Consider the following 53326-nt stretch of genomic DNA (forward strand, 5'->3'; position numbering starts at 1 on the left):
GCAGCGCTTTCGGCGGGATGACGTCGGCGGCGCCGGGCGCGGCCGGCAATGGGGCAGCGGGCGCGCGCGGGGCCTTGCGCGGTGGGCTGCCGGGAGCAGCCGGTCTGTCCGGTGTCCCGGGAGGGGCAGTGCCGGGTGCGACAGGTAATGGGCTGGGTACGGGTGTCGGTGGCTCTTATGGGCAGAGCCCGGCGCAGCAGGCCAACAAGGCCGTGGCGGGGGCGTCGCAGAATGGTCGCTCCGGTGGCATCGGCCGCGGGATGGCGCCGATGATGGGCATGCACCGCGGCGGAAATGGCACCAAGGACTCGTCCCGGGCGGTGCGTGCGGTTGTCACCGAGGCCGAAAAGGACCCGAACCGGAGGGCACTGCTGGGCCAGCGGCCGGCGGTCGTCCCCGGGGTCATTGGTGCCTGGGTTCGCGAGGACTAGGCCCTATTTGGGGCCCTATTTGGGCACGAAAAACCGCCCCGCCGGAGTGCTTGGATGCTCCGGCGGGGCGGTGGTATCTGTTTCGGGCGATTAGTTCCCGCCGACTACTTCACCGTCAACGGTGATCTCGGTGAAGGTCAGGCCCTGCGGGGACTCGGCGGGCTTGGAGAGGACGACCTCGACCTCTTCGGTGTTGGCACCGCCGGCGCGTGTGCCGGTGCCGCGAGCGGAGTCACTATCCCACTCGGTCCAATCGATGTCGGTCACGGAGTCGCTGGCATCCTCACAATCCAAGGTGATGGAATTCGGCTCAGCGACGGCGATGGACTCGCAGGTCAGGTGGCGAGGCGCACCGGCCGCGGCCAGGGAAGGCTGAGCCGAGGTCGGCTCAGCGGTGGCGCTGGCGGCAGAGCCCGAGCCGGACTCGGCGGCGGAGCTGGACGGCTCAGCGCGGTCGGTAAAGGTCGAGGCGTTGTCGATCTTTTCCTCGGACGGGTTCTCGTGCGGCGGGTGGCAGGCAGCCAGACCCAGGGCAGAGACTACGGCGAGGCCGGCAGTAGCGAGGCGGGAAAACTTCTTCATGGGGAGTGCTCTTTTCTGAATCAGGGGAATCGCAGAAATTTGGATTAAGACTGCTGGCGCGGGGTAGCGGCCTTAGCAGAATCATACGGCTTGGCCGACACGATGGTGACCGAGTTGGTCTTGCCGCTCGGAGCGGAGTACTCGCGGGTCTCACCCTCGTGGGCTCCCAGGATGGCAGCGCCCAGCGGGGACTGCTCAGAGTAGGTCTCCAAGTCCTTGTTGTCGGAGGCGGCAGCGCGGGTACCGATGAGGAAGGTTTCCTTATCGTCCTCGTCGCCGTTGTAGTACACGTGTACCACGGAACCGATGTGGGCCACGCCCTCCTCAACGCCGGAGCGCTCCGTGGTGGAGTTCGCCAGAACTTCGGAGATCTGCTTGATGCGGGCCTCTTCCTGGTCCTGCATCTCACGTGCCGCGTCGTAGCCGGCGTTCTCCTTGAGGTCGCCCTCTTCGCGGCGCTCGTTGATCTCGGCAGCAACGACGGGGCGGTGATCGATAAGCTCCTGGAGCTCTGCCTCCAGCTTGGCCTTGGTTTCCGGCGTGATGTACTGCTTTTGCTGTTCAGCCATGGTGCACCTTCCCTAAATTCATCTCAGATTGTTCACCGCGCCATTGCCTGGCCGGTGGAATAATGGTGGGGCCGGCCGGTGACAAAGAATAAGGCGCGGTCGACCCACGTAGCGCCCCGAATCTTAGCACAGCGGCTACTTCGCTCTAGGTCGCGTCCCCCAAGACTGGGGCCAAGGTCGGCCCCGGGCAGAACGGAGCTGGGTACATACCGGAACCGTGCTAGGGCCGTGCCGGGATAGCGCCGCGGCAGCCGGAGTTATTCGGCGTATTCGGGGTGGTCGACGTCGAGGTAGGCCGGGATCTGGCTCGAGCAGCCGTAGACGCCGCCGGCGACGGCGCGGTCGTTGGTGGGGATATCAACCGCGATGCGCATGCTTTCCTCGTCGTTGGCGGGGATGGGGAACTCGCGCCGGCCGACTTCCGCCTTGGAGTAGTCGTAGGCCTGGACGATGCAGTAGGCGGCCTCATCCGGCGAATTGCGGGTCACATCGGCCCACACGCGCAGGGTGTGATCGTCCCGAATCTCGTGGGTGACGTAGGAGATTTCCGCGTTGACCTTTTCCTGCTGCACGAAGTACTGCACACCGTAGAAGATCATGGCAAGCACGATCGCTGCGATGACCAAGGCGATGGCCTTGCCCGTGAAATCCTTCGGGGCGGTTCGGGTGCGGGTGCCGCCGTAGCGGGCCGACAGATCCGTGCTCGTGGGCCGTGCTGCCGATGCCCCACGCGGGGCGCGCTGGTCTCCTCCGGAACTCATGAGGCACAGTCTAGTCAGAGTGGTCGGCGTTCGGGAATTCGCTGCCATCGCTTAGGATAGATCCGCATAGGCTCAGCCAGGCCGCAGCACCCGCCCCGCGCGGGCTGGTAGCGCGGCCCGGCTCGGAGCCCGACGATAAATCTACGATTGAGGATGTTTTAGCACGTGACTGGATTGCGTCTGTTAGCTATTCACGCCCACCCGGATGACGAGTCATCGAAGGGTGCGGCCACCACCGCCAAGTACGCCGCCGAGGGCGACGAGGTGCTGGTGCTTACCTGTACGGGTGGCGAGCGCGGCGACATCATCAACCCGGCTATGGACAGGCCGGGTATCAAGGAGCGGATGAAGCAAGTCCGCCGCGAGGAAATGGCCGCCGCCGCCCAGGCGCTGGGGGTCAAGCACCACTGGCTTGGGCACGTGGACTCCGGGCTGCCTGGGGATCCGTGGACCGAGGACATCCAGGCCCTGCTTCCGGAGGGCTGCTTCGCCGCGCTGGATGATGCCGTCGTGGCAGCGGAATTCGTCCGCGTCATCCGCTCCTTCCGCCCGCACGTTATCGTCACCTACGACGAGAACGGCGGCTACCCGCACCCGGACCACCTGATGGTGCACCGGGCATCGATGATCGCGTGGGAAAAGGCCGGGGATCCGGACTACCGCCCGGAGCTCGGGGAGGCCTGGGAGCCGTTGAAACTGTACTACTCCCATGGGTTTATCTACCAGCGCATGAAGATCTTTCACGAGATGCTACTGAAGGAAGGCAAGATCAGCCCTTACGCGCCTATGATGGCGCGCTGGGATGAGGGCTTCGGCGATATTATGGCCAGGGTTACCACGCAGGTAGAATGTAGTGAGTACTTTGCCAACCGCGAGGCTGCCCTGCGGGCGCACGCGACGCAGATTGACCCAGCCGGCGCGTTCCTTGCCACCCCGGTTGCGGTGCAGCAGAAATACTGGCCGACCGAGGAATTCGAGCTGGCGCGCACGCGGGTGTCCACGTCGCTGCCGGAAAACGACTTGTTCGCCGGGGTTTCCGCGGACGGTAATATTTAATCTATCGGGCATTTCTAACCAGGAGGACGAAGCCTAGATGAGTATCAGCGACCACGTGATTTACGCCGCCAGCGACCCTAGCCTTATGCTGCTGGCCCAGGGCGGCTCCGACGGCCCAGTGGGCCCGGAGTTCGGCAAGGCCTCGCCCATCGGCCTGCTGATCCTCGCCATCATGGGCGTCTTCGTGATCATGGCCGGGTGGTTTTTCCACCGCCGCTACTCGCGCTTCCGCCGCCGAACTCTCTTCGCCGAGGCGCACGGCATCGATCCCTTCGACAAGGAAACGCTGGACGCCGCCATGGAAGAGGCCGGGGTGCTGGACCACCGCAAGTCCTCGAAATTCTAGACATTCAACTGCATTTGGCTCGAGAGAGTGATTAGCCAGCTACACTAAGGGCGTGAATTTCGTGCCAGCTTTGCTCTACCCGCTCTACGAAGCCCGGCTCCTGCGGGGGCTCAAGGGAAAACCCCAGCCTAAGCACGTCGCGATCATGGCGGACGGCAACCGCCGGTGGGCCCGGGAAGCTGGTTTTACTGATATCAGCCACGGGCACCGGCAGGGGGCCAAAAAGATTGGCGAGATGATTTCTTGGTGCGCCGACACTGAGGTGGAAGTTGTCACTATCTATCTGCTGTCGACGGAAAACCTTAAGCGCCAGGAGGCCGAGGTCAAGCTTCTCTTCGACATCATCTCGGACGTAGTAGAGACCTTGTCGACGGGGGATCTGGGCTGCCAGGTCCGCCTAGTCGGCCACCTAGATCTGCTGCCGGACCCCGTCGTCGAGCGCATGCGGCAGGCGGCGGAGAAAACACAGAAGAACTCGGGGGTCATCGTCAACGTGGCCGTTGGCTACGGCGGGCGCCAGGAGATTGTGGACGCCGTCCAAGACCTAGTGCGCGCGGAGGCTGCGCAGGGCACCACGGCGGAGGAGATGGCCGAGCGGGTTACCGCCGAGTCCATCTCGCACCACCTCTACACCAAGGGCCTTCCGGACCCGGACCTGGTCATCCGCACCTCCGGGGAGCAGCGCCTGTCCGGCTTCCTGCTATGGCAGGCGGCCTATTCCGAGATCTGGTTCACGGACACGTACTGGCCGGCCTTCCGCAAGCTCGACTTCCTCCGAGCGCTGCGCGACTACTCGCAGCGCTCCCGCCGCTTCGGCAAGTAGCCCGGCAGAGATTTTTAGCGCGCGGCGTTTTTATAGCTTGCGCATGCGCACCTGCTCTACCAGGTGGTTCGGCCCCTTGGTGAGCACAAGGGAGGCCCGCACGCGGGTGGGCAGGATGTTTTCTACCAGGTTGGGCAGGTTAATCGACTGCCAAATCTCGCGGGCTTGGGCCGCGGCCTCGGGGTCTTCGAGCCCAGCGTAGTGGGCGAAGTGCGCGCCCGGCTTGCGGAAGGCGGTGTGGCGCAGCCGCAGGAAGCGATCGATGTACCACTGCTCGATGACGCTGGTGCGGGCGTCGACGTAGACCGAGAAATCAATCAGGTCGGAGACCATCAGCGTCGGGCCGGTCTGCAGCACGTTGAGGCCCTCCAGGATAAGAATGTCGGGCTGCTCGACGACCTGGTGCTCGTCCGGCAGGATGTCGTAGACCACGTGGGAATAAACCGGTGCCTTGACCTGCGCGGCGCCAGACTTGACCTCGGTGACAAAGCGCAGCAGTGCGCGCCGGTTGTAAGACTCGGGAAAGCCCTTGCGCTGCATCAGGCCGCGCTCTTTGAGCACCTTGGTGGGGTAGAGGAATCCGTCGGTGGTAACCAGGCTGACTTTCGGGTGGTGCGCCCAGCGCTGCAGCAGCACCTGGAGCAGGCGCGCGGTGGTGGACTTGCCGACGGCCACGGAGCCGGCCACCCCGATCACGAACGGCACGTTGGCCGGGGGATTGCCCAGGAATTGTTCGGTGGCGGCGGTGAGCTTCTGCCGGGCCTCGACCTGCATATGGATGAGACGCGACAGCGGCAAGTAGACCTCTGCGACCTCGTTAAGATCGATGTTTTCTCCCAGGCCGGAGAGCTTGGCTACCTCTTCTTCGGTCAGCACCTGGGGCATGGATTTGCGCAGCTCGCGCCAGGAATCACGGTCGAAGTTCAGGTAGGGGCTGGGGTCATGCGTGCGCGCCATGACACCCATTGTTCCAAAGCTCCCTCCAACCGGGTGTAAACGGGTAGCGGGAAAGGCCGAACTAAACGAGAAAGTACGCACTTTCGTTAAGATAAGTAGCGCGCCTAATACAACCCCGGGGCGTTTGGTTCTCGAACGGGCTGGGGAGTGGCGGGTGAGTTTAGCCCCACAAGGAAGGTACGGAAGAATTTCTATGACTGCTTCGAATAACGCGGACGTTCGCTACCAGGAGCTGCGTGACCTGGATCCGGACACGCATGCGGCGATTACTGGTGAGCTCGCCCGGCAGCGAGACACCCTCGAGATGATTGCCTCTGAGAACTTCGTCCCGCGCGCGGTCCTGCAGGCCCAGGGCTCGGTGCTGACCAACAAGTACGCGGAGGGCTACCCGGGCCGCCGCTACTACGGCGGCTGCGAGCACGTCGACGTGGTCGAGGACCTGGCCCGCGACCGCGCCAAGGAAATCTTCGGCGCGGAGTTCGCCAACGTGCAGCCCCACTCCGGTGCCCAGGCCAACGCTGCGGTTCTGGCCGCGCTGGCGGAGCCGGGCGACAAGATCCTCGGTCTGTCCCTGGCCCACGGCGGCCACCTAACCCACGGCATGAAGCTGAACTTCTCCGGCAAGCTCTATGACGTTGCCGCCTACGAGGTGGACCCGGAGACCATGCGCATCGACATGGACAAGCTGCGCGAGCAGGCCTTGGAGGTCAAGCCGAAGGTCATCATCGCCGGCTGGTCCGCCTACCCGCGCACCCAAGATTTCCAGCGTTTCCGCGAAATCGCCGATGAGGTCGGCGCCTACCTGTGGGTGGACATGGCGCACTTCGCTGGCCTGGTCGCCGCCGGCCTGCACCCGTCGCCGGTGCCGTACGCGGACGTGGTCACCACCACCGTCCACAAGACCCTGGGCGGGCCGCGCTCCGGCATGATCCTGGCCAAGCAGGAGTTCGCCAAGAAGCTGAACTCGAACGTCTTCCCGGGCCAGCAGGGTGGCCCCCTGATGCACGTCATCGCGGCCAAGGCCATCGCCATGAAGATCGCCGGCACGCCGGAGTTCAAGGAGCGCCAGGAGCGCACCCTGGAGGGCGCGAAGATCATCGCTGAGCGCCTGATGCAGGACGACGCCAAGGCCGCGGGCATCGACGTGCTTACCGGCGGCACCGACGTGCACCTGGTGCTGGTCGATCTGCGCAACTCGGAGGTTGATGGTCAGCAGGCCGAGGACCTGCTGCATGAGGTCGGCATTACCGTCAACCGCAACGCCGTGCCGAACGACCCGCGCCCGCCGATGGTGACCTCGGGCCTGCGCATCGGCATGCCGGCGCTGGCCACCCGCGGCCTGGACGCCGCGGCCTTCACCGAGGTCGCCGATATCATCGCCACCACCCTGGTGGACGGCGATAAGGCTGACAAGCAGGCGCTGCGCGCCCGCGTGGAGGAGATTACCAAGCAGTTCCCGCTGTACGAGGGACTCGAGGACTGGAAGCTGCTCTAAGGATTTAAGCCCTTTAGCTAGGCCCAATAAGGGCCTAGCTGCAGTTTCTATTCGGACGCCTCGTCGGCGCCCAAGTGTTCGTCGCGTTCCTGGGCGTGCTGGGTGCGCGCGGCGCGCAACCACTCGGGCTGGTTTTCCAGCAGCTCCTTGATCTGAGCGGTGGTCAGCGGGGCGTCCATGTCGTTCTTTTTCAGCGAGGTCACCGAAATGCCTAGCTTCTGGGCGACGACGGGGCGCGGGTGCGGGCCTTCGCGGCGCAGGGTGGCCAGCCACTCCGGGGGATTGTGCTGGAGCTCGCGGAGCTCGGCGTGGGTTATCGCGCCAGTTTGGAAGGACTCCGGGGTAGCCGGCAGGTAGATACCAAGCTTTTTGGCCGCGGTCTGCGGGCGCATGGCGGTGCCGGAAGGCTGCTGCGGGGAATCTTTTTGGTAATCAGTCACAAAGATAACGGTAGCACTTTCGCTAGGATAAGGGCCATGTTGCGCCTAGCATTTGCCACCGGCACGGAGCCGGGAAAGTGGTTTCGTCGGTTCCGGGAAAACACCGCCCACGGGGGCCTAGAGACACTGGATGCTGACGACGCGCTCGCTACTTTATTGTCCGGGGGAGCTGACCTCGCCCTAGCGCGGGTGCCGGCGGCCGGGGACGAGCGCATCGACAGCTCCTTCCACGTGGTGCGCCTGTACGCCGAAGCCCCCGGCGTGGCTGTCCCGAAAGACTCGGTCTACGCCGAGGTCGGCGAGGACGTCCGCGCGGAGGACGTTGCGGACGAATACCTTAACTATCGCATCCCCGACTCCGGGCTCGTGGACGTCGAGGCCGTGCGTACCGGGCTGCAGGTGGTCGGCGCCAACGTGGGGATCGTTATCGCTCCGCGCCCGCTGCTGAAGGTGCTGTCGAAAAAGCAGGTAGTGCCGCTGGGGCTGGTGGACGCCGAGGTGCCGCGCACAGAGATCTGCCTGGTATGGAAGAAGGGCCGCGACGCCGACGACATCCAGGACTTCGTGGGCGTGGCGAAGGGACGGACGAAGAACTCCTCCCGCCAGGAAAAGCCGAAACGCAGTGCCCGGGAGAAGGCCAAGGCCAAGCAGGCCCGGCGGCTCGGGCGTTCGTTACCAAAAAATAAGAAATCCTCTGACCGGAATAAACGGCGCAAATAGTATGACTGAATCCCATAATTTCTGGCTAAAGTTTGGGATAATTGTTGAAAAACTCTGAATGGGTTCTTACGGTGGAAGTTGCTGTTCAAGCGCATTTATCTACGAAAGTGAGGATTGACCATGAACAAGATTTCTCGTCGGGTGGTTGCCGGCCTAGCAGCCGCCACCCTGTCCTTCGGCGTAGTTGCCTGCTCCGACGCTGAGAACGCCGCTAACGACGCCAAGGACACCGCCGGCTCCGCCGCCAACGACGCCACCGAGGCCGCCGGTTCCGCCGCCAACGAGGCCACCGGCTCCAACGATGACGACGGCGACGACAAGGGCGACAACGCCGATGACAAGGGGTCCAACGGCGACAAGAAAGCCGTGACTACCGGCGCCGGCGAGAAGGAAGTTCCGGCAGATTTCGCCTCCGCCATCGAGGACAAGACCTCCGAGTGGGGCGAGCCGAAGGACATCACCGAGGGTGAGAACGGCTCCGTTGCCACCTTCGACGATGACAAGCTGCTGGCGTACTCCGCGGAGACCGGCGCCCAGCCGGTCATCGGCAAGATCGCTGAGACCTGGACCGCCGAGGGTGGCGTCGACAGCAAGGTCGGCCTGCCGACCGCTCCGGAGCAGCGCGACGACGATGACGACGACGGCTTCGAGGGCTGGAAGCAAAGCTTCACCCACGGCAGCATCGAGTGGGACTACGACGATGACCACGGCCAGTACGAGGCTGACGTCGACGTCGACGACTAATACCTAGCCGCGCCTTTAGCTGGCGCGCTGATGCACCACCCGCGGGAGGCGGCGGCAATCGTGGCCGCGGCCCCGCGGGTTTAGTGATTGCTCAGGCAGGCGTGGCCGCGATGTCGCGGCTAGTTTGACTAAAGTTCATCTTTCACCCATGTAATTTCAACCTAGCCGGCCTACATTGGGTGGTGTCCGCACGGGCCGGGCACCACTGGTTCGTGATTGACCGCCAATTTTTTAAGGGAGCACCTTAAAGCCATGACCTATCCGACCACGACCTCCATCCTTCCGCTTGCCGACGCCCACCTTGACGCCTCCGTCAAGACCAAGACTTACGTGCTGGATACTTCCGTGCTGTTGTCTGACCCTTGGGCGCTGAAGAAATTCGCCGAACACGACATCGTCTTGCCGGTTGTTGTTATTTCGGAGCTGGAAGGAAAACGTCATCACCCAGAGCTTGGCTGGTTCGCCCGCCAAGCTCTTCGGCATTTGGAGCAGCTGCGCGTCACCTATGACCACCTAGACCAGCCGGTCCCGGCTAACGAAGAGGGCGGCACCCTGCGTGTGGAGCTGAACCACCAAGACCAATCCCTTCTGCCGGCCGCCTTCCGCGGCCCGGAGGGGGACCACCGGATTCTGGCCTGCGCGCTCAACCTGGCGCACGAGGGCAAGGAGACCGTGCTGGTGACGAAGGACGTGCCGCTGCGCGTGAAGGCCGGCGCTGTGGGACTGCCTGCGGACGAGTACCACGCGCAGGACGTCGTGCTGACCGGGTACACCGGGATGGCGGACGCGGTCGTGCCGGGCGAGGTGATTGACGAACTCTATCGCGATGGGGAAGTCGTGATTGATGACGTGCGCACCCGCGAGGGCACACCGGTGGCCGAGCTGCCGGTGCACTGCGGCGTGAAGCTGTGGGCCGGCCAGCAGGCGGCGCTGGGGCGCGTGGCCGCGGACGGTTCCGTCCAGGTCGTGCGCGGGGACGCCAACGCCTTCGGCCTGCAGGGCCGCTCGGCGGAGCAGCGAATCGCCCTGGACTTGTTGCTGGACAACTCCGTTGGGATCGTCTCCGTCGGCGGCCACGCCGGCACCGGCAAGTCGGCGCTGGCGCTGTGCGCCGGGCTGGAGGCCGTGCTGGAGCGTGGCGAGCACCGCCGGATCGTGGTCTTCCGCCCGATGTACGCGGTCGGCGGCCAGTCGCTGGGCTACTTGCCGGGCTCCGAATCGGAGAAGATGAACCCCTGGGCGCAGGCCGTCTACGACACCCTGGACGGGCTGGTCTCCGAAAACGTCATGGACGAAGTCCTTGACCGCGAGCTCATCGAGGTCCTCCCGCTGACCCATATCCGCGGCCGGTCCCTGCACGACTCCTTCGTCATCGTAGATGAGGCGCAGTCGCTGGAGCGTAACGTGCTCTTAACCGTGCTTTCTCGCCTGGGTCGCGGGTCGCGCGTCGTGCTTACCCACGACGTCGCCCAGCGCGACAACCTGCGCGTCGGGCGCCACGACGGCGTGCAGGCCGTCATCGAGAAGCTCAAGGGACATCAGCTCTTCGCACACGTGACCTTGCAGCGTTCTGAGCGTTCTGCCATCGCGGAACTGGTCACGGACTTGTTGGAAGGCGACCACTAAAGAAGCTGGTGAGCGCTTTATTCGCGGGTTTGTTAGAAGCCGACTGGCGCGAAAAAACAACTGCAAGGAATAATGGGCAGCATGTCTAAAAAGTCGTTCAATATTCGTCCGTTCCGGACAAACGATTACCCGCAGATGATGCACATTTACGAGGAGGGCCTGAACACGGGCCACGCCACGTATGAAACGACGGCATTGTCACTCGAGCAATTCACCAACGCCAAGATCTTGTCGACTGTTTTTGTTGCCGTCGAAGAAGACGATGACAACAAGGTGGTCGGCTGGGTTTCGGCCGCCCCGATTTCCTCCCGTTCCGTCTTCCACGGGGTGGTGGAAGACTCCATCTACGTCGATCCTTCGGCGCAGGGCCGTGGCGTGGCCGGGGCGTTGCTGGACAAGCTCATTGAGGTCTGCCAGGAGCTGCACAAGTGGGCCATCCACGCGTGGATCTTCCCGGAAAACACCGGCTCGGCCAAGCTGCACGAGTCCCGGGGCTTTGCCAAGGTAGGTACCTATTCCCACCTGGCGAAGATGACCTATGGCGAGCTCGCCGGGCAGTGGCGCGACACCGTCGTCTACGAAAAGCTGCTGCCCAAGCCGGATGCCTCGGGCACCGCGCCCGCTGAGGACTAGCTCCGCTCAACCGCAACTGCACGCAGCGCGTCCCTACCTTTGGTAGGGGCGCGTTTTGTTTTTAGTACTTGCTGGAAGGGAAGCGAAAAACACAATGGCCACCCCTCGCCGCGGCTGGAAGAAGGTGCGGCGAGAGGTGGCCATCGTTGGCATGGGAGTAGGTAAGGGGTTTAGGAGATGGTCTCTTTGAGGTGTTCCTCGCGCAGCGGCAGGAGGAGCAGGAGGGCGATGATAGCCATCGGAACCATTAGGAGGATGACCGGCGTCAAGCCGTCGTTGTAGGAATTCAGGATGGCGTCCTTGACCGGGCCGGGAAGGTTAGCTACCAGGCTCGGGGTCAGAGAGTTAGCGCCGCCGCCATTCTCGCTGAACTTCTGAGCCATAGCCGCGCCCTGTTCACCCATCTGGGCGAAGGCCTTGGGCAGGCGGGTGGCCATCTCGTTCTGCATGTTGTGGATGAACATGGAGCCGACCAGGGATGCGCCCAGCGCGGAACCGATCTGGCGGAAGAAGTTGTTCGCCGCGGTCGCGGTGCCGACCTGGGACAGCGGGAAGGAGTTCTGGACGATAAGGACTAGCACCTGCATGACCAAGCCCAGGCCGACGCCGAAGACCAAGAAGCGCACGCTCAGCTGGGGCAGGGAAGTCTCCACGGTCAGCTGGGAGAGCCAGTAGAGGGCGCCGGCGGTGATCGCCAGGCCGACGATCGGGTAGATTTTGTAGCGGCCGGTCCGGGAGATGACAAAGCCCACCGCGGTAGAGGTGCCGATAAGGCCGACCATCATCGGGATCATCATCAGGCCCGCTTCGGTCGGGGTGAGGGTGTGGACCATCTGCAGATAGGTGGGCATATAACCCAGCACGCCGAACATCGACAGCCCCAGGACCATGCCGGAGGCGGTGGTCAGTACCATGTTGCGGTTCTTAAACAGGTGCATCGGGATGAGCGGCTCAGCGGCCCGCAGCTCAACCAGTACGACCAGGATGGCGCCGATGACCGTGGTGGCGGCAAGCCCCAGGATGATCGGATCGGACCACTCGTACTCGGTGCCGCCCCAGGTGGTCATGAGGATCAGGCTGGCGGTGGTGATGGCGATGAACGTCGCGCCCAGGGTGTCGAACTTCTGCAGGTTCTTCTCACCGACGCGCAGGTGGAGCACGGCGATACTCACGCCCATGGCCAAAATGCCCAACGGGATGTTCATCCACATACCCCAGCGCCAGCCGGGGCCGTCGGTGAACCAACCGCCCAGCACCGGGCCGAGCACGGAGGACAGGCCGAAGACGCCGCCCATGATGCCCATGAACTTGCCGCGCTCCCGGGAGGAGGTCACCTCGGCCACGATGGCCTGGGAAGAAATCATCATGAAGCCGGCGCCGAAGCCCTGGACGGCGCGGCTGATGATAAGCAGCGTCATGGAATCGGCGAAGCCGCCGATGGTGGAGCCGATGACGAAGGTGAAGGTACCGGCGATATAGATCCACTTGCGGCCCATCTGGTCACCCAGCTTGCCGGAAATCGGCATAGCGATGGTCATGGTGACCAGGAAGGCGGAAATAACCCAGCTCATGTGGTCGACGCCGCCGAGCTCGCCCACGATGGTGGGCAGGGCGGCGGAGAAGATCATCTGACCGAGCGACGACATCAACATTGTCAGGACGAGCGCGCTGAAGATGAGGCCGAGGTTGTCGGCGCTCTTTTTACCCGCGTGGGGGTTTGCAACTACCATGCCAGGCCTTTCGCATACGAAGTAATAATTTGTGCAGAATGGCGGAGATTTTCCGTCAAGGTTTTATCAGTGGAGTAGAAGTCCCCGGTGGCTACCAGCCACAGCGACTCCCGCAGTAGGGAGGCGATGAGCGCGGCTTCGCACCGCGGGGACATACGCGGGTCTTGTTTATCGCCCGGGTTGTTCTCCAAGCGCTTCTGGATGAGCTCGCGCAGCTCCTTGGCCTTGGCCCTCTTGCGGGCGAAGGACTCGGCGGCTGCCTCGCTGTCTTGGGCAATTCTTTGACGGCGCGCGTGGATTTCCGGGCGATCGTAGTGATCGTCGACGTGCGTGGCGATGAGGGTGAGGCTAAGCTCCAGCACGTTGTCGGTGGGAGCGGTAAGAAACCACTCAGTAAGCTCAGGGGCGAATTCCCGGGAAGGGCTCCCCATGACCGCCGAGGCTTTGGAGTCGAAGTAATTAAAGAAGGTGCGCCGGGAAATGCCGGCATCCGCACAGATCTCTTCTACCGTGACCGCCCCGAAGCCGTGCTCGTCCACGAGCTTGGTGGCGGAGTCTTCGATCCGGCGCTGGGTCTTGCGGCGCTTTTGTTCACGCAGTCCTACACAGTCATCGTCTTGCACGGAGTGCAACTTTACACGTGGTGTAAGTTTGCACCAAGTGCAAGTAATATGATTTCTGAAGAATTCTTGGCCGAGAGTGGCCGGCATTACCCATCGGTCTATTCGGCGGTCAGCGTGCCTAGGACCAAGGCGGCATCGGCAGCCGGCTCAAGCGGGGTATAGGTCGCGCGTAAGCCGTTGCCGGTGGACTCAAAAGCCCAGGTTCCCTCCGCTTCGCACCGCCCGACGAGGGTCTCGGCGTCGAAGGAGACGCGGGAGCCGTCGGCCACCGGATCGAAAAGGTAGACTTGGCAGTTCTGGTCCGGGTAGGTCACGATCCCGGTCTGCCCGGTCAGCGCGGCCACCGCGGTCCAGGCCCCCTCGGGGGAGCCTTCCTCGCTCAGTGAGCCGTAAAACATGCCGCGGGCCGCGGCTGAGTCTGGTTCGGCGTCGAGTTCGAAGCTGCCGCCCGTGCCGTCGTGGGCAGAGGGGAGGGAAAACGGTTCCGGCTCGCTGGGGGACGGCCTGAAGAAGTAAGCCGTAATGGCGGCGAGCAGCGCGAGCGCTATCACGGACACCCCGGCGAAGATGAGGCGGCGGCCGGTGCGGCGGGACTCGCGGTAGCGCGTGAAGGTGTCGGCAGGCATGGCAAAAGCATAACGCCTCCCGTCGGTCCTAGGGGGACCGGTGGGAGGCGTGGGTGGGTGGGAAAGCCCTAGGGGAATCTTAGAAGTTGTCGCGATCGGTGTTGGCCATGTCCAACACGTTCAGGCGACGGTCGAGCTCCTCCTCCGTGAGGTTCTCGCCGTCGACGAAGCCCAGATCAATGACGGCCTCGCGCACGGTGATCTTCTCGTTCAGAGCGTGCTTGGCGGCCTTCGCGGCGTTCTCGTAGCCGATGGCGGAGTTCAGGGGGGTGACAATCGAGGTAGAAGACTCAGCGAAGGTCTTCATGCGCTCCTCGTTGGCGGTGATGCCGTCAACGCACTTCTCGGCGAAAACGCGGCCGGTGTTGGCCAGCAGGCGGGCGGATTCCAGCACGTTACGCGCCATCATCGGGATGAAGACGTTGAGCTCGAACTGGCCCTGGGAACCGCCGAAGGCAACGGCGGCGTCGTTGCCGATGACCTGGGCGGAGACCTGGGTGGCGGTCTCACACAGGACCGGGTTGACCTTGCCCGGCATAATCGACGAGCCCGGCTGCAGATCCTTCAAGTGTATCTCGGACAGGCCGGTCAGCGGGCCGGAGCCCATCAGGCGGATGTCGTTGGCAATCTTATACAGGCTCACGGCCACGGTGCGCATGGCGCCGGAGAACTCCACTAGGGAGTCGCGGGCAGCCTGCGCCTCGAAGTGATTGTGGGCCTCCTGCAGTTCTTCCAGACCGGTGAGCTTTTTAAGCTCCTCGGTGACCTTCGCGCCGAAGTCGGCGGAGGTGTTCAGGCCGGTGCCGGTGGCGGTGCCGCCGATGGCCAGCTCGCCCAAGCGCGGCAGGGTGGCCTTGATTCGCTCGATCCCGAGCTCAATCTGGCGGGCGTAGCCGCCGAACTCCTGGCCCAGGGTGACCGGGGTGGCGTCCATGAGGTGGGTACGACCGGACTTGACGACGCCCTTCCACTCCTGGGCCTTCTTGGTCAGGGACTCGTGCAGAACCTCCAAGCCCGGGATGAGGTCGTTGACAGCCTCGTAGGTAGCCGCCACGTGGGTGGCCGTCGGGAAGGTGTCGTTGGAGGACTGGCCCATGTTGACGTGGTCGTTCGGGTGGACCTCGACGCCGGCCTTCGCTGCCAGGGAGGCGATGCCCTCGTTGGTGTTCATGTTGGACGACGTGCCGGAGCCGGTCTGGAAAACGTCGATCGGGAAGGCGTCGTCGTGCTGGTTGTCAGCAATCTCCTTGGCGGCGGCGATGATGGCGTCAGCCTTATCCGCATCCAGGGCGCCGGAGTCCTTGTTGACCTGGGCGCAGGCTGCCTTCAGAAGGCCCAGGGCGCGGATCTGGGCGGACTCGAGACCACGGCCGGAAATCGGGAAGTTGTCCACCGCGCGCTGGGTCTGGGCGCGCCACAGGGCGTCCTTCGGGACCTGAACTTCACCCATCGTGTCGTGTTCGATGCGGTACTCAGTCATGTAAACCTCGTCTTCCTTAAGTTGGATTAATTGAGCTGTTGAAAACTGCGTTACAGCCACCTTCCAGTATGACAAAAAGCACGCCGGAGGGTGGCTGTGATGAGTATGTCCGGTTTATTCGTTCGGATCCGAGTAGTCGACCACGGAGTATTCCCGCAGCTTGGGCATCTGGTGGATCGAGTCGATGTAGCGGATGGTGCCCGACTTCGAGCGCATCACCAGCGAGCGGGTGGTGGCCGAGTGGGCGCGGTAGGACACGCCGCGCAGCATGTCGCCGTTGGTCACGCCGGTCGCGGCGAAATAGCAGTTCTCGGAGGAGACCAGGTCATCATTGGTCAGCACGCGGTCTAGGTCGTGGCCCGCGGCCTTGGCCTTCTCCGCCTCCTGCTCGTCCTTCGGCCACAGCTGGCCCTGGATCTCGCCGCCCATACACTTCATGGCGCAGGCGGTGATGATGCCCTCCGGGGTGCCGCCGATGCCCATCATGATGTCGATGGAGTTGCCGTCCTGGGCGGCCGCGATGGCGCCGGCGACGTCGCCGTCCATGATGAGGCGTACCTTCGCGCCGGCGGTGCGGATCTGGGAGATCAGATCATCGTGGCGCGGGCGGTCCAGGACCACGACGGTGATGTCCGCCGGGCGCAGGTTCTTGGCCTTGGCCACGGCGTTGATGTTGTCTTCGACGGAGGCGCTGATGTCGATGTGCCCCTTGGCCTCCGGGCCGACGGCGATTTTCTTCATGTAGAACACAGCCGAAGGGTCGTACATGGTGCCGCGCTCGGCAGCGGCGATGACGGAGATAGCGTTCGGGCGGCCCTCGGCCATCAGGCGGGTGCCGTCGACCGGATCCACCGCGATGTCCATCGCCGGGCCCTCGCCGGTGCCGACCTCCTCGCCGTTGAAGAGCATGGGGGCCTCGTCCTTTTCGCCCTCGCCGATGACCACGACGCCCTCCATGGATACGGAGTTGATGAGCTTGCGCATCGCGTCCACGGCGGCGCCGTCACCTTCGTTCTTCTGTCCGCGGCCGACCCACCGGCCCGAAGCCAGGGCGGCGGCTTCGGTCACCCGCACCAGCTCCATGGCTAGGTTGCGATCTGGTGCCTCCGGGGTTCCAGCGTGAGAATTCGACATCGAGGAGATTACCTTCCTTTTAATGCTGTGAGGATGTGAAAAATATCCACCCTCTATTATCCACGCCGATAGCCATTTCCACCCGCAGTACGCCCCACCTGTGGGCAAACGCCCCCGAAAGTGGGAAGAACCGCGCCAGGCGGCGGATGTAGGGGGCCGGGCAGAGGGTTTTTCTTATCGCGTTGCCAACTGCCATACTGGAGGGCGTGGCTGCAGAGAATAAACCCAAGCTTTTCGAGGGCGGCAAGGACATGATCCTGTCGCTGGGCGTAACCGTCATCGCGATGTTGGCGGTCGTCGGCGCGACCGGCCTGTGCACGGTCAACCCGGAGGATTCGCCGCATGCCGAGGTCACCGAGGTGGACGCGGAGAACTTCCTGCGCATGGAGACCCAGGCCACCGGCGTGCCGGCCCGCCTGCCGCAGCTGCCCGACGGCTGGTACGCCAACTCCGCCCGCCGCGGCCAGGTGGCCGGCGAGCCGGCCCCCGTCGTCGGCTTCGTCACCGCCGAAAAGGGCTACCTCCAGGCCACCCAGACCACCGTCGGATACGACGAGGCCCGCCGCGGCTACGACGGCAACTACCGCGAGTTGACTGACACCACGGAGATAGGCGGCCAGACCGTGGAGATCTACACCAGCGACGACAACGACGTCCGCGACCTGTGGGCCGCCGACCTAGGCGACGTGCGGCTCATGGTCTCCGGTTCTGCTAACGATGCCGACTACCGCACCCTCATTTCTGCCATCCTGGCCGCCAAGCCCGTCGCCGAGGCGTCCGCGTCTAGCGGCGAGCAAAGGTAACGGTCTCCAGCCGGTCGGTAAATTCCACGCTCACACCCGGGCCCTGGGCCAGCTGAGCTAGCTCGTTCTGGGTCAGCCCGGTCAGCTTCTCCTTGGCCTGGAAGACATCGATCTTCTCCCGGCTCAGGTGGGGCTTGACGATGACGTCCGCGACGCCGCCATCCTCAAAGGTCAGCGCGACCGCGCCGTTGAAATAGCTGATGACGTCGCCGGCGGCTTGGTGGGCCGGGCCGAAGAATTCTTCGACCAGCGCTCGGGAATCACCAAAAAAGATCGCCCCGGCCGATCCGGAGGCGGAGACGAAGTCGACGCGTTCGCCCGGGTAACCATAAATCTGCAACGTGGTGCCTTTCTATCTTCTCTAACTAGCTAGCTTTACAGGTTCACGTATTAGCGCGGGCCTATCCCGCCGGGGAAGACGGGTCCTCGCCCTGCGCCTCCGGGTCGTTGCCCAGCGCCTTTTCCACGCGGCGGGCGGCGCCGTCGAGGTGCGACTCGCAGGCCTTGGCAAGGGCCTCGCCGCGTTCCCAGTATTTCAGCGACTCGTCCAGGCTCATCTGGCCGAGCTCCAAAATCTTGACGGTCTCGATGAGCTCGTCGCGGGCTTGCTCGTAGGTCAGGTTCTCCACGGGCGGGAAAGCGTCGTCGCCGGCCTGGCCGGTGCCGATGGTGTCTTCGTTCATGCTGGTCTGCCTTTCTTAGTGGGGCGTAAGTTGCGGTATTTAGGTTCTGGCTAGTCGGCCGGCTTGGCGGCCATCGCCGCGGCGGTGACGGAACCGTCGGCAACGCGGATGCGCAGCTGCGAGCCGGGCGGGGACTGCTGGTAGGAGGTGACCACCTCGGGCCCGCTGCCGTCGCGGGGCACGACCTGGACCACGGAGTACCCGCGCTGCAGGGTTGCTGCCGGCCCGAGCGCCGAGACCTGGGCGCGCAGCGCGCTGACCCGGTTGTTTTCGCGGTCCAGCAGGTAATTGACGTCGCGGCGCATGGTGGCGCGAGCGCGGTCGATCTCCTCGCGGCGTGCGGTGATCGGGGAGAGGGGATCGGCCAGCACCGGGCGCGAGCGGATATTGGCCAGGCCGCGACGCTGGTTGTCCACCCAGCCCCGCAGCGCTCCGGCCATGCGCTGGCGGGTCTCGTTGATCAGCGCCTTTTCCTCCATGACGTCGGGCACGACGCGTTTGGCCGCGTCGGTTGGGGTAGCCGCCCGCAGGTCGGCCACGTTGTCGAGCACCGGGCTGTCCGGCTCGTGGCCGATGGCGGAGACCACCGGGGTGGCCGCGGCCGCCACGGCACGCTGCAGGGCCTCCTCGGAAAACGGCAGCAGGTCCTCGACCGAGCCGCCGCCGCGGGCGATGATGATGACGTCTACCTCCGGATCCCGGTCCAGCTGCTGCAGGGCGTCGATGACCTCCGGGACCGTGGAGCGGCCCTGCACGGCCGTGTTGATGACCCGGAACTGGACGGCGGGCCAGCGGGCCTGGGCCACGGAGATGACGTCGCGTTCGGCCGCCGAGCCGCGGCCGGTAATCAGGCCGACCTTGCCCGGCAGGTAGGGCAGGCGCTTCTTGCGGGCCGGATCGAAAAGCCCCTCGGCGGCCAGCTGCTTGCGCAACATCTCGATGCGGGCGAGCAGCTCACCCAAGCCGACGTGGCGGATTTCTGTGGTCCACAGCGAAAAGCTGCCGCGGCCGGCGTAGAAGGCCGGTTTGCCGCGGATGATGACACGGTCGCCGTCCTTGAGCGGGGTCGGCAGGGAGCGGATCAGGTGGGTGGGGCAGGTGAGCTGTACGGACTTTTCCTGCTCGACGTCGCGCAGGGTCAGGTAGGAAAGCTTCCAGGTGTTCTTGACGTTGATCTGGGTCAGCTGGCCCTCGACCCAGAGGAAGCCTAGCCGCTCGATCCATCCTTTGACTTGGTCATTGACCTTGCCCACCGGCCACGGAGTATCCGGGGTATTCGCCGGTGCGTTCATGTGTGAGCTTCCTCCCGTTCTGCCGTGATTATAGGCGTTTGCACCCAGTCTATTGTTTTGCAGTGGATTTCGTTATTCTGGGGGCATGACTGATGCTGGAAAGAATGTGCTTCTCGCGGCCCCGCGCGGGTACTGCGCCGGTGTGGACCGCGCGGTGGAGACGGTAGAGAAGGCGCTGGAGAAATACGGCGCCCCTATTTACGTGCGCAAGCAGATCGTGCACAACCGCTACGTGGTGGAATCCCTGGCCGAGCGCGGGGTGGTCTTCGTCGACGAGGCATCGGAGGCCCCCGAGGGTGCGCACCTGGTTTTCTCGGCACACGGCATTTCTCCGGCCGTCCGGCAGGAGTCCCAGCAGCGCCGCCAGCTGACCCTGGACGCGACCTGCCCGCTGGTGACCAAGGTGCACAAGGAGGTCCAGCGTTTCGAGCGCGACGGCTACCACATCCTTTTGGTGGGCCATAAGGGCCACGAGGAGGTCGAAGGCACCGCCGGCGAGGCCCCGGAGATTACCCACCTGGTCGACGGCGTGGAAGGCGTGGCGGAGCTGCCGGAGTTCCTCCACGACGAAAAGCTCGTGTGGCTGTCCCAGACCACCCTGTCGGTCGATGAGACCATCACCATCGTCAACAAGCTGCGCGAGCGCTTCCCACACTTGGAGAACCCGCCGTCAGACGATATCTGTTACGCCACGCAGAACCGCCAGGAGTCGGTGAAGGCCATCGCCCCAAAGTGTGACCTGATGATCGTGGTCGGCTCCCGCAACTCCTCGAACTCGGTCCGCCTGGTTGAGGTGGCTCTGGACGCGGGCGCTAAGGAATCGCACCTGATCGACTTCGCTAAGGAGATTGACGAGTCCTGGCTGGATGGCGTGCAGACCGTCGGCGTGACCTGTGGTGCCTCCGTGCCGGAGCTGCTGGTCCGCGAGGTGCTCGAGTACCTCGACGAGCGCGGCTACAGCGACGTCGAACAGGTCACCACGACCACCGAGACCATCCAGTTCGCCCTCCCGCGCGAACTGCGCCCGGCTCGCACCAAGGCGGCCCAGGAAACCGCGGCCAACCAGTCTTAAACCCCGCCTCCCCACAACCGGGGCACGATTAAAGCGGCGAGGCGGTCACGTGAAAAGGATGTGACCGCCTCGCCTTTCGCCTAGTCCTCGTAAAGGTTGTCGTCGCGGGAGGGATTTGGCCGCGCGCGGCGGGCCTGGGGCTGGGCCTGAGACTTCGGCGGGTACTGGCGCGACGTCTCAGCCGGCCGGCTGGTGGCCTCGCCGTAGCGGGGAAGGGAGGAGCCCGGCCCGCCCGCGCGGCGGTTGGGATCCGGACGGTAGGTCTGCTGGTTGGCCTGCTCCTGCCGGCGCTGTTCGCGGTCGCGCTCGCGGACGCGGCCACCCCGCGGGGCGGGCTGCTCGGAGCCCTGCCCAGTCGTGCGGCCCAGCGGGATATAGCCGGCCTCTGCGCGGCGTTTTTGTTCTTCGTTTCGCGCGATGAGGTCGGCCACGGTGAGCCGTTTGCTGCGCTCGCGGGCCCGGGCGCTGGTGTCGCGGTTGCGCTTGTCGGCGGCGGCCTCCGCCCGGCGGGCGACCTGGGCCTTCTCGTTTTCCACTCGGGCGTTAGACCGCAGCCGCCACAGCCGGAAGGCCATAATGGCGATAGACGCCAACGTGGTCAGGAAGAACGGAATGAAGTGCTCCAGGAACGGGAAGGAGCCGGTGACCAGGGCAGTAGTAGAAAACGCCGAGGCCCCCTCGCTGGCCCGGCCCTGGGTCACCAGCCAGCCGCAAAGCAGCGTGAAGATGGTGAACAGCAGCGGGGAGGTGGCCACGGTCAGGTACAACCCACGCGGGGCCACGGTGCAGGTGACAGCCAGAACGCTAACGATGTAACAGAGCAGGTACGGCCACCCCAGGTCCCCAAAGAGGAGGGACAGGAGAAGCCCGGTGGTCAAAGCCGCAGCGACGATAGCAATTGCCATGCCGAGCGGCAGCCCACCGCGGGCCGTCCGAGCCTGGGTTTTATGAAAAGCGTTCGCATGTGACACGGGGCGTTATTCTACCTGCCGCCCATCGTGTCCTGGGAATCATTTAGCCGCGTGCCCTAAGTCTCCCAGGCAGGGGCGGAGTTTTCGGGCCGGGGCCGGGAGCAGGCGGGGAGCTAAAGGCTAATCGGACTCGGCGGCGTGGCGCGGCGAGGACTCCACCGGGGAAATCTGCGGCGGGTGCTTGTCCGTGCGGGCGGGGATGTCCATCTCCGCGAGCCGCCGGGAGGTGACCATGACGCGGCTGTCGAAGGAACCCAGCGTGGAGTTGAAGGCATCGACCGCCTTTTCCAGGTTGCGGCCCACCTTGTTGAAGTGCTCGCCCACGGTGTTGACACGGCTGTAGAGCTCGCGACCCAGGCGCTGGACCTCCCGGGCCTTGTCGGAGAGATCCTCCTGCCGCCAGCCCAACGCCACGGTACGCAGCAGGGCGAACAGCGTGGTGGGGGTCGCGATGACGATGTTGCGGGAGAAGGCGAATTCCAATAGCTCGGGGTCCACGCTGAGAGCGGCGTCCAAGAAGGGATCCGCGGGCACGAACAGGACCACGAATTCCGGGGTGGGTTGGAAAGCCTCGATGTAGTCCTTGCCCGACAGCGTGGTGATGTGGTTGCGCATCTGGTGGACGTGGTGGCGCAGGAAGGCCGCGTGTTCCTCCGGGTCCTGGGCCTCCAGCGCGTCGAGGTAGGAGCTAAACGGCACCTTCGCGTCGACGACAATGTGGCGCCCGCCGCTCAAGTGGATGAGCAGGTCTGGGCGGACCTGGTGGCTGCCGAAGTGGGCGGAGACCTGCGGGTTAAAGTCCACGTGCTTGACCATGCCGCCCAGTTCGACTACGCGCTCGAGCTGCATCTCGCCCCACCGGCCGCGCACATTGGGCGAGCGCAGGGCGGTGACCAGCTGGTCGGTCCTATCGGACAGGCGGGGAGAGGTGCGCATCATTGCCTGGACCTGGCCGCGCAGGGAGGAAAACTCGCTGGCGCGGTCAGCTTCCAGCTCCCGCAGGTGCAGGCCCAGCCGGTCCATGGCCTTTTCTAGGGGAGCTAGTGATTCGGCGACGTCGGCGCGCCGCTGCTGGGAGGCCTGCAGGGCGGCCTGCTGTTGTTCGGCGGCGCTGGGGCCGGCCGTGGCGGCGGTGGGTTGCCGGCGCTGCCAGTGGGCGTGCCCGAGCCAGCCGAGGACGGCTCCGAGCGCCACACTGATGAGAAGAAAGGCAACCGTGGCGAGCGTGGAAGTACTCATGCCTTCTAACTTCGCACACCCGCCGGACGGAAGTCTTAAGATTCCTCCCGCGTTTCGAACATCCGCGCGATTTTATCCTTCAGTCTGCGGATTCCGGTGCGGGCCGCCGGGCGCTCGTACTCCGGCGGCGGAGAGCTCAGATCGACCAGTTCGCTCACGTCCGCGCTGTCGGGCTCGGGGGCTTTCTCGCGCCAATCCTGGCGCTGGCGCAGGCCCTGCTCCTGCTTGACGCGGCCAACGAGGTAGCCGGCCATGGTGGAGAACTCGACGTCGTCGGTGGTTTTTTCACCGGACTGCAGCATGAGGATGTCTTGGACGTAGCGGTAGGCCACCGCGATCATCGCCGCGGCGGGCACGGCGAGGAAGGCGCCGACCAGATCGAAGAGCGCCGAACCCAGCGTGACGGAGACCAGGACGATAACCGGGTGCAGGCTCATCGCGCGGGCCTGCAGCCACGGCGAGAGCACGTTGCCTTCCAGCTGCTGGACCAGCAGGACTAAGCCGAGCACCATGAGGGCCTCGGTAAAGCCCAGGGAGACCAGGGCGATGGTCACGGACAGCGCTCCCGCCACGATGGCGCCGATGAACGGGATGAACCCGGCGATGAAGGTGATGATCGCCAGGGCCATCGCCAGCGGCACGCCGATAATGGCGAGGCCGCCGCCGATGAAGATGGCATCGATGCCGGAGACCAGCGCCTGGGCCCGGATGAACCCGCCCAGCGTGTTCCAGCCGCGTGTGAACAGCTCGGTCAGGTGCCAGCCGGCGCGGCGGCCGACGCTCTCGCGCAGCCAGGGAAGGAACTTGTGCCCGTCCTTGAGGAAGAAGAACGTCAGCACGGTGACGATCACCAGGGTAATCAGTAGGGAGGTCGCCGTGCCGATGCCGGTGAACACGGACCCGGCGATATCGCCGGCCTGGGCCTGGAGCCAGGAAGCAATATCGTCGATGTACTGGCCCATGTCGTCGCTGTCCAGGTTCAGCGGCGGCCCCTGCGCCCACAGTTGCAGGCGCTGGATGCCCTCGACGGTCTGCAGGTACAGCGACTGCGACTGGCGCGCGAAATCCGGTGCGATGAACGCGATGAGGCCACCGACCAGCGCCACGAAGGTCAGCATGGTAATCGCCGCGGCGAGGGAGGCGGGGAAGCGGTGGCGTCGCAGCCAGCCGGCAAACGGTGCCAACACCGTACAGACGATCAGAGCCAAGATGACCGGCAGGATCCCCTGCCAGAAACTGCCGATGAGCCAGCCGAGGGCGTACATGAGCAGCCCAATGACGAAGATGCGCACCGACCACAGGGCGGTGCTGCGGATGTAGTGCCCGAGCACGACCAAGCGGTCGACCTGGTCGCCCGGTGGGTGGGGAGAGACCGACTTCAGTAACTTCTGTTGGTCCTCCGCGGAGGTTAAGGCCGGGTTAGCGGCTTCATCTTCTTGAGAACTCACGTTCACTATCTTGCCTTAAAAGGGCGTAAGAATGGGAAATACCTGCAACCGGCTGTCCGCTACCGGCCCTCGGTGCGTTAGGATTGGGCACGTGAGTCTTACATTAGGAATTGTCGGATTGCCCAACGTTGGCAAGTCCACGCTGTTTAACGCCCTGACCCGCAGCGACATCTTGGCGGCGAACTACCCGTTCGCCACCATCGAGCCCAACGTGGGCTTGGTGGAGCTTCCCGATGCGCGCCTGAACCGCTTGGCGGACATCTACTCCTCGGAGCGCATTCTGCCAGCGACGGTTTCCTTCGTAGACATTGCCGGCATCGTCAAGGGTGCTTCTGAGGGCGAAGGCATGGGTAACGCCTTCCTGTCCAATATCCGCGAGGCCGACGCCATCTGCCAGGTTGTGCGCGCCTTCTCCGACGACAACGTCATCCACGTCGACGGCCAGGTCAACCCGACCAGCGATATCTCGGTCATCAACACCGAACTCATCCTGGCCGACCTCCAGACCATCGAAAAGGCCCTGCCACGGCTAGAGAAGGAGGCAAAGAAGAACAAGGACCTAGCCGAGACCGTCGAGGAGACCAAGAAGGCCCAGGAGATCCTGGAGGACGACACCACCTTGTTCGCCGCCGCCAAGGACGGCAAGGTCGACCTCGACCTCCTCAAGGAGCTGCACCTGATGACGGCGAAGCCGTTCCTCTACGTGTTCAACTCGCACGAAGAGGTGCTTACCGACGAGGCCAAGAAGGATAAGCTGCGCCAGCTGGTCGCCCCGGCCGACTGCGTCTTCCTGGATGCCAAGACTGAGACCGAGCTGCTGGAGCTGGACGACGACGAGGCCCTCGAGCTGCTCGAGTCGGTCGGCCAGACCGAGCCGGGCCTGCAGACCCTGGCTAAGGCCGGTTTCAACACCCTTGGCCTGCAGACCTACCTGACGGCCGGCCCGAAGGAGTCCCGCGCCTGGACCATTCACCAGGGCGATACCGCCCCGCAGGCCGCCGGCGTTATCCACTCCGACTTCGAGAAGGGCTTCATCAAGGCCGAGATCGTCTCCTTCGAAGACCTCGATGCCGCAGGCTCCATGGCCGAGGCCCGCAACCACGGCAAGGTCCGCCAGGAAGGCAAGGACTACATTATGCAGGACGGCGACGTCGTGGACTTTAAGTTCAACGTCTAAGCCTTAATGCTTTTCCGGCCCAGTGCAGTGTGTGCCTGGGCCGGATTTTTATATGTGGCGAGTGCCCCTAATCCACGTGACCGGCGGGCGGAGGGGTGCTGTCCTCCTCGTCCGCGGCGCCGGTGACTAGCGCCCGCAAGGCAGCGACGATGCCGGCCGTGATGTCGTCCTGCGTGAGTCCCTCCCTGGTGAGCGCTCCGGTGGCGGGATTCCGCCAGGCCTAAGCACACGACGAAATCCGGGCTGTGGCCGGCGATGAGCTTGTCCAATTGTTCCCGGGCCGCGGCGAACTCCACGGGCAGTACGGCGGTGGTGACGTCGGCGGCATCGGCAAGCGCGCTTTCGATGCCGGGCAATGCCGCGCTCGTCGGATTGTAGGAGCTCGGCCCGAATGGGCCGAAGGCGGTGACCAACAGGGAAGGCATGGTGCCAAAGTCTAGTGGCTTTCGGGACTAGCCTGGGGCTTATGCGTTTTAGCCAAGAAGAACTGGCCGCCTACCGCGGCGCCATCGTGCCGGATCTGCTGCCGGAGCCGTTGCGTTTGTTGTTCGTCGGCATCAACCCGAGCCTGTGGACCGCCGCTACCGGCGCGCACTTCGCCCGCCCGGGTAACCGGTTCTATCCGGCCCTTTTCCGAGCTGGGTTGACTACCCACCAGTTCGATGCCGCGGGCGGCTACGCGGACGCCGACTTTGCCGAGCTGCAAGAACGAGGCATCGGCGTGTCCAACCTCGTTCCGCGCGCCACCGCCCGCGCCGACGAGCTAACCACCGACGAGCTGCGACAGGCCCCGGCGCGCCTGGACGACATCGTTAGCACACACCACCCAAAGGTCGTGGCCGTACTGGGGATTACCGCCTACCGCAAGGCTTTTAGCCTGCCCAAGGCGGCCATCGGGGAGCAGGACTCGCCGTGGGAGGGCACTCGCCTGTTTGTGCTCGACAACCCCAGCGGACTTAACGCCCACGCCAGCGTCGCGGACCATGCGGCCGGGTACCGGCAGGTGGCCAAGGCCGCGGGTATCGCGATTTAATCCCGCGCGGAGCCGGAGACTGTGGCCTGGCAATCATTAATACGCAGGGTATTGTCAGCGGCAGCAATAACTGCGGCATCGTGCGTGGCGGCCAGAACGAGTGCGCCCCCGTCCGCAGCTCGCCGCAGGAGCGCGATAACTTGGTCACGGTTTGTGGGATCGAGGGAGGCGGTCGGCTCGTCCGCGAAGACATAAGCCGCGCCGCGGAGCAGGGCTCGGGCGATGGCCAGCCGCTGCTGCTCGCCTCCGCTGAGAATAGCTGCCGGCCCATCGAGGGGGACATCAAGACCGACTTCGCCAAGGGGGTGAAGCAATTCTTCTTTGGAGTATTGTTTTCTGGACAGCCCGAGGGTGAGGTTATCTTCGCAGCTTAGTTCGGGAATGATTCCGTGGTCTTGGTGGATTATCGCTGCGCGTTCTCGCCAGAACCTCCGCCTCCGCTTCATCTTCCACGCGGAGGCATTCTCGCCGTCTATCCGGATGAGGCCGTCAGCCGGAGGCAGGAGGCCGGCCAAGGTGTTGAGCAGCAAAGTCTTTCCGGAACCGCTGGCCCCGGACATGGCCACAAAGCCCGGCCCGGATAGGGAAAACGTTGCATTTTCCACGAGGGACTTCTTTACCATCCGCGTGCTGTGCCCCACAGAAAAAGTCGACTCCGCGGCGAGACAGAGATGAGAGGTGGAAATCTCCGGCGGCAGAGTGGGGGACTGATTGGGGCTAGCCAATGGCATTGTGACTCCTAGGGACGGTGTACATGTGCTGAGAAATACTGAGACGGACAAAACCGAGGTAGACGATTAAGACAAGGCAGCTTAGCGCGGTGAAGGTGTAGAGGAACGGGTTGGGAAGCAGTAGCGGAGCCAGCACGGACAATATGACGACAACTGTCAGGCTGACCAGTTGGCTTTTGAATAGTCGCCACATCGTTTTGTCCGGTGATTGCCCAGCGCTGTGGAGGAGTACCAGGAGGCGACGGTGAACTCGGAGCTGGATGCGCGCCTGGACTATCAAGGCCGCAAGCGTGGCGAGCAAAGCTCCGAGGGCGCTCAGGATACTCAGCCAGAACAGTGCCGTGCTGGCTACTAGTTCGGCCAGACCGCGATCGGCCGCGTGTACCGGGTACACGTAGCCTTCGAGGCCGGCAGCGGTAAGTTCTGGACCCAGTTCCGAGAAATCCGCGAAGAGCAAATTTTTACTCGAAGCTGTGGAGCTTAGGAAGTCTGTGTCGAAGCCGGATAGATCGTCCGTTTCAAGCACGTAAAAACAATCGCCGGGAACCAGTTCCCCCGACATTGTTCCACTAATGAATCCGACCGCATGATCGGCACTGACCGGTCCAATTTGTGCAGACTTAAGGAGCAGGTCGCCGGATTCCTGAGCCCACAGATCCACGGAAGCTGCGAAATGCTCTTGGGCTGCGGAATAGTCGGCCGAGTGGTTGTCGTCTCCGGGACGGAACTGATAATCCTGCAGATCGTGCCATTGGCGGTTGGCAAGTGCCACGGGGCAGGAGTCCGGCACACCGGTAGCTTCTTTCGGCAAAGTATGGCTGAGGACAGCCCCGTGCTCCCGTTCCCAGCTGAGGGCGAAGTCGCGGAAGTTCTGCTGCACACTGGGCGGCAAGAGCTCGCCTTCGTCCGCGCGGCCAGCAGGGCCGTCGAAGTTGGTTTGAAAATGCAAGGCTCCAAACTCCGCGAGAGATTTCCAGGTCTGCTGGGCCTCGGATTCCTGCTGGTAGGAGCGGAGCGCAGCCGCTGAGCTAAGACCCGCTGCTACAAAGGTCACGCAGGTAAAGACCGAAATTACTTTCAGCGCTTTTCCCGCCGCCTTCTCTGCGGGGGCACGCTGCGCCAGCAGCGCTACTGCGCGGCGCAACAATGGGGCGGTGACGGCTACGGCCAAACCGGTGGTGGCCAAGGCCAAGCCTATCCCGGCGGCGTAGAACCTGAGGAACAGGAAGGCAAAAGAATAGCTCCCTTGGCGGGCGAGGAATGTACTCGCAAGGCCAATGAGAACTAGGTGCGGGAGGATGACAAAGGCCCATTGCCGCCAATTGCCTTTTTGACTGCGGTGCCCTCCATTTATTGTGCGCAGCGCTGCCAATCTAAGACCGGAAAGCCGAAGAACAAATACCAGGGCAAAAAGGGAAACGACAAATAGAAGCAGGATCGCCACCAACGCGGGTAGGCGGAACACGATCGATTGGATGAGGTGGAAAAACTGCGTCTTTTCGCTCAACCTGAGCCCCGCGTACTTAGCAGACTCATAGAATTGGCTAACATCGCCGCCCGTCTCTTTTGGAACCAAGACGTAGTCACCGTGGTAATCCAGCGACCTAAGTTCACTGGTCGCTTGCCTCAAGGCATCAGGCCGGTTGAGTCGGGGAATGCGTTCTGGAGATGGATAATCCTGTTCCAGCGGGATGAAAACTTCGTGGGAAGTCCCACTTGCGTCATCGGCGCCAGTCAGCCGGTAAATGAAGTAGTCATTCTCCTCAGCCAATGAAACCAATGAGTTACGGATTACCGTCGGTGCGTAGTCGGACTCAAGTTCCTTCGCGAGAGGAGTCTTAGGTTCGACGTAATCAAGGCTAAAGGTTGATTCGACCCCTAAGGACAAGGGCTTGGTGGAGTCAACCAGGGCAGTCAGCAGCCACCCAGTGGTCGCGATGACTGCAACAAGAAGTAGGCTCAAAAGTCCAAGTACTAGGGGTCGAATGCGCATGAGTTCTAGCAGAAGTTGTAGTAGTAGCTGTCCTTAGTGCCCGGCAAATTCGTCGCCCAAAGCTCGGCGATCGACTTCTGGCCGCCGCGGGTGTTGATGCTTCGTTGCGTTCTGCCGTTGACTGTCACAGTCGAAGTATGACAGCGATTCACGGTGAAATAGGAACGGGCCTTAGCGTTCCAGAAACCGTACTCCCAGGTACCGCCACCTGCGGGGTAGCGAACCTTCCGACCGGCTGATGCCCAGTAGGTTGTGATGGCGGGTGCTGCTTCGCCGAGTAGCTCGGCCATCACTCCGGAAGCGAAGCCTCCCTTGGTGCCTTGATCTTGAAATTCTTCTGCGGAAGCAACGGCTGAGTTAGATACGGACACGCTTAGAACAGAGGCAATCAGCAGCGCTGCAAACTGCCGAGTGCGCTTTTTTGGGGGGTCATAACAGTCTCCTTTGAGAGAGGAAATGAGGCGGGATTGCCTCAAAAGGAAGACTACTGCAGGTGAATAAAAATAGGAATAGAAACAGTTTTCTAATTTAATCGGTACTTTTCGCACGCCTTTGGCTTGGTGGGACTTAGGCTGGTAGGGCGGTTGCCGACTCCGGTTCGTTTTGTCTTGAATTCACCGCGTACGGAGGGCTTCTGTAAGAACGAAAAAGGGCGCCTACGATCGGGGGCCGTACGTTACTTTCGAATTTCAAGGAGTGATTGTTGTGGCCGATCTGTCCAACAAGACCGTTGCGGTTATCGCTACCGACGGCTTCGAGGATTCGGAGCTGACCTCCCCGGTCGAGGCAGTGAAGAACGCGGGCGCGACCGTGAAGATTATCGCCCCGAAGGGCGGCGTCATCGAGGGCAAGAATGGTACCAAGGTCGACGTCGATACCACCACGGCCCTGGCCAAGGGTGAGTCTTTCGACGGCATCATCCTGCCCGGGGGCACCGGCAACGCGGATGCGCTACGCATGGACAAGGACGCGGTTGAGCTGGTAGGAAAGCACGTTGACGCGTACCTGCCTCTCGGCGTCATCTGCCACGGCGCCTGGATCCTCACGGATGCGGACGTGCTCAAGGGCCGCACCCTGACCTCCTTCCCGTCCCTACAGACGGACCTGCGCAACGCGGGCGCTACCTGGGTCGACGACGAGGTCGTCTGCGACCAAGGCCTGGTTAGCTCCCGCACGCCGGACGATCTGCCGGCCTTCAACGATAAGCTGGTTGAGGAGATCGCAGAGGGGCAGCACTAGACCCTGCTTGACGATGCCCGGTTGCTGGAGCTTCGCTTCCGCGGCCGGGTTTTGCGTGTCTAGTTCTCTAGGTCGGGCGCGCGCTAGAGCGATTTCCCATGGTGTGGCGGTCGATGGCGCGTTTGAGCGGGGAGTAGTGCTCGACGACGACGCGGCGGTAGGCTTCGGCATCGCCGGCGTAGAGGGCGTTGATGATGTCCTGGTGGGCCTCGACGGTCAGATCGAGGTTTTCCGAAAGGGCGATGCGCACGTGCGGAAGGACGGCCATGTGGACCTGCCAGAAGGCATCGGAAAGCTCTTTGATGAGTGGGTTGGATGATACCGAAACCAGCTGGGCGTGGAAGGCGCGGTCCTCGCGGGTGAACAATTCCCCCTTGGCGCGCCGGGCGCGCATGCGCTCGACGATGGTCTGTAGCTGGGACATGTCCTCGCCGCGGTAGTGGCTGACCAGGTCATCGGTCATCCATAGGTCGAGGGCCTGGCGGGTGTTGACCACGTCCAGGAGGCGCTCGAGGAAGTGGTCCGTGTCCAAAACGATGCGGAAGACCATGCTCGTGACCATGGGGGACAGGGACATATCGGCCACGTAGGTGCCGTGGCCGTGGCGCACCTCGACGATGTCCAGACTTGACAGGGTGCGCACCGCCTCGCGCACGCTGGAGCGGGAACAGCCCAGTTCCTCGCACAGCGCGGCCTCGGAGGGCAGCATATCGCCGGTGGTCAGCCGCCGGGAGCGGATGTAGTTGATAATGCCGGTCACGGCATGGGCGGCGGCGCCGGAGTGGTTGAACATGGAGGGACTGACTTTCTAGCTTTCTAGCTCGGGGCCGGCGGTTTCAGTTCCTTTTAGTTTAGTCGGTGCGTGCTAAGTGGCGTGAGTTGTTTCGGTGTTGGTTCGGTGTTGGTTCGGTGGTGGAAATATTTGGTGGCCGGGCCGCGGGGGTAGTGTGTCCGGAGCCCTATAAACGACACTTATGCGACGCGAGACACTGTAAACATCCGGTGTGAATCAAATGTAGCCGATTTGTTATCAAAGGTCTGGCCTGCGATTACGGCCCCATTTTGCGGCCATTCATGGAAAATACAGACTTTTTCATGGCGATATTGAGCTGGGCGCGTACCTTGGTGGACAGCACGGAAAAGCGAATAAGTTAACTACACCGGTGAGAGGAAAGCAAATCACGGGTGTAGGCCGTGTGTTTCCGACAGACGAAATTACCAATAACTAACCGAGAGGAAAGTGTGACTAATGTCTAAGGACATCAAGGACCTGCTCAACGCTACCGCCTACGACAAGGACGGCGAGAAGCTCGGCGACGTAAATGAGATCTTCGTGGACGACAATACCGGTAAGCCCACCTTCGTGGATGTCAAGCACGGTCTGTTCGGCATGAACAGCAGCCTGGTCCCGCTGCGCGGCCACGACTTCAACGGCGACGAGCTGCGTCTGGCATTCTCCAAGGATCGCATCAAGGATGCCCCGGACTTCGATTCCGACTCCGCACTGACCCCGGAACAGCAGAACGACATCTTCCGCCACTACGGCCTGGAGCAGGCCGAGGACCGCACCGAGTACCGCGACGCCAACCGCGACGTTAACCGCGAGCAGGGTCGCACCGACGCCGGCACCGCTGGCGTTGCCGGCGCTGGCGCTGGCGCGGGTGTTGCAGGCGCTGGTGTTGCCGGCGAGCGCACCGCTGCTGACGAGAAGAAGGTTGCTGGCGAGCACGCAGCTGACAAGAACGTTGCTGACCGCGAGGCTGCAACCGCTGACCGTCAGGCCGCCGCTAACGACCGCACCGCTGCCACCAACGACGGCTCCATGATCCGTTCCGAGGAGCAGCTCAACGTTAACAAGGAAAATGTTGCCACCGGCGAGGCTCGCCTGCGCAAGTACGTGGTCACCGACACCGAGACCGTCGAGGTTCCGGTCACCCACGAAGAGGTCCGCGTCGAGCGCACCCCGATCTCCGAGGAAGAAGCCGCTAACTTTACCGGTGAGATCAAGGACGGCGACACCGACGAGGCTTCCGTTACCCTGCACGAAGAGCGCGTTGACGTGAACAAGGAGACCGTCCCGGTCGAGAAGATCAACCTCAACAAGGAGCAGGTCACCGAGACCCAGCGCCACACCGAGGAGCTGCGCAAGGAGCAGATCGACACCGACGGCATCGGTACCCAGGACAAGAAGTAAACACTTCCTCGTCTGACTAGCACGCCCCGGCAGGCCCTGCGCCTGCCGGGGTTTTGTGCTGCCTGCGGTATTTTGTCCGCCCGTTTGGTACTGGCTGCGGCCTTTTACCTGCCGGTTTCGTGCCGGCTGTAGGCCCATGTTCGCCATTGTGGCCGGTGGGGCGGTGCGCCGGCGGTCCAAGGATACTGGTAAGGTATTTCGGTTCCAGTAGTTCCCGCTGCCGTGCGCAGCTTCCGAAAACTCAAGAAGGTGACCCATACGTCCGTAACGCACGCCGACAACGACAAGCTTCTTAACCCGACTTTCATCCTCGCGTGGATCGTCAATTTCGCGCAGTTTCTGGTCTTCTACATCCTGATCACCACGATGGCGGTCTACGCCGTCACCCAGTTTGGTGCCTCCGATACCGCCGGCGGCTTCGCCGCTAGCTCCTTCGTCGTGGGCGCCACCGTAGCCCGGCTTTTCTCCGGCTACGTGGTCGACACTGTGGGGCGCCGCTCCTCGCTCATGGTGTCGCTGGTGTTGGTTGTGGTCAGCTGTGCTTTGTACTTCCCAGCGCACTCGCTGGCGGTACTGATTCCCGTTCGCTTCATCCACGGTGTGGGCTACGCGGTGGCCTCCACGGCGATTATGGCCGTGGCCCAGGCAGTCATCCCGAACCGCAAGCGCGCCGAAGGTACCGGCTACTTCGCACTCGGTACCACCCTGGCAACGGCAGTCGGCCCGGCCGTTGGCCTCTTCCTGGCCAACGGGCCGGGGTATACCACGATGTTCGTGGTCGTCTCCGCGTTGACCGTCATCGATCTGGTTGTCGCCTGGTTCCTTAAGGTTCCGGAGAACAACCGCGACTACCGGCCGAAGTTCACCTTGGCCTCGGTGGTCCACCCGCGGGTCGCGCCCATCGGCTTGTTCATGTTCCTGGTTGGCATCGGTTATGCCGGCGTGGTTACCTTCCTTAACTCTTATGCGCACGCGACCGGCCTGACCGCCGGCGCAGGGCTGTTCTTCATCGCCTACGCCGCGATGACCTTCGCCATGCGTTTCTTCCTGGGGCGCCTCCAGGACCGCCGCGGTGACAACAGCGTCATCTACATCACGCTGGCCGGCTTTATCGCCGGCCTCGTTCTGCTGGCCACCGCGACCGCCGACTGGCACGTGGTTATCGCTGGTGCGCTCGTGGGCTTGGGCTACGGCTCCATCATGCCGGCCGTGCAAGCTATTTCCGTGCGCCTCGTTAAGCGCGAGGAAATGGGCGCCGGCATCTCAACTATGTTCCTCTTCCTTGACCTAGGCGTGGGGCTGGGCCCGATTTTCCTGGGCATGCTCATTACTTCGACCGGCTACTCGGCCATGTACTGGTTGCTCGCCGGCCTCATCGTGGTGGCGGGGTGCGTTTATTACCTCGTGCACGGTCGCACCGATGCCGCCAAGGGGAGCAACTTGCACACCGAAGACATTTAGGGGTGCGCCCTTCGCGCTCACGGGGAGCAGATTTTTGCATGGCTGGGCCTTGCCGGTGACCGCGAAGGGTTCATGAAGGGGGAGATTGATACCCGGCGGCCGGGAGGGTGTGCCCTTCGCGCTCACGGGGAGCGGATTCTGGTGTAGCCGGTCCTTGCTGGTGGCCGCGAAGGGTTCATGAAGGTGAAAAGGGCATGAAAAAAGCCCCCGAAGGGGCTAGTTCATTTGGTGCCGGTTTAGGCGGCGGGTTGCTTGGACGGCTCGATGATGTCGCCGACGCCGTGCTCGGCGGCGTCCCAGACTTGCTTGTCCTGGATGCCGGCGCGCTTGGCGACGATGGTGGCGCACACGGACTGGCCGGTGACGTTGACGGCGGTGCGGCCCATGTCGATGATGGGTTCGATGGCCAGCAGGAGGCCGACGCCGGCCAGCGGCAGGCCCAGGGTGGATAGCGTCAGAGTCAGCATGACGGTCGCGCCGGTGGTGCCCGCGGTGGCTGCGGAGCCGATGACCGATACGAAGATGATGAGCAGGTACTGGGTCGGGCTCAGCGGGATGTCGTAGAACTGGGCGACGAAGATGGCGGCGATGGCCGGGTAGATGGAGGCGCAGCCGTCCATCTTGGTGGTCGCGCCCAGCGGGATGGCGAAGGAAGCGTATTCGCGCGGCACTCCCATGGCCTTTTCGGTGAAGCGCTGGGTTACCGGCATAACGCCCATGGAGGAACGGGTGACAAAGCCCAGGGAGAACACGGGCCAAACGCGCTTGTAGAAGCCCATGACCGGGATGCGGTTGTAGGCCAGAACGGCGGGGTAGACGACCAGGATGACCAGGGCCAGGCCGACGTACATGGCGAGGACGAACTTGCCCAAGGAGGCGAGGGCGTCCCAGCCGTAGGAGGAGACCGCCTTACCGATGAGCGCGGCGGTACCGATAGGCGCCAGGCGGATGATCCACCACAGTACGACCTGGATGACCTTGAGGAAGGACTCGGTGAAGTTCAGGAACGGGTCGGCGGCCTTGCCGGCCTTGACGGCGGCGATACCGAGCGCCAGGGAGACGACGAGGATCTGCAGGGCGCCGAAGCTCAGCGAGACCTCGTTGTCGCTGAAGGAAGCGCCCAGGCCGATGAAGTTTTCCGGGACGATGGATTGGATAAAGCCCAGCCAGGAGCCGACGTTGCTCGGTTCCGCGGCGGTGGTCGCGTCCACGGTGGTGCCCACGCCCGGCTTCATGACGACGGCGACGAGGATGCCGATGACTACGGAAATCAGGGCGGTGATGGCGAACCAGATGAGGGTGGAAATCGCCAGGGACGCAGCGTTGGCGACCTTGCGCAGGTTGGCGACCGAGGTGATGACCGCGGCGAAGATGAGCGGCGGCACCATGACCTTGAGGAGCTGGACGTAGGCGGAGCCGACGCCAGTGAGCAGGGAGGTCAGCCAGTTGGGATTCTCGGAGGTGCCGCCCATGCCGGCGGCGATAAAGCCGAGGATAAGGCCGACAATCAGGCCGGCGATAACTTGGGCACCGAAGCCGGTGGCCCACTTGGGTAGGCCGGAGGAGCCGCGGGTGTTCTTGTCGTCGGCAGGCGTGGCTGCGGACGACGGTGTGGAAGAGGACATGAGAAACCTTCTTTAAAATGAACCGACTAGGTTAGGAAAAATAGACAGGGTAGTTCTTTTGATTGCCTGTTCTACCTTAGACCCTGGCAGGTCAATCGCACAATCCTGTGGTCCCTGGCCGGTGGTGAAAGCTCCTGGCGGAATGGGAATATGGGCCTTGAGATACTGGACGATTCGCAGCTGGAACGCATTCTCGTGGTGGTGGCGCACCCGGATGATGCCGAGTACGGGATTTCCTGCGCGGCAAAGCAATGGATTGACGCCGGCAAGGAGGTGGCCTACCTGCTGGTCACTGCAGGCGAGGCCGGGATTAGGAGCCTGCCGCCGGAAGAATGTGGTCCGCTGCGCGCCGAGGAGCAGCGGCGCGCCTGCGCGGCCGTCGGGGTCGAGGACTTGGAAATCCTGGACTTCCCGGACGGGTTGGTGGAGGCCTCGCCGCAGGTGCGCCGGGCCATTGCCACCAAGATCCGGAAGTTTAAGCCGGACACCGTCGCCATCATGATGTACGGCCTGCAGGCGCGGTGGGGGTTGAACCACGTCGATCACCGCGCGGTGGGCGTGTCCATGATTGACGCCATCCGGGACGCTGACAACCCCTGGATCTTCCAAGACTTGGGCCTGCCGGCCCACAAGGCGCAGCGGCTGCTGGTGGCTAACGACCCGGACAGCACCCACGTCCAGACGCTGAGTGAGGACGCGGTGGCTGGTGGGGTGGCATCATTGAGCGAGCACAAGCGCTACCTAAAAGAGTTACCCGACCACCCGCGGCCGGAGGATTTCATCCCGCAGATGGTGGCGTTGGACGGCGGCGGCTACGGGCTGCGGGTCCGCGTCTACGATCCGGTCTAGGTCGCGGGAAATTGACGCGGCAACGAAAAGCCGTGGCCGTGGCTTAAACCGGGCTTAATTAGGATAGCCTTTCTGGAAATTGGAGGGTGTGCGCCGTAAGTTTAGGGCATGTCTAAATTTAGCCCTCTCAACTGGCCAGTGGTGCGCCAGTTCCGCTCGGGTGACGCCTTCGGACGGGACGTGAATACCCAGTCCGCGAAGAGCCAGCACCTGCACGGCCGGACCGCGGAGGCGGACAAGGTTGTCCAGTCCGTGTGCCCCTACTGCGCGGTGGGTTGTTCCCAGCGCGTCTACGTCAAAGACAACAAGGTTATCCAGATCGAGGGCGATCCGGATTCGCCGGTCTCGCGCGGGCGCCTGTGCCCAAAGGGCTCGGCCTCGGAGCAGCTGATCAACTCCGAATCCCGCCTGACCACCATCAAGTACCGCGCGCCGTACGCCACCGAGTGGCAGGACCTAGACACGGATACCGCGATGGAAATGATTGCGGACCGCTATCTGGAGTCCCGCCGCAACGGCTGGCAGGACACGGACGACTACGGCCGTCCACTCAACCGCACCATGGGTGTGGCTGGCCTGGGCGGTGCAACGCTCGATAACGAGGAAAACTACCTGATTAAGAAGCTGTTTACCGCCACGGGCGCGGTGCAGGTCGAAAATCAGGCCCGCATATGACACTCCGCCACCGTTCCCAGTTTGGGAACTTCGTTTGGCCGCGGCGGCGCAACCCAGCCGCTGCAGGATATGGCGAATGCGGACTGCATTGTCATTGAGGGGTCGAACATGGCCGAGTGCCACCCGGTGGGCTTCCAGTGGGTGGTTGAGGCCAAGAAGCGTGGTGCCCGCATCATCCACGTGGACCCGCGGTACACGCGTACCTCTGCCTTCGCGAACCGGCACATCGGTATCCGCGGCGGCACGGACGTGGTGCTGCTGGGGGCGTTGATCAAGTACATGATCGACAACGATCTGTACTTCCACGACTACGTGGTCAACTACACCAACGCGCCGACCATCATCAGTGAGGACTACCTGGACACTGAGGACTTGGACGGGCTGTTCTCCGGCTTCGACCCGGAGACCGGCAAGTACGTCAATGACTCGTGGCAGTACGTCAAGAAGGATGAGGGGCAGGCGTGGAACGTGGAGCGCGACGAGACCCTGCAGCACCCGAACTCGGTGTTCCAGATTCTCAAGCGTCACTACTCCCGCTACACGCCGGAGATCGTGGAGGAGACCTGCGGTATCTCGCAGGAGGACTTCTACTACCTGGCGCAGTCGATCGCGGATAACTCCAAGCCGGATCGCACGACCTGCTTCGCCTACGCTTTGGGCTTTACCCAGCACACCCTCGGCGCGCAGTTCATCCGCACGGCGGCTATCCTGCAGCTGCTGATGGGCAACGTCGGCCGCCCGGGCTCGGGCATCATGGCGCTGCGTGGGCACGCCTCCATCCAGGGCTCGACGGATATCCCGACGCTGTTTAACAACCTGCCGGGCTACCTGCCCATGCCGCACGTCCAAGACGACGGCTGGGACAGCTACGTGGCCAACTTCGCCAAGCGGGGCTCGAAGGGCTTCTGGCAGATTGGTGAAAACTACGCCGTGTCCCTGATGAAGTCTTATTTCGGCGACGCCGCCACGAAGGACAACAACTGGGGCTTCGACATGATGCCGCGCATCTCCGGGGCGCACTCGACCTACGAGACGCTCATGGGCATGCTGGACGGGCAGGTCGAGGGCTACCTGGTCTTCGGCCAGAACCCGGCGGTCGCACAGTCCAACGGCGGTATGCAGCGCCGTGGCCTGGCCGCGCTGAAGTGGCTGGTGGTCCGCGACTTCCAGGAGATTGAGACCGCCTCCTTCTGGCACGACTCCCCGGAGATTAAGACCGGCGAGCTCAAGACGGAAGAGATCGGTACGGAGGTCTTCCTCATGCCGGCGGCCACCCACGTGGAAAAGGCAGGTACCTTCACGCAGACGCAGCGCATGCTGCAGTGGCGTTTCAAGGCTGTCGATGCGCCGGGGGAGGCCACCAGCGAGCTGTGGTTCTTCTACCAGTTGGGTAAGAAGATCAAGGAGCGCTTGGCTGACTCCACCGACCCGCGCGACCGCGCCATCCAGGCGCTGGCGTGGAACTACGAGGAAAACGAGGAAGGCGAGCCACACTCGGAGGACATCCTCAAGGAGATTAACGGCTATTACTTGGAGGGGCCGAAGAAGGGCCAACTGCTGCCTGCGTTCACCGAGATGAAGGCGGACGGCACCACCTCGGGTGGTTGCTGGATCTACACCGGCGTCTACAAGGACGGCATCAACCACTCGGCCAAGAAGGTCCCGGGTTCGGAGCAGAACGAGGTCGCTCTGGAATGGGGCTGGGCGTGGCCGGCGAACCGCCGTATCCTGTACAACCGGGCATCGGCGGCGCCGGACGGTACCCCGTGGTCGGAGCGCAAGAAGTACATCTGGTGGGACGCTGAGGCCGGCAAGTGGGTCGGCGACGACGTGCCGGACTTCCCGGCTACGCTGCCGCCGGACCACAAGGCGCCCATCGATGCGGTGGGCCCGGCCGCCTTGGATGGCACGGATGCCTTCATCATGCAGACCGACGGCCGCGGCTGGCTGTTCGCCCCGTCGGGACTGTCGGACGGCCCGCTGCCGACGCACTACGAGCCGCATGAGTCTCCGGTGCGCAACATCCTGTACAAGCAGCAGCAGTCGCCGACGCGCCTGACCATCAAGCGCCCGGACAACCTGTCGAAGCCGGAGGCCGGCACGCCGGGATCCGAGGTCTTCCCGTTCGTCTTCTCCACGTACCGACTGACGGAGATGTACACCTCGGGTGCAATGTCGCGCCGCCTGCCGTACCTGGCGGAGCTTCAGCCGGGCTTGTTCTGCGAGGTCTCCAAGGCCCTGGCGGAAAAGCGCGGCCTGGAAAACGGCGGCTGGGCCACTATTGTCTCGCCGCGTGGCGTGATCGAGGCGCAGGTGCTGGTCACCGATCGTATGGAGCCGATGGTCATCAATGGCCAGGAGTTCCACCAGTTGGGTCTGCCGTTCCACTACGGTGATTCCGACAACGCGGTCGTGGCCGGCGACGGCCCGAACGATCTGCTGGGGCTGACGTTGGAGCCGAACGTATTCATCCAGAACTCGAAGATCGGCGCCTGCGATATCCGACCGGGCCGCCGCCCGCGCGGCCAGGCCAAGCTGGAGCTACTCCACGAGTATCAGCGCCGCGCCAACCTGGACCTGGATTCGGGCAACCAGTTGGTCGACGTGCTCGATGAGTTCACCATCGAGTCCAAAAATGCCGACGAGGACGGCGGTAACGGCACGGACCGGACCGCTGGCAACGCGGCGGATGACGAAGGAAAGGAGTTCTAGGTGACTAACGTTTTGGGCACTAATTCCAACGCGCTGACCGAGCACTCCCACGGGTACGACTCGTATACGCGCATGGCGTTTTTCACCGACACCTCCGTGTGCATCGGCTGCAAGGCCTGCGAGGTCGCCTGCAAGGAGTGGAACCGTAACCCGGTCGAGGGCTACGAGCTCACCGGTAACTCCTACGACAACACCGGCGCGCTGGGGGCGAACACCTGGCGCCACGTGGCGTTCGTAGAGCAGGGCGACGACCGCATTCAGGAAGCCCGCGAGGAGGGCCGCAAGCTCATTTCGCTGGGCATGCCCACCATCGGCGGCGCGGACAAGGAGATTGACACCACCCCGCCGGATACCCCAGATTTCCGCTGGCTGATGTCCTCGGACGTGTGCAAGCACTGCACCCACGCCGGCTGCCTGGACGTGTGCCCGACGGGCGCGCTCTTCCGCACCGAGTTCGGCACCGTGGTTGTCCAGGACGATGTCTGCAACGGCTGCGGCACCTGCGTGGCCGGCTGCCCGTTCGGCGTGATTGAACGCCGCGACGACGGCGGCGTGACGCTGAAGACGGACAAGACCGCGACCGTGGACTATGAGGATCACACTCACGCCGGGGTCAACGTGTTGGCCAAGCTCAAGCAGCTCAAGCCGCAGGGCGACGACCACACCGCGGGCCAGCCCATGCCGGTGAAGAACTTGGGCGTGGCCCAGAAGTGCACCATGTGCTACGACCGCCTGAAGATGGGGCAGGAGCCGGCGTGCGCGAAGACCTGCCCGACCAATTCCATCCAGTTCGGCACCTACGACGACATGCTTGCCGCCGCCCAGGAGCGCGTGCGTGAGCTGCACGAGCAGGGCCTGCATGAGGCGCGCCTCTACGGCGCTAACTCGGAGGATGGCGTCGGCGGTACCGGTTCGCTGTTCTTGCTGCTGGATTCGCCGGAGGTCTACGGCCTGCCGCCGGATCCGCGCGTGCCCACCGCGGACCTGCCGCAGATGTACAAGACGGCGGCGAAGGCCATCGGTGCGATGGCGCTCGCGGTCGCCGGATCCTTCGTGTTGGGAGGCAAGAAGTGAGCGCATACGACGAGTACCGGCCCCCGCAGCCGGAGCGGGCCAACCGCTACAAGAAATTCGACGGCACCAAGCCGAAGCGCAAGAAGCGCGGCAAGGTAGGCGCCGGCGCGCAGGACGGCTCCAAGGAGCAGCGGATGGCGGAGGACTTCGAGTTCTCCTCCTACTACGGCAAGCCCGTGGTCAAGGCCCCACCGTGGGAGTGGCCGATTGGCGTCTACCTGTTCCTGGGCGGAGTCTCCGGCGGTTCGGCGCTGCTGTCCCTGGGAGCGCAGGCCACCGGCAACCGCGCCCTGCGCCGTTCGACGTCTATCTCCGCCTTCGGCGCGGCCGCGGCTGGCTCGGTCTGCCTGGTGCTCGACCTGGGCCGCCCGGAGCGGCTGCTGAACATGTTCCGTGTATTCAAGGTGACCTCGCCCATGAGCATCGGCTCCTGGATCCTGGCTACCTTCGCCACGGCGGCGTCGCTGCCGGCCCTGTCCGAGCTTGACGATGCCACCGGACGCCGCGTCCCCCTGCCGAAGTTCGCGCGTAAGGCCGTGCACGGCGCCGCCGGCTCGGCCGGTGTCGTCGCCGGGGTGCTGGGCGGCCCGCTGGCGGGCTACACCGCCGTGCTGCTGGGTAATACTTCGAACCCCACCTGGAACGACACGAAGCGTCACCTGGCCTTCGTCTTCGTTTCCTCCGCCTCGGCGGCAGCTTCCGGCTTGGCGATGGTGACCACCCCGCAGCAATTCGCCGGGCCGGCCCGGGCGCTCGGCATGATGGCCGCGGCCAGCGATTTGGTTGCCACCCGCGTCATGGAAGAAAACATGGAGCCGGAACCGCGGGAGACCCTGCACAAGGGCACGCCCGGCAAGCTGATGAAGGCCTCGGAGTACTTCATCGCTGCCGGGGGCGTGGGCACCGCGATCTCCGCGCTGACCAAGTCGCGGTGGGGCGCGGTCGCTTCCGGCCTGAGTCTGCTGGCTGGCTCGGCGTGCACGCGTTTCGGCGTGCTCAACGCGGGCCTGGAGGCGGTCAAAGACCCGATGACCACTATCGGCCCGCAGAAGCGCCGCGCCGCCGCACGCCGCGCCGAGCAGGGCCTGGATACCTCGGTCGTCACCCCGGACTAAGCGGGGGCGGTGCAGTCTTAGTTTTCGGTTTGTCAGCCTGGGGAAAGGGCTGCATAATATTGGCTCGTGTGCCCAAGGCGGGACCCAGCCTTCGGCACGATCTATAACCGAATGAAAGATTGCATAGTCGTGACTATTCCCCGCACGAAGTCGTCCTATGACAAGCGCTCGTACGACGCCTTCTACCGCAGCCGCGTAGGCCTTGCCCCTGGGCCCGTGTTCGCCATCTTGGGCGTGCTCAGTGGTCTCTATTTCCTTTTGACCGGCACTGTCTGGGCAGTGACCGGCGAATTCACCCGCCTGGGCGGCCACTTGGTCGAAGCCCTGGGCGCGGACATCCAGTCCTGGAAGTACTACCAGGAGGTCACCACCATGGAGGGCAACCCCCTCCAACGCACCGACGGCTGGATCGTCGTCGCCATGCTCATCGGCTCCCTGGTGGCCGCCCTCATCGCCGGCGATTTCCGCTGGCGTATCCCGCCGCTGAAACGCCGCTGGGTCCAAGCCCTGTGCGGCGGCATCATCGCCGGCTTCGGCGCCCGGCTGGCGTTCGGCTGCAACCTGGCCGCCATGTTCACCGGCATCCCGCAGTTCTCCTTGCACGCCTGGCTTTTTACCATCATGACCGCGGTCGGCACGGCCGTGGGCGTCAAGATCATCAAGATGCCGTGGTGGCGCGGGCCCTCCAAGCCCAAGCCGGTCAACACCCCGAAGGTGGGCCTGGCGGACGTGCGCCGGCAGCTGCAGCGCAAGCGCTGGCTGGGCATCGCCGTGACCATCGTGACGCTTGTCATCGCCGCCTTCTACTTCGCCTCCGGCCAGCCGCTGCTGGGCGTGGCCGTTCTCTTCGGCCTGGCCTTCGGCGTGCTCATCCAGCGCGGCCAGATTTGCTTCACCGCCGCGTTCCGCGACCTGTGGGTGACCAAGAAGACCAAGCTGGCGGACTCGCTGATTATCGGCCTGGCTGCCGCGGTCGTCGTGACCTTCGCGGTCCTGCTGCTCACGGATGCCACCCCGCTGACCAAGCCGGCCGGCTGGGGCACCGTCCTCGGCGGCTTCCTCTTCGGCATCGGCATCATCTTCGCCGGCGCCTGCGAGACCGGTATGATGTACCGCGCGATGGAGGGCCAGCTGGTGGCCTGGGTTGCCTTCGCCGGCAACATCATCGGCGCCACCATCCTGGCCTATGGTTGGGATCACTGGGGCATTTACGATGCCCTGGTGGCCAACGCCATCAAGTTCAACTTCTACGAATCCTGGGGCCCGTGGCTCGCACTCATCGCCTCCGTGGCCGCCCTCGGCCTGTGGTGGCTGGCGCAGGCCCCGCTGCGCACCGACCGCCGTGGCCGCCTCGACGCCCAGTACGGAAAGGACAACTAGTGAACGAGCTACCCGATTTCGAGCTGGACCTCTGTGGCGAATCCTGCCCCTACCCGGTCATCCAGACGTTGAGCGCCCTGCAGGACATGGACCCGGGCCAGAAGCTGCAGATCACCACTGACTGCCCGCAGGCCTTCCGCAACGTGCCTGACGATGCCACCGCCGCCGGCCACCGCCTCGTCGGCGAGCCGGAGCGCACCGGCGCGCGCATGATCTTCGTCTTCGAACGCGGTGAGCACGTCACCGGGCCGCGCATGGATAACAAAACCCAGCAGACCAAGCCGGGTCTGCTGGGCAAGCTGAAAAATAAGCTGGGCCGCTAGCGCACGCTAATCAGCGTTTCTCCGTTAGCCGGGACGGTACGCCCGATGACCGGGTAGCCCGGCACCTCGCCGATGAGCAGCAGTCCGCCGGAGGTCTGCGCGTCGGCCAGGAAGATCAGGTCTTCCTCGCTGGCCTCGCCGCCGTCCAGGTGCGGGCGAACCCAGTCCAGGTTACGGCGGGAGCCGCCCGGGATGAAGCCGTCGGCCAGCGCCTCGCGGGCGCCATCGATGGCTGGCACGGCCGACAGATCAATCTCCGCCGCGATGCCGGAGGCCCGGCACATCTTGTATAGGTGCCCCAGCAGGCCAAAGCCGGTGATATCGGTCGCGGCCTTGATACCGGCCTGGGTGGCTGCCTGGGCGGCCTCCCGGTTCAGGGTGGTCATGGATTCGACGGCCGACGGGATGGCCTCGCCGGTGGCCTTATGCTTGTTGTTCAAGATGCCGACGCCGATGGGCTTAGTCAGGGTGATGGGCAAGCCCGCCTCGGCGGCATCGTTGCGCATGAGCTTGTCCGGGTCCACGATCCCCGTGGCCGAGAGCCCGTAGAGCGGCTCCGGCGCGGTAATCGAGTGCCCGCCGGTAATCGAGATGCCGGCCTGCTCAGCAATGTCCATGCCGCCGCGCAGCACCTCGCGCAGGATGTCCAAGCTCAGCACCTCGCGCGGCCAGCCCACGAGGTTGATGGCGGTAACGGGCGTGCCGCCCATCGCGTAGACGTCGCTCAGCGCGTTCGCCGCGGCGACCCGACCCCAGTCATAAGGGTCATTGAGCATAGGGGTGAAAAAGTCGGCGGTGGAGATGACTGCCAGCCCGTTCTGGATCTTGACCGCGGCGGCGTCGTCGCCGGCGTCCAGCCCGACGATGACATTCGGGTCCGCGTGGCCTACCAGGCCTTCGACGGCGGATTCGAGCTCGCCGGCGGGGATCTTGCAGGCACAACCGCCGCCTGCTGCGAATGAGGTCAGCTTGATATCGTCCATGCCCCGAGCCTACCCGTCACAGCCCCCGGGCCGGCACAACTGTAACCCACCTATGAACCCTTCGCGCTCACGGGCAGGGGGGAATGTGTGCATTTTGGTTGCGCTGGTGACCGCGAAGGGTTCATAGGGCATGCGGAGGGTTCACGGAGAGCGCGCGTAGGAGGGAGCACGTGCCCACCTAGGCTCACGGGTGCTGCTGCCGTTGGCGGAAGGGGCGCTTGGTAGAGTTCCCAGTGGAGGCGTCTGCGTCCTGGTGGGCGCCCCGGTCTTCAAAACCGGTGAGGCCGAGTATCTCGGTCTGGCAGGTTCGATTCCTGTCCGTCTCCGCCAATAAGCTTAAATTTTCCAGGAGTGCCGTGACTGACCCGCGCCGCAACATCCCGCGCACCGATGATCTGCTGAAGCTGCCCGAGGTTGAGCAGGCCCGGGCCCACGTGTCTGAGCCTGTGATTCGCACCATCATCGACGGTGTCCTCAACCAGGCCCGCCGCGGGCAGGTGCCGCCGGAGGGCGTGTCGGCCGAGGTCGCCCGGCGCGTCGGCAGCGCCCAGCCGTATTCGCTGCGGCCGGTCATCAACGCCACGGGCGTTATTGTGCACACGAACTTGGGCCGCGCCCCCTTGCCGCCCGCGGCTGTCGATGCCTTAGTCGCCGCCGCCGGCTACACCGACGTGGAGCTGGACCTGAAGACGGGTTTGCGCTCCAAGCACCGCGGCCGCGGGGCGGTTAACGCGCTGCTCGCGGCGTGCCCGGCGGCCGAGGACGCACTCATTGTTAACAATGGCGCGGCCGCCCTGCTGCTGGCCACCGCGGCGCTGGCGCCGCACCAGGAAGTGATTATCTCACGGGGAGAGCTCATCGAAATCGGCGCGGGCTTCCGCCTGCCGGAGCTCATCGAGTCCTCGCACGTGCGCCTGCGCGAGACCGGGGCGACGAACCGGACCCACCTCCGCGACTACGTCGGAGCTATTGGTCCGGAGACCGGCGCCATCTTGAAGGTGCACCCCTCCAACTTCCGGATCACCGGTTTTACCAGCGCGGTCTCGGTGGAGCAGCTGCGCCCGGTCGCGCAGGAAAACGACGTGCGCCTCATCGTGGATTTGGGATCGGGCCTTCTGACCCCGGACGCGACGCTGCCGGATGAGCCCGACCTGCACGCCCAATTGGCGGCCGGCGCGGACGTGGTTATCGCCTCCGGCGACAAACTCCTGGGCGGTCCGCAGGCCGGTATTCTGCTCGGTACGCGGGAGGCCATCGCCCGCATGAAGAAGCACCCGCTGGCCCGCGCGCTGCGGGTGGACAAGCTGCGGCTGAACGCCCTGGAGGCGGCGTTGAACACGCCGCGAAATGCCGTCGCGGACGCGCTGCACGTGAGTGCGGAGTCGCTGAAAGAGCGCACCGAGGCGATGGCCGCGCAGCTGGGCGCGCAGGTCGTGGAGCACGCCGGGCGCGTGGGCGGCGGCGGGGCGCCGGAGTACCCGCTGCCCGGCTACGCCATTGCCTTGGAAGACAAGGTGGCCCGGCGGCTGCGGCTGGGCACCCCGGCGGTGCTCGCGCGCGTCCACGACGGCCGCTGCCTGGTGGATCTGCGCTGCGTGCCGCCCGCCGCGGACGAAACCTTGCTCGCAGCCTTGAAGGAGGCTATCTAAATGCAGGTCATCGCTACTGCCGGCCACGTCGATCACGGCAAATCCACCCTGGTCAAGGCGCTGACCACCATGGAGCCGGACCGGTGGGAGGAAGAAAAACGCCGGGGGCTGACCATCGACTTGGGCTTTGCGTGGACCACGCTGCCCAGCGGGGAGGACGTCGCCTTCGTCGACGTGCCCGGGCACGAGCGTTTCTTGGGCAACATGATGGCCGGGCTGGGACCCATCGGCCTGGGACCCGCGCCCATCCTGCTCTTCGTCGTCGCCGCGGACGAGGGCTGGCAGGCCCAGAGCAGCGATCACCGGGATGCCGCGGAGGCGCTGGGCATCGAGCGCGCGGTGGTGGTACTAAGCCGCGCGGACAAGGCGGACGCGCAGCAGCGGGCGCACGCTGCCGCCCAGGTCCAGCGGGAGATGGCCGGCACGCCGCTGGCGCAGGCGCCGGTGGTGGAGGTCTCGGCGGTGACGGGAGAGGGCATCGATAAGCTGCGCGAGGCCCTCAACGGCCTGGTCGGCCCGGAACCGGACCCGGCAGCCGCCGTGCGCTTGTGGATCGACCGGTCGTTTAGCATCACCGGCGCGGGCACCGTGGTCACCGGCACCCTGGTGGCCGGTACGCTGCGCCCGGGGGATACTCTCAGCCTGTTCCAGGCCACCGGCGTGCGCGAGGTCGAGGTGCGTGGGCTGCACAGTGAGAACTCCGCCATTGACCTCGCCCAGCCGGTCAGCCGGGTGGCGGTGAACCTGCGGGGTATTGATGCCGGCACCATCCACCGCGGCGACGTGCTGGCCACCCCGGGCAAGTGGGAGGCCACCCGCGTCATCGACGTGCGGCGCACCACGGGCCGGGATCTGGACGTTATCCCGCAGGAGGTCGTCGCCCACCTGGGTAGCGCCGGGGTGGGAGTGCACGTACGCCCCTTCGACGCACAGCACGCCCGCCTGCAGCTGCCGGAGCCGTTGCCGGTCGTGGTTGGGGACCGCCTCATCCTGCGTGGCTCGGGCGCGCGCCACGTGTTGGCCGGGGTCGAGGTCATCGACGTCGCCCCGCCGGAGCTCAACCGCCGCGGGGACGGGACGCGGCGCGGCCAAGTGCTCGCGGGTATTACCGACGCCAGCGATGCCGGGGAACAGGTGCGCCGCCGCAAGGCCGTGCGCGTCGAGGATCTGGTCCGCCAGGGTCTGGATACGGAAAACCGCCCGTCCGGCGTGGTCGCCTTCCGCGGGTGGTGGATTAGCGCCCGCGCGGTCACGGAGTGGAAGGCCGAGCTGCTGGGCGCGCTCGAGGCCTACTTCGCCGACAACCCGCTAGCCGCCGGCATGCCGCGCGTGGCCGCGGTCCACCTGTTGGCCCTGCCCGGCGAGGAGCTTTTAGACGTCGTCGTCGCCGCGGCGAAGGTGAGCTCCAGCGGCGGGCTGCTGAGCCTGCCGGGGCGCCAGGCGGACTTGGGCGCGGCGGAAGAGGGCATCGCTAAGCTGGAAAAACGGCTGGCCGATGCCCCGTGCGCCGCCCCGGAGGCCGGCGATCTAAGCGCGTGGGGCCTGGGGCAGACCGAGCTGGCCGCCGCCGAGCGCGCCGGACGCGTGGTGCGCCTGAGCGGCGGGGTCGTGCTGGTGCCGGCCAGCCTGGAGTGGGCCAAGGCCCGCCTGGGCGAGCTGGAGCAGCCGTTTACGACCTCGCAGGCGCGGCAGGCCCTGGGGACCACCCGCCGCGTGGTCATCCCGGTGCTCGAGCATTTCGATGCCCAGCGCATCACCCGTCGGATCGACGCCGGGCACCGCAAGCTGCGCTAGCCGCGGCGGCTAATCCGTTGCCGGCGGGTCGTGGTGCAGCTTCGGGAAAGGCCCGAAGGTGCTGCTGGGCGCCTCGTCATGCTCGGCGTGGTCGGGCCCTATCACCGGCCGGCCGCCCGGGGTGGGCCGCGGGAAGGCGGCGCAATCGAGAGTGACGTCCCAGACCTGGGGGACCGGCTGCGGGCGGGCCGGCCAGGCGCTGGCGTCCGGCAGCGCGGGCGGGGTCGGACGGAACCGTAGCGATTCTGCGTCGGCGGGGACATCGACGGCAATGCTGCCGTCGGCGACGTAGGCGCGCGCGCAGACGGTGCGGGTGCCCGCGGCATCCAACGCCGCGGTCAGGGCGGGGTAGTCGGCCGGGGCGCCAATGGCACCCAGCACGTGGTCTTCGGTGCTGACGATAAGCTCGCCGGCCTGCTTGCCCGCGCGCACGATGAGCTGGCAGGCGTGGCTGCGCGCCGCGTAATCGTCCGGTAGGTCCCCGCGGGAGGTATCCACCGCGGCGGGCTGGCCGCCCTCGACGATAACCGCCTGGGCGGGCACCGTGTTGACCGGTACCAGCCATTCGTCCGGGCCCAGGTAGATGCCGACCTCGACCTGGTGCTCGGCGATTTCGCACTGCGCCCACGTGGTGGGCACCAGCCCGGCGCGCCGCAGCCGGTCTAGGCTGGGGAAGGCGGCGGCCTCGTCCGCCGCGATGGTCGCGATGATGCCCACAGACGCCCGGACCCGCCAACCGGCCGGCAGGGGCTCCAGGCTGACCTCGAGGACCTGCGGCTCGTGCGCCAGGCCGGGCAGGCTCAGCACCGGGGCTGCGGTGATGTGATCCAGGAGGGCCAGGTGCTCCACGCCCAGGAACTGGGCGGGCAGATGGTAGATACGCATTAGGCGGCGCTCCTGCGGTTGCTAGAGGAAACGGGTGGGCTCGGCCAGGACTCGGCTAACAAGTTAGAGCTAGCAGGTGAGAGTCAGCAGATGAGGAAAAGCCCTTTCTGCCAGACAGTCTATCGAGCACTCCGGAACCCTTACCCGATTACTAGGGTGAAGGTTCGCGCAAAGTGGAGAAGTCCAGCACACAGTGCGTTATGGTATACGCCACAGAAGTATCGACTTATGTGTTTTCTGTCTATTCTGTTATCCACTCGGGTTCTAAGTTTCTAGGGCAAGGAGGATCCTCATTTCGCAGCAAGAGTCTTCATCTAGCTCGCCGGCAGGCTCGCAGCCGGACCCCACTCCGGCCACGCGCGGCGCAGGGCACAACCGAAAGCCGGGGCGCCTGCCGCAGGCCAAGCGGGTGCTCAAGGACATCATCTACCCGCACAACATCCACCCGGCGCTGGTGCCCGGCGTGTCCATCGAGGACCAGAAGATCAAGTACGGGGTGGACAAGCCGATCTTGGTGGTGGTCGGCGGCCTCATCGTGGCCTTCATCATCTGGGGTGTGCTGGCCCCGCAGCAGGTTTTCGATGCCTCCTCGGTCGCCCTCGAATGGGTCATGACGAACCTGGGCTGGATCTTTACCGTACTGGCCATCGGGCTGGTCTTTTTGCTGCTGATCCTGGCCTTTTCCCGCTACGGGCGCATCCCGCTGGGCGTGGACGGGGAAAAACCGGAGTTCTCCACGATCAGCTGGGCAGCCATGCTCTTTGGCGCCGGCATCGGCATCGGCATCATCTTCTTCGGCCCTTACGAGCCGCTCAGCCACTACCTGTCGCCGCGGCCCGGGGCCTACGAGGCCGCCAGCGAGGAAGCCATGATGGGCGCGATGGCGCAGGCGGCCATGCACTGGGGCCTCAACGCCTGGGCCATCTACGCCATCGTCGGCCTTGCTGTGGCCTATGTGTCTTACCGCCGCGGGCGCGTGCCGCTGATGAGCTCCATCCTGCTGCCGCTTCTGGGCACCAAGAAGAACGACTCCTGGCAGGCCCGGGTCATCGACGGCCTGGCGATCATCGCCACGCTGTTTGGTACGGCGGCGACGCTCGGCATCGGCGCGCTGCAGATCAGCCGCGGCGTCGAGGTGGTCACCGGCTGGTCGCCGGAGGGCAACGCCCTAGCGCTGGTCATCATCATGGTGCTATCGGTCGGCACGATCGCTTCGGCGGTCTCCGGCGTGGCCCGCGGTATCCGCTGGCTGTCCAACATCAACCTGGCCTTGGCGCTCGGCCTGGCGATCTTCTTCTTCGTGGTCGGACCGACGGCATTCCTGGCCAATATGCTGCCGGCCGTGGTCGTCGAGTACGTCGGCTCCATGCCGGACATGTTGGCCGCCAACATGGGCGAGGGCGAGGAGATGCAGGCCTACCTCTCGGCTTGGACCACGTTCTACTGGGCCTGGTGGGTGTCCTGGGCGCCGTTCGTCGGCGTCTTCGTAGCCAAGATTTCGCGCGGGCGCACTATCCGCCAGTACATCCTGGGTGTGCTTTTCATCCCGTCCGCCATCATCGTGGGTGCCTACACCATCCTGGGTGGGACCACCATCTGGCTGCAGCGCCAGTCCAACGCCGTGGCCCCGGATGGCACCGCCGAGTCCATGCCAGCGCCGGAGGAAATTTTCTTCGTGGTGCTGGACAAGCTCCCCGGCACCGAAATCGTCGCGCCGCTGGTGATGGTGATGCTTGCGGTCTTCTTCGTGACCACCGCAGACTCGGCCTCGCTGGTCAACTCGCAGATGACGCAGAAGGGCAACCCGCGGCCAAAGCCGTGGATCACCATTTTCTGGGTGTTGTGCATGGCCGGCATCGCCGTGGTGATCTTGCTAGCCGGCGGCCGCAATGCCTTGCAGGGCCTGCAGAACCTCATCACCATTACCGCGTTGCCTTTCGCGGTCATCATCGTGGCCATGTGCGTGGCCCTGGTGCGTGAGTTGCGCAACGACCCGATGAGTATCCGCGCCCACTACGAGTCCCAGGCGATCTCCAACGCCGTCGTCCACGGCGTGCGCGACTACGGCGACGACTTCGCCCTGAGCATCGAGCCGACGCCCAGCGAATCCGACTACGCCACCGGGGCCAACTTCGACTCCACCGCAGATGAGGTCACCGAGTGCTACACCCGCACCGACGAGGAAGGCAACACCGTCGGCTACGACTACGAGACCGGCGAGTACATCGCCGAGGACAACAGCGGCGTCGATCCGGACCACGACAGCGGGGTTAAGGCGGACTAATAACGGCGGCCGGCGTTCCTGCCCTTTAAGGTAGGGGCATGCACGATTTGCCCACCATCGCTTTCGCCTTCGGGCTGGCGTTGCTGGCCGGCCTGTCCACCGCGATAGGTGGCGCAATCGCCGTTAGCCGCCGCAACCCGGGCCCCGGATTCATGGCCGGGGCCCTGGGCCTGTCGGCCGGCGTGATGCTTTATGTCTCCTTCGTCGAGATCCTCCCCGAGGGCAAAACACAGCTGACCGAGGCCTTCGCCGACGCGCGCGCCGGGACCTGGGCGGCCGTCGGCGCGTTCTTCGCGGGCATCGCCGTCATCGCAATCATCGACCGCCTGGTGCCGGAGGAAATCAACCCGCATGAGCCCGGCACCACCGAGGAAGTCGCCCGCCGGCGCCGACTCATGAAGACCGGCGTGTTCACCGCCGGCGCGCTGGCTATCCACAACTTCCCGGAGGGCTTCGCCACCTTCCTGGCCGGCCTCGAGGACGTCCAGGTCGCGCTGCCGGTCGCGGTAGCGATCGCTATCCACAACATCCCGGAAGGCATTGCCGTGGCCGTGCCCCTGCGGGAAGCCACCGGATCGCGCGCCAAGGGCTTTTGGTGGGCGCTCGTTTCCGGCCTGGCGGAGCCGCTCGGCGCGCTCGTCGGCTTTTTGCTGCTGATGCCGCTGCTGGGCCCGGCGACGATGGGCGTTAGCTTCGCCGCCATCGCCGGCATCATGGTATTCATCAGCCTGGACGAGCTGCTGCCGACGGCCGAGGAGACCGGCAAGCACCACTTCGCCATCTACGGCGTCATTGCCGGCATGGCCATCATGGCGCTGTCGCTGCTGCTGTTCTTGTAGAGGCTCTGCGCGCCGCCGCCCGCCGCGCCCAGCGGGTGAGGTAGAACGAGCCCAGCGCCGAGATGACAATCGGGCCGACCAGCCACAACGGGGCCGCGGTCAGCTCCCAGGTGACGACGGCGGCGAAGAGGGGAGCCCGCTGGGTTACCGCCAGCACCGCGGCCGCGCCAATGAGCGCGCAGCTGATGATCGAGTATTCGCTGTCCATCCACGGCAGGCCCGCCCAGTGGAAGAAGAACGCGGCGGCCCCGCCCAGCGATGCCCCCGTCGCCAGCGCCGGCGTGAGCGTGCCGCCCACGGCCCCGCAGCGCAAACACAGCACCGTCAGGGCCGGCTTGGCCACCAGCAGGCAGGCAAAGAGCGCGCCGCTGCCGCCTAGGTGAAGGGTGAGCTGGATGATGTCGAAGCCGTTGCCTGGCACTGGCGGCAGGACCAGCGCACAGGCGCCCACGGCCGCCCCGGCCGCACCGACGGTCAGCGGCAGGTACCACCGCGGCGGGGTGCGGTGGCGTCCGGCCCAGTCCGCGCCCGCCGCGAAAGCGCCGCCGATGCCGCCGGCCAGCGGCATCACCACCACCATCCAGGCCACGGCCGCCAAGACCAGCCCGCGGCTGGGGGAGAACTCAGGCAGCGTGTAGAAGGCCTGGTGGCCCACCACCGGCCAGGCGGTCACGGTCGCCAGGCCGGACACGGCCAGCGCGGTGAGCACCGTGCGCAGGGTAGGGGTGATGCGCAGCACGGAGAAGGCGAAGATGGCACCGGCCAGCGGGACATTGTAGACCGCGCCCAACCCGGCGCCGGCGGCGATGGCCACCAGCTCAACGGCGACGCCGCTAGCGGAGTTTTTGTTCCGGGTTAGGGCCGCGGCTACGGCGGCCGCGCCCTGGCGCGGGGCGTTCTCGCGCCCGATGGAGCTGCCCGTGCCGGCGGCGAGCAGTTGGAAGGCGGCATCGGCCAGCGTGCGCACCAGCGGCAGGCCGTGGCCGTCGTGTAGGGCGTCGCCGACGGTGCGTACCGGGCCGCCGCG

At 64.7% G+C, this 53326-nt stretch carries 50 protein-coding genes, 1 tRNA gene and 1 pseudogene; 27 read left to right on the plus strand and 25 right to left on the minus strand.

From position 1 onward, the window contains the following. A pseudogene (locus tag HMPREF3067_RS01145) lies at positions 1–431 on the plus strand (hypothetical protein); the annotation flags it as partial. Between the two features lie 90 nt (positions 432–521). On the opposite strand, the gene HMPREF3067_RS01150 reads toward HMPREF3067_RS01145, so the two are convergent. The 3 genes from HMPREF3067_RS01150 to HMPREF3067_RS01160 form a co-directional block, all read right to left on the minus strand. Then, positions 522–1013 carry a hypothetical protein gene (locus HMPREF3067_RS01150; protein WP_070767915.1) on the minus strand — a complete coding sequence of 164 codons (492 nt, stop codon included), beginning with the start codon at positions 1011–1013 and terminating at the stop codon, positions 522–524. A 44-nt stretch (positions 1014–1057) separates the two neighbouring features. After that, positions 1058–1582 (minus strand): transcription elongation factor GreA, encoded by a 525-nt coding sequence (greA, locus tag HMPREF3067_RS01155; protein ID WP_070767916.1) that lies wholly within the window; start codon positions 1580–1582, stop codon positions 1058–1060. Between the two features lie 257 nt (positions 1583–1839). Then, the gene (locus tag HMPREF3067_RS01160) at positions 1840–2343 is read right to left on the minus strand and encodes a DUF4307 domain-containing protein (RefSeq protein WP_083319074.1); all 504 of its coding nucleotides are present in this window, start codon (positions 2341–2343) and stop codon (positions 1840–1842) included. A 165-nt stretch (positions 2344–2508) separates the two neighbouring features. On the opposite strand from HMPREF3067_RS01160, the gene mca reads away from it, so the two are divergent. Genes mca through HMPREF3067_RS01175 form a run of 3 tightly spaced genes read left to right on the plus strand, consistent with a single transcriptional unit; the run spans position 2509 to position 4568 of the window. Next, the gene (gene mca, locus HMPREF3067_RS01165; protein WP_070767917.1) at positions 2509–3399 is read left to right on the plus strand and encodes a mycothiol conjugate amidase Mca; all 891 of its coding nucleotides are present in this window, start codon (positions 2509–2511) and stop codon (positions 3397–3399) included. Between the two features lie 37 nt (positions 3400–3436). After that, the gene (locus HMPREF3067_RS01170) at positions 3437–3745 is read left to right on the plus strand and encodes a hypothetical protein (RefSeq protein ID WP_070767918.1); all 309 of its coding nucleotides are present in this window, start codon (positions 3437–3439) and stop codon (positions 3743–3745) included. Between the two features lie 52 nt (positions 3746–3797). Further along, positions 3798–4568, plus strand: coding sequence for an isoprenyl transferase (locus tag HMPREF3067_RS01175; RefSeq protein WP_070767919.1), 771 nt, complete (start codon positions 3798–3800; stop codon positions 4566–4568). Between the two features lie 30 nt (positions 4569–4598). Here HMPREF3067_RS01175 and coaA read toward each other — a convergent pair whose 3' ends face one another. After that, complete coding sequence (gene coaA / locus HMPREF3067_RS01180; protein WP_070767959.1) at positions 4599–5525, minus strand: type I pantothenate kinase; 927 nt, start codon at positions 5523–5525, stop codon at positions 4599–4601. Between the two features lie 193 nt (positions 5526–5718). Between coaA and glyA the strand changes: the two genes are divergently transcribed. Beyond that, positions 5719–7020: a serine hydroxymethyltransferase gene (gene glyA / locus HMPREF3067_RS01185; RefSeq protein WP_070767920.1), complete on the plus strand. Its 1302-nt coding sequence runs from the start codon at positions 5719–5721 to the stop codon at positions 7018–7020. 47 nt (positions 7021–7067) lie between these two features. On the opposite strand, the gene HMPREF3067_RS01190 is transcribed toward glyA, so the two are convergent. After that, on the minus strand, positions 7068–7412 hold the full coding sequence (locus HMPREF3067_RS01190; RefSeq protein WP_083319080.1) for a DUF5997 family protein: 345 nt from the start codon (positions 7410–7412) through the stop codon (positions 7068–7070). 84 nt (positions 7413–7496) lie between these two features. Here HMPREF3067_RS01190 and HMPREF3067_RS01195 point away from each other — a divergent pair, with 84 nt between their 5' ends. The 4 genes from HMPREF3067_RS01195 to HMPREF3067_RS01210 all read left to right on the plus strand — a co-directional run bounded on the left by HMPREF3067_RS01195 (position 7497) and on the right by HMPREF3067_RS01210 (position 11183). Continuing rightward, positions 7497–8180, plus strand: coding sequence for a LysR family transcriptional regulator substrate-binding protein (locus HMPREF3067_RS01195; RefSeq protein WP_070767922.1), 684 nt, complete (start codon positions 7497–7499; stop codon positions 8178–8180). Between the two features lie 120 nt (positions 8181–8300). Next, a complete protein-coding gene (locus HMPREF3067_RS01200) occupies positions 8301–8924 on the plus strand; it encodes an LGFP repeat-containing protein (protein WP_070767923.1) in 624 nt (207 codons plus the stop codon). A 252-nt stretch (positions 8925–9176) separates the two neighbouring features. After that, positions 9177–10550, plus strand: a complete 1374-nt coding sequence (locus tag HMPREF3067_RS01205) for a PhoH family protein (protein WP_070767924.1) — start codon at positions 9177–9179, stop codon at positions 10548–10550. Positions 10551–10631: 81 nt separating this feature from the next. Further along, positions 10632–11183 carry a GNAT family N-acetyltransferase gene (locus tag HMPREF3067_RS01210; RefSeq protein WP_070767925.1) on the plus strand — a complete coding sequence of 184 codons (552 nt, stop codon included), beginning with the start codon at positions 10632–10634 and terminating at the stop codon, positions 11181–11183. A 170-nt stretch (positions 11184–11353) separates the two neighbouring features. On the opposite strand, the gene HMPREF3067_RS01215 is transcribed toward HMPREF3067_RS01210, so the two are convergent. The 5 genes from HMPREF3067_RS01215 to glpX all read right to left on the minus strand — a co-directional run bounded on the left by HMPREF3067_RS01215 (position 11354) and on the right by glpX (position 16776). Further along, on the minus strand, positions 11354–12913 hold the full coding sequence (locus HMPREF3067_RS01215) for an MDR family MFS transporter (protein WP_070767926.1): 1560 nt from the start codon (positions 12911–12913) through the stop codon (positions 11354–11356). Beyond that, positions 12907–13536 carry a TetR/AcrR family transcriptional regulator gene (locus tag HMPREF3067_RS01220; protein ID WP_070767960.1) on the minus strand — a complete coding sequence of 210 codons (630 nt, stop codon included), beginning with the start codon at positions 13534–13536 and terminating at the stop codon, positions 12907–12909. The genes HMPREF3067_RS01215 and HMPREF3067_RS01220 overlap by 7 nt, the downstream gene beginning before the upstream one ends. A gap of 98 nt (positions 13537–13634) precedes the next feature. Beyond that, complete coding sequence (locus HMPREF3067_RS01225) at positions 13635–14162, minus strand: hypothetical protein (protein WP_070767927.1); 528 nt, start codon at positions 14160–14162, stop codon at positions 13635–13637. Between the two features lie 79 nt (positions 14163–14241). Beyond that, a complete protein-coding gene (locus tag HMPREF3067_RS01230; RefSeq protein ID WP_070767928.1) occupies positions 14242–15642 on the minus strand; it encodes a class II fumarate hydratase in 1401 nt (466 codons plus the stop codon). 114 nt (positions 15643–15756) lie between these two features. Further along, on the minus strand, positions 15757–16776 hold the full coding sequence (gene glpX, locus HMPREF3067_RS01235; protein WP_070767929.1) for a class II fructose-bisphosphatase: 1020 nt from the start codon (positions 16774–16776) through the stop codon (positions 15757–15759). Between the two features lie 206 nt (positions 16777–16982). Between glpX and HMPREF3067_RS01240 the strand changes: the two genes are divergently transcribed. Continuing rightward, a complete protein-coding gene (locus HMPREF3067_RS01240; protein WP_070767930.1) occupies positions 16983–17579 on the plus strand; it encodes a DUF4245 domain-containing protein in 597 nt (198 codons plus the stop codon). Here HMPREF3067_RS01240 and HMPREF3067_RS01245 read toward each other — a convergent pair. The 3 genes from HMPREF3067_RS01245 to xseA form a co-directional block, all read right to left on the minus strand. Then, the gene (locus HMPREF3067_RS01245) at positions 17560–17919 is read right to left on the minus strand and encodes a hypothetical protein (RefSeq protein ID WP_070767931.1); all 360 of its coding nucleotides are present in this window, start codon (positions 17917–17919) and stop codon (positions 17560–17562) included. The genes HMPREF3067_RS01240 and HMPREF3067_RS01245 overlap by 20 nt on opposite strands. A 61-nt stretch (positions 17920–17980) precedes the next feature. Continuing rightward, positions 17981–18262, minus strand: coding sequence for an exodeoxyribonuclease VII small subunit (locus HMPREF3067_RS01250; protein ID WP_070767932.1), 282 nt, complete (start codon positions 18260–18262; stop codon positions 17981–17983). Positions 18263–18312: 50 nt separating this feature from the next. Continuing rightward, entirely contained in the window at positions 18313–19554 is a 1242-nt protein-coding gene (gene xseA, locus HMPREF3067_RS01255; protein WP_070767933.1) for an exodeoxyribonuclease VII large subunit, read from the minus strand. Positions 19555–19639: 85 nt separating this feature from the next. On the opposite strand from xseA, the gene HMPREF3067_RS01260 reads away from it, so the two are divergent. Continuing rightward, positions 19640–20626 carry a 4-hydroxy-3-methylbut-2-enyl diphosphate reductase gene (locus tag HMPREF3067_RS01260; RefSeq protein WP_070767934.1) on the plus strand — a complete coding sequence of 329 codons (987 nt, stop codon included), beginning with the start codon at positions 19640–19642 and terminating at the stop codon, positions 20624–20626. 80 nt (positions 20627–20706) lie between these two features. Here HMPREF3067_RS01260 and HMPREF3067_RS01265 read toward each other — a convergent pair whose 3' ends face one another. From HMPREF3067_RS01265 to HMPREF3067_RS01275, 3 genes are all read right to left on the minus strand, one after another. Beyond that, positions 20707–21597, minus strand: coding sequence for a DUF6542 domain-containing protein (locus tag HMPREF3067_RS01265; RefSeq protein WP_371259756.1), 891 nt, complete (start codon positions 21595–21597; stop codon positions 20707–20709). 120 nt (positions 21598–21717) lie between these two features. Further along, positions 21718–22836 carry a DNA recombination protein RmuC gene (locus tag HMPREF3067_RS01270; RefSeq protein WP_070767936.1) on the minus strand — a complete coding sequence of 373 codons (1119 nt, stop codon included), beginning with the start codon at positions 22834–22836 and terminating at the stop codon, positions 21718–21720. Between the two features lie 35 nt (positions 22837–22871). After that, complete coding sequence (locus tag HMPREF3067_RS01275; protein ID WP_246819194.1) at positions 22872–24218, minus strand: AI-2E family transporter; 1347 nt, start codon at positions 24216–24218, stop codon at positions 22872–22874. Between the two features lie 157 nt (positions 24219–24375). Between HMPREF3067_RS01275 and ychF the strand changes: the two genes are divergently transcribed. Then, the gene (gene ychF, locus HMPREF3067_RS01280) at positions 24376–25461 is read left to right on the plus strand and encodes a redox-regulated ATPase YchF (protein ID WP_070767937.1); all 1086 of its coding nucleotides are present in this window, start codon (positions 24376–24378) and stop codon (positions 25459–25461) included. Here ychF and HMPREF3067_RS11630 read toward each other — a convergent pair. After that, the gene (locus HMPREF3067_RS11630) at positions 25458–25886 is read right to left on the minus strand and encodes a pyroglutamyl-peptidase I family protein (protein WP_083319075.1); all 429 of its coding nucleotides are present in this window, start codon (positions 25884–25886) and stop codon (positions 25458–25460) included. The two genes, ychF and HMPREF3067_RS11630, sit on opposite strands and share 4 nt — an antisense overlap. A gap of 41 nt (positions 25887–25927) precedes the next feature. Here HMPREF3067_RS11630 and HMPREF3067_RS01285 point away from each other — a divergent pair, with 41 nt between their 5' ends. Next, complete coding sequence (locus HMPREF3067_RS01285; protein ID WP_070767938.1) at positions 25928–26494, plus strand: mismatch-specific DNA-glycosylase; 567 nt, start codon at positions 25928–25930, stop codon at positions 26492–26494. On the opposite strand, the gene HMPREF3067_RS01290 is transcribed toward HMPREF3067_RS01285, so the two are convergent. The 3 genes from HMPREF3067_RS01290 to HMPREF3067_RS11450 form a co-directional block, all read right to left on the minus strand. Further along, entirely contained in the window at positions 26491–27117 is a 627-nt protein-coding gene (locus HMPREF3067_RS01290) for an ATP-binding cassette domain-containing protein (RefSeq protein WP_070767961.1), read from the minus strand. The genes HMPREF3067_RS01285 and HMPREF3067_RS01290 overlap by 4 nt on opposite strands. A 94-nt stretch (positions 27118–27211) precedes the next feature. Further along, a complete protein-coding gene (locus HMPREF3067_RS01295; RefSeq protein WP_070767939.1) occupies positions 27212–29218 on the minus strand; it encodes a hypothetical protein in 2007 nt (668 codons plus the stop codon). 5 nt (positions 29219–29223) lie between these two features. Continuing rightward, positions 29224–29766, minus strand: a complete 543-nt coding sequence (locus HMPREF3067_RS11450) for a lactococcin 972 family bacteriocin (protein ID WP_246819191.1) — start codon at positions 29764–29766, stop codon at positions 29224–29226. Between the two features lie 157 nt (positions 29767–29923). On the opposite strand from HMPREF3067_RS11450, the gene HMPREF3067_RS01300 reads away from it, so the two are divergent. After that, positions 29924–30457: a type 1 glutamine amidotransferase domain-containing protein gene (locus tag HMPREF3067_RS01300; RefSeq protein WP_070767940.1), complete on the plus strand. Its 534-nt coding sequence runs from the start codon at positions 29924–29926 to the stop codon at positions 30455–30457. A gap of 67 nt (positions 30458–30524) precedes the next feature. On the opposite strand, the gene HMPREF3067_RS01305 is transcribed toward HMPREF3067_RS01300, so the two are convergent. Continuing rightward, positions 30525–31250: a FadR/GntR family transcriptional regulator gene (locus HMPREF3067_RS01305; RefSeq protein ID WP_070767941.1), complete on the minus strand. Its 726-nt coding sequence runs from the start codon at positions 31248–31250 to the stop codon at positions 30525–30527. A 456-nt stretch (positions 31251–31706) separates the two neighbouring features. Between HMPREF3067_RS01305 and HMPREF3067_RS01310 the strand changes: the two genes are divergently transcribed. Both HMPREF3067_RS01310 and HMPREF3067_RS01315 read left to right on the plus strand, forming a co-directional pair. Continuing rightward, on the plus strand, positions 31707–32651 hold the full coding sequence (locus HMPREF3067_RS01310) for a PRC and DUF2382 domain-containing protein (RefSeq protein WP_070767942.1): 945 nt from the start codon (positions 31707–31709) through the stop codon (positions 32649–32651). Positions 32652–32900: 249 nt separating this feature from the next. Then, complete coding sequence (locus HMPREF3067_RS01315; RefSeq protein WP_070767943.1) at positions 32901–34112, plus strand: MFS transporter; 1212 nt, start codon at positions 32901–32903, stop codon at positions 34110–34112. A gap of 236 nt (positions 34113–34348) precedes the next feature. Here HMPREF3067_RS01315 and HMPREF3067_RS01320 read toward each other — a convergent pair whose 3' ends face one another. After that, a complete protein-coding gene (locus HMPREF3067_RS01320) occupies positions 34349–35737 on the minus strand; it encodes a dicarboxylate/amino acid:cation symporter (RefSeq protein ID WP_070767944.1) in 1389 nt (462 codons plus the stop codon). Positions 35738–35887: 150 nt separating this feature from the next. Between HMPREF3067_RS01320 and HMPREF3067_RS01325 the strand changes: the two genes are divergently transcribed. The 6 genes from HMPREF3067_RS01325 to yedF all read left to right on the plus strand — a co-directional run bounded on the left by HMPREF3067_RS01325 (position 35888) and on the right by yedF (position 43865). Next, complete coding sequence (locus tag HMPREF3067_RS01325; protein ID WP_070767945.1) at positions 35888–36586, plus strand: PIG-L deacetylase family protein; 699 nt, start codon at positions 35888–35890, stop codon at positions 36584–36586. Between the two features lie 108 nt (positions 36587–36694). Continuing rightward, positions 36695–39973 (plus strand): formate dehydrogenase-N subunit alpha, encoded by a 3279-nt coding sequence (gene fdnG, locus HMPREF3067_RS01335; RefSeq protein ID WP_246819192.1) that lies wholly within the window; start codon positions 36695–36697, stop codon positions 39971–39973. Between the two features lie 72 nt (positions 39974–40045). Next, positions 40046–41047 carry a 4Fe-4S dicluster domain-containing protein gene (locus HMPREF3067_RS01340; protein ID WP_070767962.1) on the plus strand — a complete coding sequence of 334 codons (1002 nt, stop codon included), beginning with the start codon at positions 40046–40048 and terminating at the stop codon, positions 41045–41047. Next, on the plus strand, positions 41044–42162 hold the full coding sequence (gene nrfD, locus HMPREF3067_RS01345) for an NrfD/PsrC family molybdoenzyme membrane anchor subunit (RefSeq protein WP_070767948.1): 1119 nt from the start codon (positions 41044–41046) through the stop codon (positions 42160–42162). The genes HMPREF3067_RS01340 and nrfD overlap by 4 nt, the downstream gene beginning before the upstream one ends. A gap of 129 nt (positions 42163–42291) precedes the next feature. After that, positions 42292–43542 carry a selenium metabolism membrane protein YedE/FdhT gene (gene yedE / locus HMPREF3067_RS01350; protein WP_070767949.1) on the plus strand — a complete coding sequence of 417 codons (1251 nt, stop codon included), beginning with the start codon at positions 42292–42294 and terminating at the stop codon, positions 43540–43542. Next, positions 43542–43865, plus strand: a complete 324-nt coding sequence (gene yedF, locus HMPREF3067_RS01355; protein ID WP_070767950.1) for a sulfurtransferase-like selenium metabolism protein YedF — start codon at positions 43542–43544, stop codon at positions 43863–43865. The genes yedE and yedF overlap by 1 nt, the downstream gene beginning before the upstream one ends. Here yedF and selD read toward each other — a convergent pair. Beyond that, complete coding sequence (gene selD, locus HMPREF3067_RS01360) at positions 43862–44848, minus strand: selenide, water dikinase SelD (protein WP_070767951.1); 987 nt, start codon at positions 44846–44848, stop codon at positions 43862–43864. The two genes, yedF and selD, sit on opposite strands and share 4 nt — an antisense overlap. 235 nt (positions 44849–45083) lie before the next feature. Between selD and HMPREF3067_RS01365 the strand changes: the two genes are divergently transcribed. The 3 genes from HMPREF3067_RS01365 to selB all read left to right on the plus strand — a co-directional run bounded on the left by HMPREF3067_RS01365 (position 45084) and on the right by selB (position 48291). Further along, positions 45084–45178 (plus strand) — tRNA-Sec (locus tag HMPREF3067_RS01365). Positions 45179–45204: 26 nt separating this feature from the next. Beyond that, positions 45205–46497, plus strand: a complete 1293-nt coding sequence (gene selA, locus HMPREF3067_RS01370; protein ID WP_070767952.1) for an L-seryl-tRNA(Sec) selenium transferase — start codon at positions 45205–45207, stop codon at positions 46495–46497. Beyond that, positions 46498–48291, plus strand: a complete 1794-nt coding sequence (selB, locus tag HMPREF3067_RS01375) for a selenocysteine-specific translation elongation factor (RefSeq protein WP_070767953.1) — start codon at positions 46498–46500, stop codon at positions 48289–48291. A 9-nt stretch (positions 48292–48300) separates the two neighbouring features. On the opposite strand, the gene HMPREF3067_RS01380 is transcribed toward selB, so the two are convergent. After that, positions 48301–49176, minus strand: coding sequence for a hypothetical protein (locus HMPREF3067_RS01380; protein WP_070767954.1), 876 nt, complete (start codon positions 49174–49176; stop codon positions 48301–48303). A 409-nt stretch (positions 49177–49585) separates the two neighbouring features. Here HMPREF3067_RS01380 and HMPREF3067_RS01385 point away from each other — a divergent pair, with 409 nt between their 5' ends. Then, positions 49586–51460, plus strand: coding sequence for a BCCT family transporter (locus tag HMPREF3067_RS01385; protein ID WP_246819193.1), 1875 nt, complete (start codon positions 49586–49588; stop codon positions 51458–51460). 38 nt (positions 51461–51498) lie between these two features. After that, positions 51499–52299 carry a zinc transporter ZupT gene (gene zupT, locus HMPREF3067_RS01390; protein ID WP_070767956.1) on the plus strand — a complete coding sequence of 267 codons (801 nt, stop codon included), beginning with the start codon at positions 51499–51501 and terminating at the stop codon, positions 52297–52299. Here the strand turns inward: zupT and HMPREF3067_RS01395 are convergent. Continuing rightward, the coding region (locus HMPREF3067_RS01395; RefSeq protein ID WP_070767957.1) for a chloride channel protein at positions 52268–53326 on the minus strand (1059 nt) is incomplete at its 5' end. The two genes, zupT and HMPREF3067_RS01395, sit on opposite strands and share 32 nt — an antisense overlap.

Origin of the sequence: Corynebacterium sp. HMSC04H06 (genome assembly GCF_001815935.1) — a bacterium.
Classification (GTDB): Bacteria; Actinomycetota; Actinomycetes; order Mycobacteriales; family Mycobacteriaceae; genus Corynebacterium.

Coding starts and splice junctions, on each gene's coding strand:
- HMPREF3067_RS01150 (WP_070767915.1), bottom strand. CDS start 1,013: ATGAAGAAGTTTTCCCGCCTCGCTACTGCCGGCCTCGCCGTAGTCTCT.
- greA (WP_070767916.1), bottom strand. CDS start 1,582: ATGGCTGAACAGCAAAAGCAGTACATCACGCCGGAAACCAAGGCCAAG.
- HMPREF3067_RS01160 (WP_083319074.1), bottom strand. CDS start 2,343: ATGAGTTCCGGAGGAGACCAGCGCGCCCCGCGTGGGGCATCGGCAGCA.
- HMPREF3067_RS01170 (WP_070767918.1), top strand. CDS start 3,437: ATGAGTATCAGCGACCACGTGATTTACGCCGCCAGCGACCCTAGCCTT.
- coaA (WP_070767959.1), bottom strand. CDS start 5,525: ATGGCGCGCACGCATGACCCCAGCCCCTACCTGAACTTCGACCGTGAT.
- glyA (WP_070767920.1), top strand. CDS start 5,719: ATGACTGCTTCGAATAACGCGGACGTTCGCTACCAGGAGCTGCGTGAC.
- HMPREF3067_RS01190 (WP_083319080.1), bottom strand. CDS start 7,412: ATGCGCCCGCAGACCGCGGCCAAAAAGCTTGGTATCTACCTGCCGGCT.
- HMPREF3067_RS01195 (WP_070767922.1), top strand. CDS start 7,497: ATGTTGCGCCTAGCATTTGCCACCGGCACGGAGCCGGGAAAGTGGTTT.
- HMPREF3067_RS01200 (WP_070767923.1), top strand. CDS start 8,301: ATGAACAAGATTTCTCGTCGGGTGGTTGCCGGCCTAGCAGCCGCCACC.
- HMPREF3067_RS01205 (WP_070767924.1), top strand. CDS start 9,177: ATGACCTATCCGACCACGACCTCCATCCTTCCGCTTGCCGACGCCCAC.
- HMPREF3067_RS01210 (WP_070767925.1), top strand. CDS start 10,632: ATGTCTAAAAAGTCGTTCAATATTCGTCCGTTCCGGACAAACGATTAC.
- HMPREF3067_RS01215 (WP_070767926.1), bottom strand. CDS start 12,913: ATGGTAGTTGCAAACCCCCACGCGGGTAAAAAGAGCGCCGACAACCTC.
- HMPREF3067_RS01225 (WP_070767927.1), bottom strand. CDS start 14,162: ATGCCTGCCGACACCTTCACGCGCTACCGCGAGTCCCGCCGCACCGGC.
- HMPREF3067_RS01230 (WP_070767928.1), bottom strand. CDS start 15,642: ATGACTGAGTACCGCATCGAACACGACACGATGGGTGAAGTTCAGGTC.
- glpX (WP_070767929.1), bottom strand. CDS start 16,776: ATGTCGAATTCTCACGCTGGAACCCCGGAGGCACCAGATCGCAACCTA.
- HMPREF3067_RS01250 (WP_070767932.1), bottom strand. CDS start 18,262: ATGAACGAAGACACCATCGGCACCGGCCAGGCCGGCGACGACGCTTTC.
- xseA (WP_070767933.1), bottom strand. CDS start 19,554: ATGAACGCACCGGCGAATACCCCGGATACTCCGTGGCCGGTGGGCAAG.
- HMPREF3067_RS01260 (WP_070767934.1), top strand. CDS start 19,640: ATGACTGATGCTGGAAAGAATGTGCTTCTCGCGGCCCCGCGCGGGTAC.
- HMPREF3067_RS01270 (WP_070767936.1), bottom strand. CDS start 22,836: ATGAGTACTTCCACGCTCGCCACGGTTGCCTTTCTTCTCATCAGTGTG.
- HMPREF3067_RS11630 (WP_083319075.1), bottom strand. CDS start 25,886: ATGCCTTCCCTGTTGGTCACCGCCTTCGGCCCATTCGGGCCGAGCTCC.
- HMPREF3067_RS01285 (WP_070767938.1), top strand. CDS start 25,928: ATGCGTTTTAGCCAAGAAGAACTGGCCGCCTACCGCGGCGCCATCGTG.
- HMPREF3067_RS01290 (WP_070767961.1), bottom strand. CDS start 27,117: ATGGTAAAGAAGTCCCTCGTGGAAAATGCAACGTTTTCCCTATCCGGG.
- HMPREF3067_RS01295 (WP_070767939.1), bottom strand. CDS start 29,218: ATGCGCATTCGACCCCTAGTACTTGGACTTTTGAGCCTACTTCTTGTT.
- HMPREF3067_RS01305 (WP_070767941.1), bottom strand. CDS start 31,250: ATGTTCAACCACTCCGGCGCCGCCGCCCATGCCGTGACCGGCATTATC.
- HMPREF3067_RS01310 (WP_070767942.1), top strand. CDS start 31,707: ATGTCTAAGGACATCAAGGACCTGCTCAACGCTACCGCCTACGACAAG.
- HMPREF3067_RS01320 (WP_070767944.1), bottom strand. CDS start 35,737: ATGTCCTCTTCCACACCGTCGTCCGCAGCCACGCCTGCCGACGACAAG.
- HMPREF3067_RS01325 (WP_070767945.1), top strand. CDS start 35,888: ATGGGCCTTGAGATACTGGACGATTCGCAGCTGGAACGCATTCTCGTG.
- HMPREF3067_RS01340 (WP_070767962.1), top strand. CDS start 40,046: ATGGCGTTTTTCACCGACACCTCCGTGTGCATCGGCTGCAAGGCCTGC.
- selD (WP_070767951.1), bottom strand. CDS start 44,848: ATGGACGATATCAAGCTGACCTCATTCGCAGCAGGCGGCGGTTGTGCC.
- selB (WP_070767953.1), top strand. CDS start 46,498: ATGCAGGTCATCGCTACTGCCGGCCACGTCGATCACGGCAAATCCACC.
- HMPREF3067_RS01380 (WP_070767954.1), bottom strand. CDS start 49,176: ATGCGTATCTACCATCTGCCCGCCCAGTTCCTGGGCGTGGAGCACCTG.
- zupT (WP_070767956.1), top strand. CDS start 51,499: ATGCACGATTTGCCCACCATCGCTTTCGCCTTCGGGCTGGCGTTGCTG.